Annotated in this window: 56 protein-coding genes and 2 riboswitches (2 of these 58 only partly in view); of the genes, 42 read left to right on the top strand and 14 right to left on the bottom strand. The window is 44.1% G+C overall.

What is annotated here, in order from left to right; genetic code table 11:
• Positions 1 to 962, bottom strand: the beginning of a protein-coding gene (locus tag M1D94_RS17985) for an ABC-F family ATP-binding cassette domain-containing protein (RefSeq protein ID WP_282627531.1). The gene continues 967 nt to the left of window position 1, outside the view; 962 of the gene's 1929 nt are visible here — the first part of the coding sequence; its start codon is at positions 960 to 962; its stop codon lies off the left edge, out of view.
• 125 nt (positions 963 to 1087) lie between these two features.
• On the opposite strand from M1D94_RS17985, the gene moaC reads away from it, so the two are divergent.
• Genes moaC through tatC form a run of 4 tightly spaced genes read left to right on the top strand, consistent with a single transcriptional unit; the run spans position 1088 to position 3210 of the window.
• A complete protein-coding gene (moaC, locus tag M1D94_RS17980; protein ID WP_003243499.1) occupies positions 1088 to 1600 on the top strand; it encodes a cyclic pyranopterin monophosphate synthase MoaC in 513 nt (170 codons plus the stop codon).
• Complete coding sequence (locus M1D94_RS17975; protein WP_003234073.1) at positions 1597 to 2244, top strand: redox-sensing transcriptional repressor Rex; 648 nt, start codon at positions 1597 to 1599, stop codon at positions 2242 to 2244. The genes moaC and M1D94_RS17975 overlap by 4 nt, the downstream gene beginning before the upstream one ends.
• A 21-nt stretch (positions 2245 to 2265) precedes the next feature.
• A complete protein-coding gene (gene tatAY, locus M1D94_RS17970) occupies positions 2266 to 2439 on the top strand; it encodes a sec-independent protein translocase protein TatAY (RefSeq protein WP_003234072.1) in 174 nt (57 codons plus the stop codon).
• Positions 2440 to 2445: 6 nt separating this feature from the next.
• On the top strand, positions 2446 to 3210 hold the full coding sequence (tatC, locus tag M1D94_RS17965; RefSeq protein WP_015252680.1) for a twin-arginine translocase subunit TatC: 765 nt from the start codon (positions 2446 to 2448) through the stop codon (positions 3208 to 3210).
• Between the two features lie 231 nt (positions 3211 to 3441).
• On the opposite strand, the gene M1D94_RS17960 is transcribed toward tatC, so the two are convergent.
• Complete coding sequence (locus M1D94_RS17960) at positions 3442 to 3633, bottom strand: YdiK family protein (protein ID WP_003225680.1); 192 nt, start codon at positions 3631 to 3633, stop codon at positions 3442 to 3444.
• The gene (locus M1D94_RS17955) at positions 3630 to 4364 is read right to left on the bottom strand and encodes a CPBP family intramembrane glutamic endopeptidase (RefSeq protein ID WP_003234069.1); all 735 of its coding nucleotides are present in this window, start codon (positions 4362 to 4364) and stop codon (positions 3630 to 3632) included. The genes M1D94_RS17960 and M1D94_RS17955 overlap by 4 nt, the downstream gene beginning before the upstream one ends.
• Before the next feature lie 241 nt (positions 4365 to 4605).
• Here M1D94_RS17955 and groES point away from each other — a divergent pair, with 241 nt between their 5' ends.
• The 3 genes from groES to M1D94_RS17940 all read left to right on the top strand — a co-directional run bounded on the left by groES (position 4606) and on the right by M1D94_RS17940 (position 8223).
• Positions 4606 to 4890, top strand: coding sequence for a co-chaperone GroES (gene groES, locus M1D94_RS17950; protein WP_003155970.1), 285 nt, complete (start codon positions 4606 to 4608; stop codon positions 4888 to 4890).
• Between the two features lie 46 nt (positions 4891 to 4936).
• On the top strand, positions 4937 to 6568 hold the full coding sequence (groL, locus tag M1D94_RS17945; RefSeq protein ID WP_003234067.1) for a chaperonin GroEL: 1632 nt from the start codon (positions 4937 to 4939) through the stop codon (positions 6566 to 6568).
• Positions 6569 to 7227: 659 nt separating this feature from the next.
• Entirely contained in the window at positions 7228 to 8223 is a 996-nt protein-coding gene (locus M1D94_RS17940) for an alpha/beta hydrolase (protein WP_046160131.1), read from the top strand.
• 83 nt (positions 8224 to 8306) lie between these two features.
• On the opposite strand, the gene gutR is transcribed toward M1D94_RS17940, so the two are convergent.
• Positions 8307 to 10796 (bottom strand): glucitol operon transcriptional regulator GutR, encoded by a 2490-nt coding sequence (gene gutR, locus M1D94_RS17935; RefSeq protein WP_282627529.1) that lies wholly within the window; start codon positions 10794 to 10796, stop codon positions 8307 to 8309.
• 201 nt (positions 10797 to 10997) lie between these two features.
• Here gutR and gutB point away from each other — a divergent pair, with 201 nt between their 5' ends.
• The 7 genes from gutB to M1D94_RS17900 all read left to right on the top strand — a co-directional run bounded on the left by gutB (position 10998) and on the right by M1D94_RS17900 (position 18317).
• Complete coding sequence (gene gutB / locus M1D94_RS17930; protein WP_032726758.1) at positions 10998 to 12059, top strand: sorbitol dehydrogenase; 1062 nt, start codon at positions 10998 to 11000, stop codon at positions 12057 to 12059.
• 73 nt (positions 12060 to 12132) lie between these two features.
• Positions 12133 to 13524: an MFS transporter gene (locus M1D94_RS17925; protein ID WP_029726587.1), complete on the top strand. Its 1392-nt coding sequence runs from the start codon at positions 12133 to 12135 to the stop codon at positions 13522 to 13524.
• Positions 13525 to 13618: 94 nt separating this feature from the next.
• Positions 13619 to 14581: a carbohydrate kinase family protein gene (locus M1D94_RS17920; protein WP_064671843.1), complete on the top strand. Its 963-nt coding sequence runs from the start codon at positions 13619 to 13621 to the stop codon at positions 14579 to 14581.
• A 195-nt stretch (positions 14582 to 14776) separates the two neighbouring features.
• Positions 14777 to 15460 carry a PspA/IM30 family protein gene (locus M1D94_RS17915; protein WP_041851253.1) on the top strand — a complete coding sequence of 228 codons (684 nt, stop codon included), beginning with the start codon at positions 14777 to 14779 and terminating at the stop codon, positions 15458 to 15460.
• A 65-nt stretch (positions 15461 to 15525) separates the two neighbouring features.
• Complete coding sequence (locus tag M1D94_RS17910; RefSeq protein WP_029317392.1) at positions 15526 to 16551, top strand: TFIIB-type zinc ribbon-containing protein; 1026 nt, start codon at positions 15526 to 15528, stop codon at positions 16549 to 16551.
• Positions 16551 to 17315: a TPM domain-containing protein gene (locus tag M1D94_RS17905; RefSeq protein ID WP_064671844.1), complete on the top strand. Its 765-nt coding sequence runs from the start codon at positions 16551 to 16553 to the stop codon at positions 17313 to 17315. The genes M1D94_RS17910 and M1D94_RS17905 overlap by 1 nt, the downstream gene beginning before the upstream one ends.
• Before the next feature lie 30 nt (positions 17316 to 17345).
• Positions 17346 to 18317 (top strand): SPFH domain-containing protein, encoded by a 972-nt coding sequence (locus M1D94_RS17900; RefSeq protein WP_424935182.1) that lies wholly within the window; start codon positions 17346 to 17348, stop codon positions 18315 to 18317.
• 46 nt (positions 18318 to 18363) lie between these two features.
• Here the strand turns inward: M1D94_RS17900 and M1D94_RS17895 are convergent, their stop codons facing one another.
• Entirely contained in the window at positions 18364 to 19389 is a 1026-nt protein-coding gene (locus M1D94_RS17895; protein ID WP_064671846.1) for a potassium channel family protein, read from the bottom strand.
• A 583-nt stretch (positions 19390 to 19972) separates the two neighbouring features.
• Between M1D94_RS17895 and iolT the strand changes: the two genes are divergently transcribed.
• Entirely contained in the window at positions 19973 to 21394 is a 1422-nt protein-coding gene (gene iolT / locus M1D94_RS17890) for a myo-inositol transporter IolT (RefSeq protein WP_003234027.1), read from the top strand.
• 47 nt (positions 21395 to 21441) lie between these two features.
• Here the strand turns inward: iolT and bdhA are convergent, their stop codons facing one another.
• A complete protein-coding gene (gene bdhA, locus M1D94_RS17885; protein ID WP_003234015.1) occupies positions 21442 to 22482 on the bottom strand; it encodes a (R,R)-butanediol dehydrogenase in 1041 nt (346 codons plus the stop codon).
• Between the two features lie 437 nt (positions 22483 to 22919).
• Here bdhA and walM point away from each other — a divergent pair, with 437 nt between their 5' ends.
• Complete coding sequence (gene walM, locus M1D94_RS17880) at positions 22920 to 23291, top strand: cell wall metabolism protein WalM (protein ID WP_003234013.1); 372 nt, start codon at positions 22920 to 22922, stop codon at positions 23289 to 23291.
• Positions 23292 to 23356: 65 nt separating this feature from the next.
• Entirely contained in the window at positions 23357 to 24403 is a 1047-nt protein-coding gene (locus tag M1D94_RS17875) for a PD40 domain-containing protein (RefSeq protein ID WP_064671847.1), read from the top strand.
• A 33-nt stretch (positions 24404 to 24436) separates the two neighbouring features.
• Here the strand turns inward: M1D94_RS17875 and M1D94_RS17870 are convergent, their stop codons facing one another.
• The 7 genes from M1D94_RS17870 to M1D94_RS17840 form a co-directional block, all read right to left on the bottom strand.
• A complete protein-coding gene (locus tag M1D94_RS17870) occupies positions 24437 to 24595 on the bottom strand; it encodes a hypothetical protein (RefSeq protein WP_015382979.1) in 159 nt (52 codons plus the stop codon).
• Positions 24596 to 24784: 189 nt separating this feature from the next.
• The gene (locus M1D94_RS17865; RefSeq protein WP_003234008.1) at positions 24785 to 24994 is read right to left on the bottom strand and encodes a cold-shock protein; all 210 of its coding nucleotides are present in this window, start codon (positions 24992 to 24994) and stop codon (positions 24785 to 24787) included.
• A gap of 82 nt (positions 24995 to 25076) precedes the next feature.
• Complete coding sequence (locus M1D94_RS17860) at positions 25077 to 25892, bottom strand: alpha/beta fold hydrolase (protein WP_424935181.1); 816 nt, start codon at positions 25890 to 25892, stop codon at positions 25077 to 25079.
• A gap of 12 nt (positions 25893 to 25904) precedes the next feature.
• A complete protein-coding gene (locus M1D94_RS17855) occupies positions 25905 to 26891 on the bottom strand; it encodes a DUF4003 domain-containing protein (RefSeq protein WP_424935180.1) in 987 nt (328 codons plus the stop codon).
• A gap of 98 nt (positions 26892 to 26989) precedes the next feature.
• Complete coding sequence (gene cotA / locus M1D94_RS17850) at positions 26990 to 28531, bottom strand: outer spore coat copper-dependent laccase CotA (protein WP_456270299.1); 1542 nt, start codon at positions 28529 to 28531, stop codon at positions 26990 to 26992.
• A 151-nt stretch (positions 28532 to 28682) separates the two neighbouring features.
• A complete protein-coding gene (gene gabP / locus M1D94_RS17845; RefSeq protein WP_014479049.1) occupies positions 28683 to 30092 on the bottom strand; it encodes a GABA permease in 1410 nt (469 codons plus the stop codon).
• A gap of 37 nt (positions 30093 to 30129) precedes the next feature.
• Complete coding sequence (locus tag M1D94_RS17840; protein WP_172861484.1) at positions 30130 to 30417, bottom strand: hypothetical protein; 288 nt, start codon at positions 30415 to 30417, stop codon at positions 30130 to 30132.
• 73 nt (positions 30418 to 30490) lie between these two features.
• Here M1D94_RS17840 and mneS point away from each other — a divergent pair, with 73 nt between their 5' ends.
• The 24 genes from mneS (at position 30491) to purD (ending at position 56840) form a co-directional block, all read left to right on the top strand.
• Entirely contained in the window at positions 30491 to 31363 is an 873-nt protein-coding gene (mneS, locus tag M1D94_RS17835; protein ID WP_153257299.1) for a manganese transporter MneS, read from the top strand.
• A 150-nt stretch (positions 31364 to 31513) separates the two neighbouring features.
• Complete coding sequence (locus tag M1D94_RS17830; RefSeq protein WP_122895362.1) at positions 31514 to 32476, top strand: AAA family ATPase; 963 nt, start codon at positions 31514 to 31516, stop codon at positions 32474 to 32476.
• On the top strand, positions 32476 to 33672 hold the full coding sequence (locus M1D94_RS17825; RefSeq protein WP_049140787.1) for a DUF58 domain-containing protein: 1197 nt from the start codon (positions 32476 to 32478) through the stop codon (positions 33670 to 33672). The genes M1D94_RS17830 and M1D94_RS17825 overlap by 1 nt, the downstream gene beginning before the upstream one ends.
• Positions 33673 to 33693: 21 nt before the next feature.
• Positions 33694 to 35907: a DUF4129 domain-containing transglutaminase family protein gene (locus M1D94_RS17820; RefSeq protein WP_041851236.1), complete on the top strand. Its 2214-nt coding sequence runs from the start codon at positions 33694 to 33696 to the stop codon at positions 35905 to 35907.
• Between the two features lie 162 nt (positions 35908 to 36069).
• Positions 36070 to 37611, top strand: coding sequence for a glutamine-hydrolyzing GMP synthase (gene guaA, locus M1D94_RS17815; protein ID WP_003233970.1), 1542 nt, complete (start codon positions 36070 to 36072; stop codon positions 37609 to 37611).
• A 110-nt stretch (positions 37612 to 37721) separates the two neighbouring features.
• The gene (locus M1D94_RS17810) at positions 37722 to 38255 is read left to right on the top strand and encodes a sigma-70 family RNA polymerase sigma factor (RefSeq protein ID WP_017695646.1); all 534 of its coding nucleotides are present in this window, start codon (positions 37722 to 37724) and stop codon (positions 38253 to 38255) included.
• Positions 38237 to 39697: a DUF4179 domain-containing protein gene (locus tag M1D94_RS17805; protein WP_153257300.1), complete on the top strand. Its 1461-nt coding sequence runs from the start codon at positions 38237 to 38239 to the stop codon at positions 39695 to 39697. The genes M1D94_RS17810 and M1D94_RS17805 overlap by 19 nt, the downstream gene beginning before the upstream one ends.
• 152 nt (positions 39698 to 39849) lie before the next feature.
• Positions 39850 to 39951: riboswitch (purine riboswitch) on the top strand.
• A gap of 135 nt (positions 39952 to 40086) precedes the next feature.
• The gene (pbuG, locus tag M1D94_RS17800; RefSeq protein WP_041851234.1) at positions 40087 to 41409 is read left to right on the top strand and encodes a hypoxanthine/guanine permease PbuG; all 1323 of its coding nucleotides are present in this window, start codon (positions 40087 to 40089) and stop codon (positions 41407 to 41409) included.
• A gap of 210 nt (positions 41410 to 41619) precedes the next feature.
• The gene (locus tag M1D94_RS17795) at positions 41620 to 42423 is read left to right on the top strand and encodes a hypothetical protein (protein WP_014476025.1); all 804 of its coding nucleotides are present in this window, start codon (positions 41620 to 41622) and stop codon (positions 42421 to 42423) included.
• 157 nt (positions 42424 to 42580) lie between these two features.
• The gene (locus M1D94_RS17790) at positions 42581 to 42748 is read left to right on the top strand and encodes a Fur-regulated basic protein FbpA (RefSeq protein WP_003244066.1); all 168 of its coding nucleotides are present in this window, start codon (positions 42581 to 42583) and stop codon (positions 42746 to 42748) included.
• 213 nt (positions 42749 to 42961) lie between these two features.
• On the top strand, positions 42962 to 43516 hold the full coding sequence (locus M1D94_RS17785) for a DUF2179 domain-containing protein (RefSeq protein ID WP_015482896.1): 555 nt from the start codon (positions 42962 to 42964) through the stop codon (positions 43514 to 43516).
• The gene (locus M1D94_RS17780) at positions 43516 to 43713 is read left to right on the top strand and encodes an NETI motif-containing protein (protein WP_003219403.1); all 198 of its coding nucleotides are present in this window, start codon (positions 43516 to 43518) and stop codon (positions 43711 to 43713) included. Before M1D94_RS17785 ends, M1D94_RS17780 begins: the two co-directional genes overlap by 1 nt.
• 79 nt (positions 43714 to 43792) lie before the next feature.
• Positions 43793 to 43894: riboswitch (purine riboswitch) on the top strand.
• A 141-nt stretch (positions 43895 to 44035) separates the two neighbouring features.
• Positions 44036 to 44524, top strand: coding sequence for a 5-(carboxyamino)imidazole ribonucleotide mutase (purE, locus tag M1D94_RS17775; protein WP_003244134.1), 489 nt, complete (start codon positions 44036 to 44038; stop codon positions 44522 to 44524).
• Positions 44517 to 45659, top strand: coding sequence for a 5-(carboxyamino)imidazole ribonucleotide synthase (gene purK, locus M1D94_RS17770; protein ID WP_153257301.1), 1143 nt, complete (start codon positions 44517 to 44519; stop codon positions 45657 to 45659). The genes purE and purK overlap by 8 nt, the downstream gene beginning before the upstream one ends.
• Positions 45656 to 46951, top strand: coding sequence for an adenylosuccinate lyase (gene purB, locus M1D94_RS17765; RefSeq protein WP_014476028.1), 1296 nt, complete (start codon positions 45656 to 45658; stop codon positions 46949 to 46951). Before purK ends, purB begins: the two co-directional genes overlap by 4 nt.
• A 73-nt stretch (positions 46952 to 47024) precedes the next feature.
• Positions 47025 to 47750 carry a phosphoribosylaminoimidazolesuccinocarboxamide synthase gene (purC, locus tag M1D94_RS17760; RefSeq protein ID WP_141949882.1) on the top strand — a complete coding sequence of 242 codons (726 nt, stop codon included), beginning with the start codon at positions 47025 to 47027 and terminating at the stop codon, positions 47748 to 47750.
• Entirely contained in the window at positions 47743 to 47997 is a 255-nt protein-coding gene (gene purS / locus M1D94_RS17755) for a phosphoribosylformylglycinamidine synthase subunit PurS (RefSeq protein ID WP_456270298.1), read from the top strand. The genes purC and purS overlap by 8 nt, the downstream gene beginning before the upstream one ends.
• Complete coding sequence (gene purQ, locus M1D94_RS17750; RefSeq protein ID WP_003243954.1) at positions 47994 to 48677, top strand: phosphoribosylformylglycinamidine synthase subunit PurQ; 684 nt, start codon at positions 47994 to 47996, stop codon at positions 48675 to 48677. The genes purS and purQ overlap by 4 nt, the downstream gene beginning before the upstream one ends.
• The gene (gene purL / locus M1D94_RS17745) at positions 48661 to 50889 is read left to right on the top strand and encodes a phosphoribosylformylglycinamidine synthase subunit PurL (RefSeq protein ID WP_141949879.1); all 2229 of its coding nucleotides are present in this window, start codon (positions 48661 to 48663) and stop codon (positions 50887 to 50889) included. The genes purQ and purL overlap by 17 nt, the downstream gene beginning before the upstream one ends.
• The gene (gene purF, locus M1D94_RS17740) at positions 50865 to 52295 is read left to right on the top strand and encodes an amidophosphoribosyltransferase (RefSeq protein ID WP_282627522.1); all 1431 of its coding nucleotides are present in this window, start codon (positions 50865 to 50867) and stop codon (positions 52293 to 52295) included. The genes purL and purF overlap by 25 nt, the downstream gene beginning before the upstream one ends.
• A gap of 101 nt (positions 52296 to 52396) precedes the next feature.
• Complete coding sequence (gene purM / locus M1D94_RS17735) at positions 52397 to 53437, top strand: phosphoribosylformylglycinamidine cyclo-ligase (protein WP_021481302.1); 1041 nt, start codon at positions 52397 to 52399, stop codon at positions 53435 to 53437.
• Positions 53434 to 54021, top strand: coding sequence for a phosphoribosylglycinamide formyltransferase (gene purN, locus M1D94_RS17730; protein ID WP_021481301.1), 588 nt, complete (start codon positions 53434 to 53436; stop codon positions 54019 to 54021). Before purM ends, purN begins: the two co-directional genes overlap by 4 nt.
• Positions 54018 to 55556 (top strand): bifunctional phosphoribosylaminoimidazolecarboxamide formyltransferase/IMP cyclohydrolase, encoded by a 1539-nt coding sequence (purH, locus tag M1D94_RS17725; protein WP_161986709.1) that lies wholly within the window; start codon positions 54018 to 54020, stop codon positions 55554 to 55556. Before purN ends, purH begins: the two co-directional genes overlap by 4 nt.
• A 15-nt stretch (positions 55557 to 55571) precedes the next feature.
• On the top strand, positions 55572 to 56840 hold the full coding sequence (gene purD, locus M1D94_RS17720) for a phosphoribosylamine--glycine ligase (protein ID WP_041851230.1): 1269 nt from the start codon (positions 55572 to 55574) through the stop codon (positions 56838 to 56840).
• A gap of 39 nt (positions 56841 to 56879) precedes the next feature.
• Here purD and M1D94_RS17715 read toward each other — a convergent pair whose 3' ends face one another.
• The gene (locus tag M1D94_RS17715) at positions 56880 to 57299 is read right to left on the bottom strand and encodes an Lrp/AsnC family transcriptional regulator (protein ID WP_456270297.1); all 420 of its coding nucleotides are present in this window, start codon (positions 57297 to 57299) and stop codon (positions 56880 to 56882) included.
• Positions 57300 to 57442: 143 nt separating this feature from the next.
• Between M1D94_RS17715 and M1D94_RS17710 the strand changes: the two genes are divergently transcribed.
• Positions 57443 to 57671: the beginning of an APC family permease gene (locus M1D94_RS17710; protein ID WP_124048417.1), read on the top strand. Its footprint extends 1046 nt past the window's final position; the window shows 229 of its 1275 coding nt (coding positions 1-229); the start codon lies at positions 57443 to 57445; its stop codon lies off the right edge, out of view.

Below are 57671 nucleotides of genomic sequence, written 5' to 3'. Positions count from 1 at the left end.
TGTTTGGTAATATCAAAATGAAAGTTTGCGGATTTTTCATCGCCGAGCGGTTTTGACATGACTTCCATTCGTTCAAGCTGCTTTCGGCGGCTTTGCGCTCTTTTTGTGGTAGAGGCTCTCGCCAAATTTCGATCCACGAAGTCCTGAAGCTTTGCGATTTCATCCTGCTGCTTTTCATACATTTTCAGATCTTTTTCATAATGCGCGGCTTTTTGGTCGAGATAAGCGCTGTAGTTGCCGTGATACTTTTTGCTTTCTGCTCTTGATACCTCGTATACCTGGTTTACTACTTTGTCCAAAAAGTAGCGGTCATGCGAAACGATGAGGATGGCTCCTGAATAGCCTTGCAAATAATGCTCAAGCCAGGTAAGCGTATCAATATCCAGATGGTTTGTCGGCTCATCGAGAATGAGCAAATCAGGCTGTGTTAACAGAAGCTTACCTAAAGCCAGTCTTGTTTTTTGGCCTCCGCTGAGGCTTTGAACCTGTGTAGAATCGTCAAAATGGCTGAAGCCGAGACCATGCAGCACAGATCTTACATCCGCTTCATATTGATAGCCGCCTTTATCTTTGAATTCCTGCTGAAGGCGGTCGTAGGTTTTCATGATGCTTTCTAATTCACCCGGGTCAGCTGCCGCCATTTTTTCTTCCATAGCCCGCATTTCCTTTTCCATTGCTTTTAAGTGGTCAAAAACAGTCAGCAGCTCTTCTTTTATGGTAAGCTTAGAATCCAAGCCAGTATGCTGGGCGAGATATCCCATTGTAATATCTTTCGGTTTAATAATTTCGCCCTTCTCATACGAAAGCTGGCCTGCGATAATTTTAAGGAGCGTGGATTTTCCGGCGCCATTTCTTCCTACAATGGCGATGCGATCACGATTTCTGACTTCCAGTTTTATATTGTTTAAAATAGTATCAGCACCAAATGATTTGGACAGCTGATTAATTTGTAAGATCATCATATTATTTCACCTCTGCTATAATAAGTTAAGTGTAGCTTATGAACCAGAAGTCAGCAAACAATACATTGGCCATATAAGACATAGAGAAGAAAATAGTGTATGATCTGTTTAAGGAGCGTTTTAATATGAATGGATTTTCTCATTTTAATGAACAGGGCAGAGCCCAGATGGTGGATATTAGCGAAAAATCTTCGACTGTCCGTACTGCGGCGGCTGTTTCAAGCGTACACATGAAGAATGAGGTGTACGAGAAAATACAGAGTCACGATATCGGCAAAGGAGATGTACTGGCTGTCGCACAGGTGGCAGGCATTATGGCCGCAAAGCAAACGTCGAATATCATTCCGATGTGCCATCCGCTTTCATTGAGCGGGGTAGATATATCGTTTGACTGGAAAATAAAAGAAGCAGAAGTTATACTTCATATAAAAGCACAGGTCAAAACGAAAGGGAGTACAGGTGTGGAAATGGAAGCGCTCACTTCTGCATCGGTGTGCGCTCTTACCGTTTACGATATGTGCAAGGCCCTTGATAAGGGGATGGTCATCGGCCCTACTTTCTTGCTGGAGAAGACAGGCGGGAAAAACGGTGACTTTAAAAGAGAACTATCCGAGTATAATTTGGAGGACCAAAAATGAATAAGGATCAATCAAAAATTCCGCAGGCGACGGCGAAACGGCTGCCGCTTTACTATCGCTTTTTAAAGAATCTGCATGCGTCAGGAAAACAGCGTGTATCATCCGCTGAACTCAGTGATGCCGTAAAGGTTGATTCTGCCACGATTCGGAGGGATTTTTCCTATTTTGGAGCTCTTGGCAAAAAAGGATACGGATATAATGTGGATTATTTGCTGTCTTTTTTCCGGAAAACGCTTGATCAGGATGAGATGACAGACGTCATCTTGATTGGTGTCGGGAACTTGGGAACGGCATTTCTTCACTATAATTTCACAAAAAACAATAACACAAAAATTTCTATGGCTTTTGATATAAATGAGAGTAAAATAGGAACTGAGGTAGGCGGCGTGCCCGTCTATAACCTTGATGACCTTGAACAACACGTAAAAGATGAATCAGTTGCCATTCTTACAGTGCCTGCAGTTGCCGCTCAATCCATTACAGACAGATTGGTCGCATTAGGAATCAAGGGAATCCTTAATTTTACGCCGGCCCGTTTGAATGTGCCGGAACACATTCGAATTCATCATATAGATTTAGCAGTTGAGCTTCAGTCACTGGTTTATTTTTTGAAGCATTATTCAGTTTTAGAGGAAATCGAATAGAGGGAAAGGAGGAGCCCAAATATGCCGATCGGTCCTGGAAGCCTTGCTGTTATCGCAATCGTTGCTCTGATTATCTTCGGTCCCAAAAAGCTGCCTGAATTGGGGAAAGCAGCGGGAGACACACTTCGTGAATTCAAAAACGCTACTAAAGGATTAACGAGTGATGAAGAGGAAAAAAAGAAAGAAGATCAGTAAGTTAGGATGACACGAATGAAAGTGAATCAAATGTCGCTGCTGGAGCATATTGCTGAGCTTCGAAAACGGTTGCTGATTGTAGCGCTGGCGTTTGTCGTTTTCTTTATTGCTGGATTTTTTTTAGCAAAGCCGATTATTGTGTACCTGCAAGAAACAGATGAAGCGAAGCAGCTTACGCTTAACGCGTTTAACCTGACAGACCCGCTTTATGTGTTTATGCAATTTGCATTTATCATCGGCATAGTCTTGACCTCGCCGGTTATTCTTTATCAGCTTTGGGCTTTTGTGAGCCCGGGCCTCTATGAGAAAGAGCGCAAAGTAACGCTCAGCTACATTCCGATCTCTATTTTGCTGTTTTTAGCGGGCTTATCTTTTTCATATTATATTTTATTTCCTTTTGTTGTTGATTTTATGAAGCGGATTTCTCAGGACTTGAATGTCAATCAGGTGATCGGAATTAATGAATATTTTCATTTTCTTCTGCAGCTGACGATTCCGTTTGGACTGCTGTTCCAAATGCCGGTCATCCTCATGTTTTTGACCAGGCTCGGAATTGTGACACCGATGTTCTTGGCGAAAATCAGAAAGTATGCGTATTTTACGCTGCTGGTGATCGCAGCCCTGATTACACCGCCTGAGCTTCTGTCCCATATGATGGTCACAGTCCCGCTTTTGATTTTATATGAAATCAGTATCCTTATATCGAAGGCCGCTTATCGGAAAGCACAGAAAAGCAGTGCAGCCGATCAGGACGTGTCTTCCGGGCAATAATAAAAAATCCATTTCTCATGAGAGAAATGGATTCAGCGTGTTGACAAACCCCCGCATTCGTTGTCAAGTCTGTGCGTTGGTGCTCACGAATGAAAACATTCGCTCCGCTCCAATGCTCGCCTTTCCTAGACTTCAAGGGATTTCAATCACGCTGAAAATGACAAAATCCTAAAACGAAAGCCGTTTTAGGATTTAATTTGAATCCATTTCTCGTTCAGAAATGGATTTTCTTTATTTCTGGTTCTTTTTGATTTTAAATGAAAAGGCGAACATCTTAAAAGAAATGCTGATGTTGTAAGCGGCGAACACCATCAGCAGGATGGAGTAAAATGACCACATGCTGCCTGGCGAGCTTGCGGCAAGATAAGTAAAGATGCACCCTACGGCAAAGTAGATCATTCCCCAAACTACCGGGTTTCTCATAAAAATAATCCTCCAATAATCAATTGCATTTGTGTGCTCTGCTGTTCAAGGTAATTCCGAACAGGCTCAAGCTGCATGATGACGACGAATGTATTCATCATTAAATGGGCGAAAATCGGCACCCATATCCGTTTTGTTCTCGCATATAAAAAGGCAAAGGTAAAGCCCATTGCTGTATATAGAAGAAGATGCTTCAAATCAGCGTGAACAATACCGAAGATAACCGAGCTGATCAGTCCTGCGAAAAAGAAATTCGTTTTTTCGTACAGCGCGCCGAAAATGATTTTTCTGAAGATGATTTCTTCTAATATAGGCCCGACGATGGAAGAAACGATAATCATGAGCGGGACTGCCTGAATGACATCCAGAATCGCTTGTGTATTTTCTGATTCTCTTCCGATGCCAAAAACATAATATTCAATAGAGCCTGCTATTCCTTGAGAGAAAAGGGCAATGAAAAAACCGGCTATCGCCCAAAGGATAGAAAGTCCGATTGAGTCCTTCTGTCCGTTTCGCAGCGTTTCTTTCGGAACGGTTCTCAGAATGAGCAGAACAACAACGAGACAGGCGATAAAGCTGATAACGGACCATAAACCTTGTGCATGCAGCATATTTTCATCTGTAGGCTGTCCTCCGGCATAACCGAATTTAAATAACAAGGGAATCGCGATTAATGCGGAAAACTGCATGATGATATATGTCAAAATAATAAACCAATACTGTTTTCTCAAATGGTATGTACTCCTTTGTTAAGTGGGTTTCGTTCATCTCTACAGCTATTGTAACATAATCGGTACGGGGGGTGAAAAAGCTAACGGAAAAGGGAGCGGAAAAGAATGATGTAAGCGTGAAAAATTTTTTATCTTATCACTTGAAATTGGAAGGGAGATTCTTTATTATAAGAATTGTGTTAGCACTCTTTAGTGCTGAGTGCTAAAATTACATATTCATACTATTGAGGAGGTTATTACATTGTTAAAGCCATTAGGTGATCGCGTTGTCATTGAACTCGTAGAATCTGAAGAAAAAACTGCCAGCGGAATTGTGTTGCCGGATTCTGCAAAAGAAAAACCGCAAGAAGGCAAAATCGTGGCAGCTGGTTCAGGTCGCGTGTTAGAAAGCGGAGAGCGCGTTGCTTTAGAAGTAAAAGAGGGCGACCGCATTATCTTCTCAAAATACGCAGGTACTGAAGTGAAATATGAAGGTACTGAATACTTAATCTTACGTGAAAGCGACATTTTAGCTGTTATCGGCTAATTCTTAAATAAACAATACTTAAAACATTTGAGGAGGTCTTGTAAACATGGCAAAAGAAATTAAGTTTAGTGAAGAAGCTCGCCGCGCAATGCTTCGCGGTGTCGATGCACTTGCTGATGCTGTTAAAGTAACTTTAGGACCAAAAGGACGCAACGTGGTTCTAGAGAAAAAATTCGGTTCTCCGTTAATCACAAATGACGGTGTAACAATCGCTAAAGAAATCGAGCTGGAAGACGCGTTTGAAAACATGGGTGCTAAGCTTGTTGCTGAAGTAGCCAGCAAAACAAACGATGTTGCCGGTGACGGTACAACAACTGCAACAGTTCTTGCGCAAGCAATGATTCGTGAAGGCCTTAAAAACGTAACAGCAGGCGCTAACCCTGTAGGCGTGCGTAAAGGGATGGAACAAGCTGTAGCGGTTGCGATCGAAAACTTAAAAGAAATTTCTAAGCCAATCGAAGGCAAAGAGTCTATCGCTCAGGTTGCTGCGATCTCTGCTGCTGATGAGGAAGTCGGAAGCCTTATCGCTGAAGCAATGGAGCGCGTAGGAAACGACGGCGTTATCACAATCGAAGAGTCTAAAGGCTTCACAACTGAGCTTGAAGTTGTTGAAGGTATGCAATTCGACCGCGGATATGCGTCTCCTTACATGGTAACTGACTCTGATAAGATGGAAGCGGTTCTTGACAATCCTTACATCTTAATCACAGACAAAAAAATCACAAACATTCAAGAAATCCTTCCTGTGCTTGAGCAGGTTGTTCAGCAAGGCAAACCATTGCTTCTGATCGCTGAGGATGTTGAAGGCGAAGCACTTGCTACACTTGTTGTGAACAAACTTCGCGGCACATTCAACGCAGTGGCTGTTAAAGCTCCTGGCTTCGGTGACCGCCGTAAAGCAATGCTTGAAGACATCGCTGTCCTTACTGGCGGAGAAGTCATCACAGAAGATCTTGGTCTTGACCTGAAATCTACTCAAATCGCTCAATTGGGACGCGCTTCTAAAGTTGTCGTTACTAAAGAAAACACAACAATCGTTGAAGGCGCTGGCGAAACAGACAAAATTTCTGCCCGCGTGACTCAAATCCGCGCTCAAGTGGAAGAAACAACTTCTGAATTCGACAGAGAAAAATTACAAGAGCGTCTTGCTAAACTTGCTGGCGGCGTAGCTGTCATCAAAGTCGGCGCTGCGACTGAAACTGAACTGAAAGAGCGTAAACTTCGCATCGAAGACGCCCTGAACTCAACTCGCGCAGCTGTTGAAGAAGGCATCGTATCCGGTGGTGGTACAGCGCTTGTAAACGTATATAACAAAGTCGCTGCAGTTGAAGCTGAAGGCGATGCTCAAACTGGTATCAACATCGTGCTTCGCGCGCTTGAAGAGCCAATCCGTCAAATCGCACACAATGCTGGTCTTGAAGGATCTGTCATCGTTGAGCGCCTCAAAAACGAAGAAATCGGCGTAGGCTTCAACGCTGCAACTGGCGAATGGGTAAACATGATCGAAAAAGGTATCGTTGACCCAACAAAAGTTACACGCTCAGCTCTTCAAAACGCTGCGTCTGTAGCTGCAATGTTCTTAACAACTGAAGCCGTTGTCGCTGACAAGCCAGAAGAAAACGCTGGCGGCGGAATGCCTGACATGGGCGGCATGGGCGGTATGGGCGGCATGATGTAAAACCGACAAAAAAACCTTGATTTACAAAGGTTTGTCGGCAACGGACGTCATTTTTGATGCCCTATTGATGCCATTTGTAAATTTCGAGGCTTCTCATGAGTTCATTGAACTTGTGAGAAGCTTCTTTTTTTTTGTCTTTCGTAGTTTGATTTTTTCAGCACTGTTCTATATCGATTTTCAATAGTTTTGATAATCCCGATATGAACTAATCAATTGACCAAAATACAAAAAATCTACCCGCTCAGATTCCTGTTTACCTTTAACAAACGGCTTACTGTAACTTCAGTAAACTGCATTTCTGTTATGATTATAAAAAGGGTTTAAAAATTATTCGTGCAAATCCTCTGTTACTTCTCTCCCTATTGCAGACAGGAGATGGTATCCTCTCATAAGATAAAAAAGCCCCAGTTATCTAAATAAATAGTGTCACCAACACTCTTAGACGTTTCCCCAAGGAAAACATTGTCAAAAGAAATCCTATTAAAATGTCTATTTGTGCTGCTTTTTAGCTACTAAGACGATGTATGTAAATTCACTGGCGATGTAGTTAGGTTCTTCCACCAACATCTTGATAATATTGATCCCTACTCTATGGAGACCGACATTCCAATTATTAAATCTAATATTAGTTTTTTATGATTACCAAGGAGGACTTAATAGTGCATTTTTCAGAAATGATAGATCGCTTGGCTTTATATGATTTACACAGAAAAAGAAGCAAAGATAAACATTTTTCTGCTGCTATTGCAGCCGATATCGATGATAGAGAGGAATTTTACAGTGCAAATATAGCTGATGTTTCAATTGACTTGAATGAATCTAAAAAAAATTATAGGGTTGGAACATTTTGTTATGAATCCTTAATTCAAACTGGGAATCCTGTTAATGATACTTTAAAAGGGGAGGTTTTTTTAAATAAAAATGATATAGATCAACCCAATGTCATCTTTGTACACGGCTGGCGCATGGATTCGTTCGATAGAATCAAAAAAATATTTCATAAACGTATAATGAACGATTTAGGCTGGAATATGTATTATTATTCTCTTCCATACCATTTTGAAAGAGAACCGGAAAATTCACTGTATAGTGGCGAGTTGATGATTAGTGCAAATATTGATCGTACAATTGAGTCGACAAGACAGGCCATTGTCGATTTACGGGCATTAATTCACTGGATAAAAGCAAATAAAAAAGGCCCTGTTATCATAGTGGGGGTAAGCTTAGGGGGATGGGTTACTAATCTAATTGCAACCCTAGAATCCCAAATTGATGTAGTGGTATCAATCTTTTATGCCAATCGCCTTTCTTATTCAATATGGAACACGATCCCAGGTAAATTCATAAGAGAAGAATTAGAACAAAATGGTGTGACCTATGAAGATTTAACAAAATATTGGAATATCACAGATCCTAGTCAAGCCTTGCCGAAAGTTAATAAAGATAACATTCTGCTGATTTCTGCTAAACATGATCAGTATATTGACTTAAAAGATGCAGATTATTTATGGGAAAGCTGGGGGAAACCCACAAGATATGTCTACAATTGTGGTCATTCCGGTATTGTTCTTTGTCGCAAAAAGCTGGCAAATGATACGCTTTCCTTTATAAGAGAAAGGATAAATACGGGAAAACCTGGTTCAGTACATTTGTAGACCTTAATAAGAAACGAAAGGCCAACTGCAACTTCAGTTGGCCTTTCCTATTTATTGAGTGAGAGTGCTGACAGAACTACGTACTACTCGTTTTCTTTAGTCACCCTTGCCAAAAGTTCCACCTCTCCACGAATCCCAATCGCAGGCTCCCAAGAATCAATCAAACGAATCGCCTTCTGATTAGATTCCATAGCTTCCGCATGATCTCCTTTACGGTACAACAACTGTGCCATCCCATAATAATAATAGATCAGCTCAACCTGATTGGCGTTATGTTTGTCATAGAGCATTTGCTCAAAGGCTTCTTCCGCTTTCTCAAATTGACCACATTTCACGTAAGCGACACCCAGATTGAAATAGGCTTCTATCGTTTTTTCGCCGCCGTACGTGGAGCTGATTTCATTTGCCGCTTCGTATAATTGAATGGCTTCTTCATGATGACCTCTCGCAAAGCTTAAGTCACCGCGAACCAATAGAACTCTGTGTTGAATGGTAGGGGAAATCGGTTGATTTTCGATTTCGTTTAAAATGGTCTCTGCATTTTCCTGTTGCCCGTCTTTTAAAAAAAGCCTTGCTTTGAGTGCGTGTCCCCAAACCTTTAGATCATAGGCATCGTGAGCGTCTGATTGTTCCAGAATCCTCAGCCCGGCTTCAATTTGCTGCAAGGCCCTGTCTAAATCATTGACTTCCATCAGAGCCCAGCCTGCTGTGTCGATTCGGAAGTACGCTTCTCGTGTGTGTTTGCCTAATTGATGGGCGGCGTCGGCGGCTTTGCATCCGTATTCGATACGCAGGGGCAGGTTGATTCTGCTTAGAAAATGGCTGATGCGGGTGATGAGTTCGATTAGGATTTCTTTTTGTTCAGTTTCACTTGCCCATTGGATGACCTTTAAGATGTTTGGCCATTCTTGATTCATATGATCTAAGTTCCGTCCCAGCAGGTAGCTCCAATAGATAGAGTTGGGCTGTTCCCGCTTTAAATGGGTTTCGGTATAATCAACATAATAGTGCGCCCAGCGATTGCGGGCTTCTTTTTCATATTCGTGCTGTTCGGACAAGTGCTGTTCTCCGTAAGCGACAACGGTTTGGTGCGCTAAGTATTGTGTCCTGCCTTGGCTTCGTTCCGGCTGAATCAGCGCATATGACCGCATTTGTTCCATAGCGTAATGAAAACGGCGGGCGACTAATCCGGCTGCTGCAGCCAGGCTTTTCTCATCTGGCGGCTTGCTGAAAAAGCAAAGCGTCTGCCATAGCTTTCGCGTATCTTCATTGCATCTATCCCAGGTGCGGCCAAAGAGGAATTCAAACAATTCCAGCAGTGAGTAGCCTGCTTTTCCAAGCTCATGAATCAGCTGCTGAGCGGGGATGTCATCGTCTGACATATAGGCAATGCTGAGTGCCATGGCTTTCGGGTTTCCGGCAGTCGCTGAAATGAATTCGTTTTTCAGGTCAGATGATAGATGTAACAGCTGCTCCAGCTTTTCCCGTTTATTTTGAATGTTGCATGTTTGTAAGCATCGGTGCACTTCTTGCTGAAAAAAATCCAAGGCATCTGTTTGGTCAAGGCCGCTCAGCTGAATAGCTGTCATTTCTCCGAAGCTTTCCCGATAGGTTTGCTTTACGTTTTCCCGCGCTGTGAGGAGAACTTTCACGCCTTGCGGAAGGCTGGTGATAAATTCATGAATGTCACGTTCTGCAGTATCAATGCTGTCAACGATCAGCAGGATCGGTTTTTCTCTAGTGTAATTAGCTAACGCATTGCGGACGACGAACCGTTTTTCATTGATTGATTTATCGATTTGTTCTGTGCGCCCGAGCTGATAGGCGATCGTATTTAAAAAATCGCTAAAGCTCAATCCTTTCCAATCGGCGCTGACCCAAATGATACTGTTGAACGCCGGCCAATCTGAAGTATCATCGACACAGGAATAGGCGGCTTCAAGAGCGATTGTGGTTTTTCCCATGCCGGCCCAGCCGGTGATTAAACAGACTGGTGACGGAGAAAGCATCCATTGCCGTATTGCTTCCATATCAAAGCTGCGCCCGATAAAGCGTCCGGACCAGCGTGAGGGTAAATTATGAGTGATAGGCTGTTCTGTAAGCGCATTCGTTTCATGGCCGGGTCTGTCATGAAACAGCCGTTTTACTACATTTTCAATTTCGTCTTCACTCGGAGCCCCGAATAATCCGTCTTTTCGCAGTATTTTCGCTTTTTTCAAACAGGATGCTGCCCATACAGGCAATGCGGGTTTGATGACTGGGATAGTGGTGGCTTCCAGCAAGTCGGTCAACCACTCGATATCCAAGTCGGTCTTTTCGAGAATGATCCAGATCATTCCGAACAGTTTTCCGTCGTCGATTCTTCCGGGAATGTAGTTTGCCCCCATCTGTCCGATCCAGCTTTTGATCGTGTTTGGGGAGACTCCCAGCTGGAGTGCGATTTTATCTATGTAAGACTGTCCTGTTTTTTCATTCTTTTTCCTTCTGACTTTATAATCAGGATGAAGTTTTAGCGTTTTGACGCCAGGTGCCAGCAGTTGTGCAAATTGTTTTCGGTTTTCAAGTTCAGCCATAAGCCTGCACCTCCTATTAGTACTATTTTATCAATCCAGCGTTTTTTGTATATGAAAAAATAAAAGTACAGTGCCGCTGTCCTTTTATACAGCAGGAAAGGCTGTTGAACGTGTTGAAAAGCAGATAAAATGAGGGCAGTAACAGAGAAAACAAAAATGTATGCACTTACATTTTATTTTCTAAAGAAAGGAACTTGCCAAATGACTCACACAGTACCTCAAAACATGAAAGCGGCTGTTATGCACAACACAAGAGAGATCAAAATTGAAACATTGCCTGTACCTGACATCAATCATGATGAAGTGTTGATTAAGGTGATGGCTGTCGGAATTTGCGGATCTGATCTGCATTACTATACAAATGGCCGAATAGGCAACTATGTTGTGGAAAAACCATTTATCCTTGGGCATGAATGTGCGGGAGAAATTGCCGCTGTCGGATCAGCTGTCGATCAATTCAAAGTCGGTGACCGCGTCGCTGTTGAACCTGGTGTTACGTGCGGACGCTGTGAAGCGTGCAAAGAAGGGCGCTATAATCTTTGCCCGGATGTACAGTTTTTGGCTACACCGCCGGTAGACGGCGCGTTTGTCCAATATATTAAAATGCGTCAGGACTTTGTTTTTTTAATCCCAGACTCACTTTCTTATGAAGATGCTGCTTTGATCGAGCCGTTTTCTGTCGGCATCCATGCGGCGGCCAGAACGAAGCTACAGCCCGGATCAACGATTGCGATTATGGGGATGGGCCCTGTTGGGTTAATGGCTGTTGCCGCAGCTAAAGCATTTGGGGCAGGCACAATCATTGTCACCGACTTAGAGCCGCTGCGGTTAGAAGCTGCGAAAAAAATGGGAGCGACTCACATTATTAATATACGTGAACAGGATGCACTTGAAGAGATTAAAACGATCACGAATGATAGAGGCGTTGATGTTGCTTGGGAAACAGCAGGGAATCCAGCGGCATTGCAATCCGCACTGGCTTCTGTGCGCCGGGGCGGAAAATTGGCGATTGTCGGTTTGCCTTCACAGAACGAGATTCCGCTCAACGTACCGTTTATTGCGGATAATGAGATTGATATTTACGGGATCTTCCGTTATGCCAATACGTATCCAAAGGGAATCGAATTTCTTGCTTCAGGCATTGTGGACACGAAGCATCTAGTAACGGACCAATATTCGCTGGAGCAGACGCAAGATGCGATGGAGCGGGCGCTTCAATTTAAGAATGAATGTTTAAAAGTGATGGTGTATCCAAATCGCTGAGTGAACAGGGAGGATCTTCGTATTCTCCCTCTTGTTTACTGGAAATGAAAACGGATTCTTGGGGTGGGAAATGATGATTGAAACAGAAAAAGTAACGGCAATGAAAGTGAAGCATCAGTCAAAATCCAGTACCGGACTGTCCTGGTTTGAACGAATCGGTTATGGATTCGGCGATATGTCGTATAATATTATCTTTCAGTTTGTAAACGCATACTTATTATTTTATTATACAGACGTCGGCGGCATTCAGCCTGCGGTGATCGCAACTTTGTTTCTTGTTGTGCGTGTGCTGGATGCTATTTTTGACCCGATCATGGGATTGATTTTAGATAAAACGAATACAAGGTGGGGAAAAGCAAGGCCATATTTGCTGTGGGTGGCATTTCCTTTTGCGCTATTCACATTCTTATGTTTCACGACGCCTCATTTTGGTGAGACCGGAAATATGGTATATGCGTATGTCACTTATATTCTGCTTGGGATGTCCTTTAGTATGCAAACGATCCCGGTGAACAGCTTAACGGGGCGGATGACGAATTCGGTGGAGGAACGAACGGTTCTGACCACAACCCGGATGATTTTGGTGTATATCGGCATTCTTTTATCCATTTCCTGTGCGACACCGCTTGCAACTGCTATCGGAGGAGAGGATCAGGCGTTTGGATTTCAGATGACGGCGCTCATCTATGCGGCTGTCAGCATCGTTTTGAATCTATTTAGTTTCTTTACTGTACGGGAGCGGATTCAGCCTAAAAAGAGAAAAAAACAAGGGATCAAAAAGACGTTATCCGTTTTATTCCGAAACAAACCCTTGCTTATGTTAATTTCATCATTTTTGGCTTTTGCGATCGGGTTTAATATTAAGCTCAGCACGATGGTGTATTATTTTACGTATAACGTCAACCATAAAGAGTTCGTGTTTATGGGCACCGTTTTATTTTTCGGGGCAGCGCTGATCAGTAATTTGTTTATTCCTTTCTTTTCTGAGAAGTGGGGCAGAAAACAAGTCATGATCATCACGGCAGCTCTATCGCTTATTTCTTATGCCGGCCTGCATTTTACGCCGTATTCTTCAATTCCACTCATTTTCATTTGGCTTTTCGCTTCGGGATTTTTCACAACGCCTTTAAATACGCTTGCTTGGGGAATGGTTGCGGATTGTGTCGATTATGCGGAATGGAAAACCGGAATTCGCGCGGATGGTGTGGTGATTTCGAGCATGAGCTTTATCAATAAGCTGGGTGTGGCGTTGGCCGGGTCATTTTCGGCCATCTATTTAGGAATCGCCGGGTATGTGGCGAATACAGACCAGACAGTTGCGTCATTGAATGCGATTAAAAATATGAATGCTTTGATTCCGGGATTTTTCATTTTGCTTTCTATTATTCTTATCGCCTTCTATCCTTTAACGGAAAAAAGATATAAACACATCATCTCTGAGCTGGAGCAAAGGTCTGCGAGATAAATATATGTAAAATTTTTAATATTCAATGTTGTATTTATGGCAGAAAGTAATATACTGAGACTGTAATCTAGACTTTATAAATGAGTGTGATAATATGCGTAGTCATTCTGTAGTTTGTATTGGGGAATTGTTGATTGATTTCTTTTGTACCGATGTTGACGTTGATTTAATGGAAGGGCGCCAATTCCTGAAAAGTGCCGGGGGTGCACCGGCGAATGTGTCAGCAGCGATTGCCAAGCTGGGCGGAGACGCCGCTTTCAGCGGAAAAGTAGGAAAGGATCCGTTTGGGTATTTTCTGAAGCAAACATTGGACGCTGTACATGTCGATACCTCTATGCTGGTGATGGATGAGAAAGCGCCTACAACGCTTGCTTTTGTTTCATTAAAACAAAATGGAGAGCGTGACTTTGTTTTTAATAGAGGCGCGGACGCTTTGTTTACGCTGGAGGATATTGACCAGGAAAAACTAAACGAAGCGAAAATTCTTCATTTCGGCTCTGCGACGGCACTGTTATCGGATCCGTTTTGCTCAGCCTATTTACGGCTGATGTCGATTGCGAAAGACAATGGACAGTTTATTTCGTTTGACCCTAACTACCGTGAAGATTTATGGAGGGGAAGAGTCTCAGAGTTTGTAAGTGTTGCGAAAAAAGCGATCGCTGTAAGTGATTTTGTGAAAGTCAGTGACGAGGAGCTTGAGATTATAAGCGGTGTGAAGGATCATGAAAAGGGAGTTGCGATCCTTCATGAGATCGGAGCCAACATTGTCGCTGTGACACTTGGGAAAAGCGGAACGCTTCTTTCCAATGGAAAAGACCGTGAAATCATTCCAAGCATTCCTGTGACATCAATTGACTCAACAGGGGCGGGAGATGCTTTTGTCGGTGCGGCTTTATATCAATTGGCAAACACGGATCAGATTCAATCTGTAGAAACAGATTTTGTGAAACTGCGTGAGATTGTGGCGTTTGCCAATAAGGTCGGAGCTCTTGTGTGCACTAAAATTGGAGCGATTGATGCACTGCCGAGCTTGGATGAGATCGAAGTTTCTTTGTAAATCATTGAAGATGTTTCTTGAAAGTCTTTGGACTTTTGGAGGCATCTTTTTTTATTGCTTACATTTTTGTTCGGGTAAAAAGTTGTATATTTTTCGTTTGATATGTCATTTTTTATTAAAAAAGTGAAACTTTTAACGATAATAGATAGTATATGTAACAAGGGTTACCGAATTAGCTTTAGGAGGAACGATATAATGAGTATAATTGGAAGATTTAAAGATATTATGTCTGCGAATATCAATGCTTTATTGGACAAGGCTGAAAATCCGGAGAAAATGGCAGATCAATATTTAAGAAATATGAATAGCGATTTGGCTAAGGTTAAGGCAGAAACAGCAGCTGTTATGGCCGAGGAGCAGAGAGCAAAAAGAGAATATCACGAATGCCAGGCGGATATGGAAAAGATGGAAAGCTATGCAATGAAGGCGCTGCAAGCCGGGAATGAGAGCGATGCGAGAAAATTTCTTGAAAGAAAAACATCTTTGGAGTCAAAGCTTTCTGAGCTGCAGGCGGCGAATCAAATTGCTGCAACCAATGCCGCACAGATGAGAAAGATGCATGACAAATTGGTATCTGACATTGGAGAGCTGGAAGCACGTAAAAATATGATCAAGGCGAAGTGGGCAGTAGCGAAAACGCAAGAAAGAATGAACAAACTGGGCGCTTCTGTTTCAAGTACAAGCCAATCAATGTCTGCATTCGGCCGAATGGAGGACAAAGTAAATAAGGCACTTGATCAGGCCAATGCAATGGCTGAACTGAACAGCGCTCCGCAGGATGATATGGCTGATCTGACTGCAAAGTATGACACTGGCGGTTCAAGCCAGGTTGATGATGAACTTGCGGCGTTAAAAGCGAAAATGATGCTCGATAAGTAATACATAGGAGGCCGCAGCTCTCGGCTGCGGCGTCATTTTATCATAAGATGTGAGAGGGAACGGTAATGATAATATCTTATAAGTGTCCGAACTGCGGCAGTGATATGGCATTTGACAGTGAAACCGGCTCGTTATCCTGCAGCAGCTGCGGAAGACAGGACAATATTGAAAGCCTTCCGAAAGAAAACATTGCGGCACGGTTTTCTGATGATGAAGCAAAAGAATATCAATGTGAAAACTGCGGTGCCGTTTTGATCACGGAAGCTGAAACGACAGCAACGACGTGCAGCTTCTGCGGAGGTGCTGCAATACTTGCCGATCGTTTATCAGGACATTTGGCGCCGGCGAAGGTCATTCCATTTACAATCAGCAAGCAAGAAGCGGAGCAGGCATTTCGAAAGTGGTGCAAAAAAGGCCTTCTGACACCAAGAGGTTTCATGTCTGCCGATCGCATTAAAAGCATCACCGGCATGTATATTCCGTTTTGGATGTTTGATTTAAATAGTGAAGTACAGGTGAGAGCAAACTGTACCAGGGTGCACCGGTATGAAGAAGGGGATTATATTTGCACGGAAACAGAGCACTTTGAAGCGTTTCGTGATATCAATCTCGATTATTTGAAAATCCCTGTCGATGCCTCTGAAAAAATGAAAGACGAATTAATGGACAAATTGGAGCCTTATTCATACGAAGAGCTGAAGGACTTTCAAACGGCATATTTGGCCGGTTATATTGCGGAAAAGTACAATTATACCGATGAGGAGCTTTTTCCGAGGGCAAAAGAGAAAATCAGCAGTTATATAGATTCATACATCCATTCTACTTTTTCCGGATATACGTCAGTCAATGTGAGGGACAAACATATTCACACGAAAAACGTGAACAGCTTTTACGTTTTGCTTCCTGTTTGGATGGTCAGTTACGATTATGAAAGAGCGGAGCATATCTTTGCGATGAACGGGCAAACAGGAAAGGTTGTTGGAAAGCCGCCGATCAGTCGAGGAAAAGTGGCGGCATGGTTTAGCGGAATAGCAGGCGGGACATTTCTTGCGTTGAAGCTCGTCTCATTGATGATGGGAGGCGGATTTTGATGCGTGGATTTTTTGGGAAAGCGATCTTTGTTGTGCTGGCTGTTTTCATCATGATGCCTTTACTGGGTATCGAAGCGGCAAGAGCCTCTGAATCGCAGCAGCATGTGTACGATCGCGCTCATCTATTGTCAAAAGCGGAGATCGGAAAACTTGAATCTCTCTCGGCAGAGCTGGGTGCAAAGAGAGACACTGATTTCATCATTATTACGATCAAAAGCACAAACGGTGAAGATATTGCAGACTATACCGGCGATTTTTATGATCGTTACGGAAAAGGCAGTACAGCCATTCTGACCATTGATATGACAAACAGAGAAGTGTTTATCGCAGGCTTCAAAAAAGCCGAACAGTATTTGGACAACAGCAGGCTCAATAGCATCAGAAATACGATTTCATCTGATTTATCCAATGAAAATTATTTTGAAGCTTTTGAGACATATATTCAGCTTTCCTATAAAGATATGGGCATAAAACCGGGAGTAAACCCCGACAACATATTCTTTACATGGTGGTTTCAGCTGATTGCTGCCATCGCAGTCGGGGGAATTGCGGTTTCAATCATGCTTTATCATGCAGGCGGCAAAGTAACGGTTAATGGAAATACATATATGGATCAGCGTACGTCTGATGTGATTGATCAATACGACACTTATATTAGAACGACTGTAACAAGAGAAAGAAAACCATCAGATAAAGACAGCGGCAGCGATGGCGGTGTTACGAAAGGCGGCACGTCATACAGTGGGAGCCGGGGCAGTTTTTAAATGTAAGAAATAGAGAAAGGGAGAGGCGTAATGTCGTTTTTCAGAAATCAATTAGCGAATGTAGTAGAGTGGGAAGAATTTAGAGATGATATGATTTTTTATAAATGGAACAATCGTGAAATCAAAAAAGGGAGCCGTTTAATCATTCGTCCCGGACAGGATGCTGTCTTTTTGAACAATGGGCGGGTTGAAGGAGTCTTTCAAGATGATGGCGATTATGATATTGAATCAGAAATTATTCCATTCCTTTCAACGTTAAAGAGCTTTAAGTTTGGCTTTAACAGCGGCATGCGAGCTGAGGTGCTGTTTGTCAATACGAAGGAATTTACCGTAAGATGGGGAACAAAACAGGCGATAAATATTCCGGCAGCGGGAATGCCAGGCGGGATGCCCATTCGCGCAAACGGCACATTTAATTTCAAGGTGCAGGACTATATCAGCCTGATTGATAAAATCGCTGGCGTGAAAGATCAATATTTTGTAGAGGATATTAAAACCCGTATCATTTCTATTCTGGATCAGCTTCTCATGAAGTGGATCACAAGAGAAGGGAAAGATATGTTTAATCTTCAAGCAAACGCTTTTGATATTGCCAAGGGAATTCAAGAGGACTTAGATATGCAATTAATAAGCGACGGGATGACGGTCACTGGTTTTCAAATCATGAGCTTTAATTATCCTCAAGAGGTTCAAGATATGATTACAAAGAACGCTTCCTACGGTATGGTTGGGGATGTGAACAGATACCAGCAAATAGCAATGACGGATGGAATGGCATCCGGAAAGATGAGCGGAGGCGGAGCGGCTTCGGATATGGCTGGAATGATGATGGGAATGAATATGGCCAATCAGATGATGAACCAAATGAATCAAAATCAGCAGGCACAGTCATCAGGCCCACAGTCAACTGGCAGCGGAAGCAAACCGAATTTCTGTCCAAACTGCGGAACAAAAACGGGCGAAGCCAATTTTTGTCCGAATTGCGGCCAGAAGCTTGTGTAAGACTCATACAGTGAAAAGTCCGGAGTGATCAGCGCTCGGGACTTTTTTATTTAGAAGAATAAGCGTTACCTATTGCTTGCTCCTGAACAGGCCATTTTCGAGCACCCGCTTGGATAATTCCCAGCAGCAATTGACGACGTTCCTTTATTGAATTGACGGCAATTTGAAATGTTTGCTTTGATAAAGCCGGTATGCCTGATTGTTGAAGCTTTGAGATGTCTGGTTCCGGCGGCGCTTGTTCTGCAGGATGGATATAGGCAGTATGAACGGTATCCAGATAGTTTTTGATACTTGAGCGCGCTTCTTTGATATGAAGCTGATTCGGCTGATATTGTTCAGGAATTCCGTATTTGAAAATGGTTAGAGCTTCATCCAATACAGCAACAGCTATAATGGATGATTCCTGATGCTGCGTGCTGTGGTAAAAATGAAGGATGGGGAAGGCGTTATGCTGAGCGGTCAGCTTTCCCAGTTCTGATGAGGCAGCGACAAGAAGAAAATCAATGTCGTGAAAATCTTTGCCATTCCATGCATTATGGACGATTTCTGTTCCGTCATGCCCTAGACTTAATACACTTTGGGCAAAGGAGCGTTTTTGATTAACCGCACTCAAGACGGAAATCAAATACGTGACAGAAAACGTGATGGTAAGCAGTCCTTGAGCTGTTTCAATAATCGTGACAAGCTTCCATAGGCCTCCGTTCGGAGCGAGGTCGCCATTTCCTAATGTAAACATGACATAGCCGGAAAAATAAATTCGGTCTGACCAGGAAGCCGGTTCTTTTGATTGAGTTTCCATAAGTGAGTGAGGGTCACTCGAGTAAATCAAAACCCACCCGCCCCAAAATAGACTGATCCATATCACTAACGTCAGGCATAACAGCAGAGGACCAGCCATACTTAGAACCTTTGCGTGGTCACCGCTGATTTTGCGGCAGCCCTTCCACAGCCAGGCAGAAAGGCATCTTGTGATCGGGCCTGCACCGCTCTCTAACCATAACGTGGTCCATAAAAAATCAATCATCCCCGCTGTCAATAATAAAAGGCCTGCAATGATATAACCCTCATTCATTTTGGTTGCCTCCCTTAAGTCAGCCTTCTTTTATTTTCTTCTCTATTTCCTTTTATCCTGAGTCTGAAACAATTGAACGAATGTTTGATTTTACAGAGAAAAATAGGAGAAGTTAACCAACACTTACTCATTTATCGATATGAACAAAAAATCACAGGATTTTTGACTTGATTCACACATTTTCATGAAGAAAAACGTTCATTTTCCCCTTGAATTGGTGATTTTCCTTTTATAGAGTAAAAAATTTTCAGAAATTTATATTGACTGAAAGCGTTTTTATAATTATGATAATATCAGATGTAACAAAAATATAACTATCATATCACTACAATTGAACTATCAAGTGACTATTAAATGCCAAATTTACAAGGTTATGCACAAAGAAATGACCATTGCTCTTTTAGCGAGAAATGAAATCGCTTCCATTGGGACTGACATGCTAAGAAGAAGGGAAGGTTATGAGGTTATTGGATAAAAACATGAACAACTATTTTCTGAAGCCTGCTTACGAAATGTGAGGAAGGCAGCAGCCCTGGAATGAGTTTTTGACATACGCATTTTGAAAAAGACTGGGGGAAACAGTATGAATAAACAAGGCAATCAAATGTCATTTTTACGTACAATTATTTTAGTCTCCACTTTTGGCGGGCTTCTTTTTGGCTATGATACCGGTGTGCTCAATGGAGCTTTGCCGTATATGGGAGAGCCGGATCAGCTTAATCTCAATGCCTTCACAGAGGGCCTTGTCACCAGTTCACTTCTTTTTGGAGCGGCCCTGGGTGCTGTGTTTGGCGGCAGGATGTCTGATTTTAACGGCCGCCGCAAAAATATTTTGTTCCTCGCTGTTATATTTTTTATTTCAACGATCGGGTGTACGTTTGCACCAAATGTTACGGTCATGATTATTTCCCGTTTTGTGCTCGGTATTGCGGTTGGGGGTGCATCCGTAACGGTGCCTGCCTATTTAGCAGAGATGTCTCCTGTGGAAAGCAGGGGACGGATGGTGACGCAGAACGAATTGATGATTGTATCAGGACAGCTTTTGGCCTTTGTTTTTAATGCGATCCTTGGAACAACAATGGGAGACAACTCCCATGTGTGGAGGTTTATGCTGGTCATTGCGTCACTTCCAGCCTTGTTCCTGTTTTTCGGCATGATCAGAATGCCCGAGAGTCCCCGCTGGCTTGTTTCTAAAGGAAGAAAAGAAGATGCTTTACGTGTATTGAAAAAAATCAGGGATGAAAAACGGGCAGCAGCTGAGCTGCAAGAAATTGAATTCGCTTTCAAAAAAGAAGATCAGCTTGAAAAAGCGACGTTTAAAGATCTTTCAGTCCCATGGGTGCGCCGTATTGTGTTTATTGGATTAGGGATTGCGATTGTACAGCAAATTACAGGTGTGAATTCGATTATGTATTATGGGACTGAAATTCTAAGAAATTCCGGTTTCCAAACGGAAGCCGCTTTAATCGGAAATATTGCGAATGGTGTGATTTCGGTATTGGCAACATTCGTCGGAATCTGGCTGCTGGGAAGAGTGGGGCGCCGGCCGATGCTGATGACAGGCTTGATCGGTACGACAACAGCGTTATTGCTGATCGGGATATTCTCACTTGTACTTGAAGGATCACCGGCACTTCCGTATGTAGTCCTGTCATTAACGGTCACATTTCTTGCTTTTCAGCAGGGCGCCATTTCACCAGTGACTTGGCTGATGCTATCTGAAATTTTCCCGCTTCGCCTTCGCGGACTGGGAATGGGTGTTACGGTATTCTGTCTGTGGATGGTGAATTTTGCAGTCAGTTTCACGTTTCCAATATTGCTGGCAGCCATCGGGCTGTCCACAACGTTCTTTATCTTCGTTGGATTAGGAATTTGCTCTGTCTTGTTTGTGAAGAGGTTTTTGCCGGAAACGAAAGGGCTTTCGCTTGAGCAACTGGAGGAAAACTTCCGCGCTTATGATCACAGCGGGGCAAAGAAGGATTCTGGGGCTGAAGTGATTGGATAATTTAAAAAAGAATCCGCACCCGAGTGCGGATTCTTTTTGGTTTCAAATTAGTTAGGTCTGACAAGGATTTTGACTTGGCTTTTCTCTTTAATAAGAGCCCCGAAGCCTTCCTCGATCAAATCATCTAGTACGATTTTTTTCGTTACGAGTTTGTCGGCTGAGAAATAGCCTTCTTTCATTAATGACAATACAGCCGGGAAGATGTCGCGGTATCCGATAATTCCTTTTACTGTACGTTCTTTGATTACGATATCGTTCGGATGGATTTCAGCACCTTTTTCCCAAATGCTGACGATGACGGTTTCACCGGCAATTGTAGTGGACTGGATGGCTTGTCGTAACACCACTGGGACACCAGTGACTTCGAATGCTACGTCAACACCGCCTCCTGTACGTTCTGCAATCTCAGCGACTACATCGTCTGTTTTAGACGGATCAACGATGATCGCGCCAAGCTCCTCAGCTTTTTGCTGGCGTTCAGGAGAAAGCTCAACAGCGTAAATATCAGTTGCACCGGCAGCCTTCAGCGCTTCAATGACAAGAAGTCCGATCGGGCCGCAGCCGAATACAGCCGCTTTGTCGCCTGCTTTGAGTTTGCTTGAGCGGACAGCGTATAGAGCAACTGCAGAAGGTTCAACGAGCGCGCCTTGTTCATATGATAATTCATCAGGAAGTTTGAACAAAAGCTCTTCATCTACAGAGACGTATTCAGAGAAACCACCACCTCCGCCGGCTAAGCCGAGGAATCCCATTTGTTCATCAAGGTTGTAGGCGCCTTGGTGGCCGTGTGTAGCAAAAATCGGCTCGACTACGACGCGGTCTCCAACTTTATAATTTTCAACGCCTTCTCCGACTTCGACAACTTCACCGGAGAATTCATGCCCCATTGTGACAGGTGCCGTTTCATTTGTTAATGGATGCGGTTTGTCAACCGGAATAAAGATCGGGCCGCCCAGATATTCGTGTAAATCACTTCCGCAGATGCCGCACCATTTGACTTTGATCTTTACTTTTCCCGGCTCCGTTTTTGGCTCTTCGATATGTTCAATACGGATATCCTTTTGGTTATGCCATCTTGCTGCCTTCATGGATTACCACTCCTATAGCTTTTGATGTGAGTAATTCCGCACCGGTCAATATGAACTGTTCACAAAATCGCCATTTTTAAAACCAAAAAAGAAATGAAATTTTTATATAATATAATCTACGTTTTTTTGAAAAAAGAAACTTTGAAGAAAAAAGGGTCTCGCACACTCTTTTTTCTTTATATGAGAGTATCAATCGTTTACATAGCTATGAATTTGGTTTGAACAATACGGTAATGGTTCGTTCATATTGAATGCGACAACTACTCTATCAATAATTATAACGCTAATACTGCTATTATAATAGGATAATCTTCCATGGTTTAATTTAACAGAGGTAACTTTTTTGACTTTGTAACATTACTGTAAGGATATTGAAATAAAAAATAGCTGGTTGATCGTGTATAATCTTCCTAGATGTTAACAAACAGGGGGACGAAATGTTGAAGAAAGTCATTTTAGCCGCTTTTATCTTAGTAGGAAGTACTTTGGGAGCTTTTAGTTTTTCATCAGATGCCAGTGCGAAACATGTGAACGGAAATATTACTTGGTATAATGGAGTCGGGAAAAAAGGCTCTTCAGGTAAGAAACTTGGACATTGGGATTGTGCGACCAAAATCGGATTTGATGTTCCTAGAAACGGGACAAAAATCAGAGCTTATGCAAAAGCGAAGCCTAAAAAAGTGATTACGGTTTATAAAAATGATGTTGGCAGAATGCCTAATGCAGTGCTGGATGTTAGCCCTAAAGCGTTTAAAGCGCTTGGATATCCATTAAGCAAAGGTAAAGTAGCGGGGCATTACAGCTATTAATGTACATATATAATCTGGAAAGCAAGAAGTCACATTCTTGCTTTTTCTATTGGTGGAGATAAAAGATGAAAAAAAGAATCATATTATTGTTAGCAGTGATAATAGCGGCAGCTGCCGCGGGAGTTGCGTTTTATGTTACAAAGGATAAAGGCCATGAGAAGGCTGCTGATGTTTCAGTCAATACCGAAAGCGGTGATGAGCTGCTGGTTTCAATTACAGATACGGATCTGCTGACAAGATATTATGAAAATGACAAGGTGATCCATGAGGAGAAGCTGACCAGCTATCCGGCATTTGCCTTGGATCAAAAACAGCAGGTGCTCTATTATACGGGCAATAATGAACAGAATGAAATGAGGCTTTTTAAACTGGATCTAAAGTCTAATAAAAAGACGGTGCTTTATAAAGGCGCGGAGAGTGCGGACAGTTTGTTTTTATCAAAGGACCGTTCAACCATCTATTTCCGCTTAGGAAAAGCGGACGAAAGCAATTTTCGGATCGCCGCTTTTGATCTGAAAACGAAAAAGTACAAAAATCTTTATCCTGCCGCTAATGATCAGGATAACACCGTTAGCAGCTTCTTTTATAACCAAAAAAACGATTCATTTGCATTGCTTCATTATTCTGTAGAAGAAGACTACAAGAAAACAGATGAAGCAAACGAAAAGGGCATCGACCCTGAACCGACAACGATTCATTTTGCGGAAGGCCGTCAACATAAATTTAATGAGCTGAAAAGCCTGAACCAATTTATCAGCGATATTGCTGTTTCTGATGATGATAAACGTATTTTATTCACATCATATACGCAAAAAGGAACGGAGCAAACCGCTTCTATTCAAATGCTCAATGCGGATACGAAAAAATATGAAAGCATCATCTCAAATCAGAAATCATTTAAGCTGTTAATTGACGCACAGCCTCAGTTTTCTAAGGATGGGAAGAACATTTATTTTCTTGCCGAAGCCAAGGGGGCTAAAAAGCTGAAGGACGAAACAGGGCGTGAAGCTAAGGTGCGGACGATTTATTCCTATAGCCTTGAAAATAAGACCTTCAAAAAAGTATGGGAAAATCCGAACGGCATCATCAACAGCTTTTCTGTGATTAACTAATAAAGACCACTCGGCATGAGCTGAGTGGCTTTTTTAATGGATGAGGTGCAGGGCTAATGATCCGAGCCATTTAAAGATATGAATCAGAGGGACCGACAAAAACAGAAGTTCAACATAGAAGTTCATTGCAACATTCAGCTTTTTGAACGCAGCTCTTTTTTTCAAGTCTTTTTGCTGCTGGTTTGAGATCACGTTATCCCTCCTCTTATATCCATATTATACCATTAAAACAGACAAAAAAGCCCTAAACGTTTACAGTTTTGGGCTTCTTTCTTCGTATTTGGCCTCTTGCAATAAGAGGCTTTTATTCTGAAATATAGAATTTTGTCTCCGTTCGGGGTTTGTTTGCTTGCAGGAGACTGCATTTGTTATAGGGAAGAACTAGCTTGTTTTCGTTTGGCTGTTGTTTTGGAGATTCACTAATGAACGGATGCCGTCGACCATTTTACTTCCGCACAAAGGGCACAATGGCGTATCACTGCTGGCGAAGTTTTTTCGGGTCCAGCCATTACAGTCTTCTTTTGTGCATTCCCAAGTACTCACATCTTCTTTTGGCAGCGGTTCTTGATTTCGTTTGTTATAGTAAGACATAAAGTCACTTCTTCCCTCATGTATTTTACTGCACATTTCTTATTGTCTCATACTTTTCCCTAATCTCCTAATTCCTTTTTCTTTATGACTTTCCAATAACCCCATCTAAAAAGGAGAGGAGTGTGCTGTTAAAAGCATCTGGCTCTTCTAAAAACGGGCAATGGCTGCTTTTAGAAAAGGTAACGAGTGTTGCGTTCGGAATATTGCTGCGCAAGTGTTCCCCAGCTGCGGTAGAGAAAAATTTCCTGTCTTCCCCGAAGCAAAGCAATGTCGGCACACTAATGTTTTGAAGAGTCCCGCGGTAATCAGCGGCCGTTTGGTTAAATAAAATCGTGCTAGAAATGGCAGCCGGCTGTTTGAGGATTTCTGCCAGCATCCATTCTGTTTCGGTCTCGGCAGGCGGTTCTGCGAACATATTCTGGATGAAGCTTTCGTAGAAAGGCAGCGGGTCAGTTTGAATGGCGTGCATCGCTGTTTTTAAGCCGTCAAAATCAAATGGACCGTGTTCCCAGCCCTCCCATCGATAGTCGGAAGCGGATTGATCAATGATTACAGCGGCTTGAATGTTATCATTCCCAAATTGATTGAGATAATCCCATACGACAAAAGCGCCCATTGACCAGCCGGCAAGAACGACAGGATCAAGCTCCATTGCATTTAGAAATTCCCTTATGTCACGGGCATATTGGGAAATGGTGTGGCCGTGAAGCACTTTGTCAGATTCGCCGTGTCCTCTAAGATCAAGACGAATACATTGATAATTGGCAGAAAGCGCCGAAAATTGTTTGTGGAAAAATTGTCCGCTCATCAGCACCCCATGTATAAACAGGATCGGCGTCCCGCTCCCGTGTGTTTCATAGTAAAGGCGTGTCTGATCTTCTAATGTGATGTATGGCATGTTTCTCCTCCTTTAGTTTCCATCATGAGTATGGCTGGCTGCTGTTGAGCTGATGATGGCAGCTGTCACGGCTGCCTGCTGCGCTTGAATGACTGTTTCGATAGCGGTGTATAGTCCTGATTCCATCAGCAGATTTTTCTCCATATGCTCACTGAGATAGAGGCTGACAGCAATTTTAAAATTCATTTCCTTTTGCCATTTAAAAGCTTTTTCCTGGTTTAATTCGTCAGTGATGCACAAAACGGTTTTGATATCTGGCTCTTCCAGAAATGTGAGGAGAGCAAGGTCTGGATAATGATAATCCTTTGGTTTTTTGACATCAGTGATTGATTGATATATCTGTTTGCAAGCGGAAACAAGCATTTCGGGCTCTTTTTCACTTTGCAAGGCCAGAATATGGCTGACCTGATGTAAGTACTGTCCTTTTTTAAAGCCGTTGGCTGCCAGCAGCTGATAGCATGTTTCCGCCTTCTGTAGCGCCTGCAAACCTTTTCCGTTTTCTCCAAGCAGTACGGCAAGCGGAACATTCTGAGTTGAAGTGAGGAAATAATGATTTTTCTTCATCTGCTGATAAACTGCTAGCCCCATGTTCATCTGTTCTTTTTGGTTTGTCGTTTCAGATTTGCCGGTGAGCAAGATTAGAGCGGAAAGGTATGTGAACATATCCCGCTTATATCCTAGCTTCACCATTTCATTGTATACATCGATAAAAGTATGAAATGTTTGTTTTGCCTCATGCTGAAAATGAATGTCCAGAATAGATGCAACAGTAAAGCGGTGGTGTGAATTGAGTGTTGAGAAGCTGCCGATGTTTGATTTGATATAGCTGCTCAAATCATAAAAGCGCTGAAAATCAAACTCTCTTTTATTCACAATATATGCAGAAGAAATGAGCATTAATATCTGATCGTGTGAAACTTTCCATTTTAATTTTGATTTTAATTCAGCATAAATGGAAATGTATTGCTTTATTTTTTCATGTAGGTTGTGTGTCAGCATAAAAAGCAGCTCCTTTTTGCTGTTTTTACGTAATACGATAAATAGGGCCAAAGGTTTCATAAAGAAAAAACTTGCCTGCTAGAGGCAAGTTTGTCGGATTATTTATGGGGATCTGTTATATCCATCGGTCTCATCATGTCATAGTCTTCATGCTCTAGAATATGGCAATGCCATACGTATCGTCCGCTGTACGGACCGAATGTCGCCGCGATTCTCAGGACTTCACCTGCATGCGCTTGAATGGTGTCTTTCCAGCCCTTTTCACTTGGCGGCGGCGGGACAGCCGGACCGGTATAGGACAATTCCCCGCTTTCTTGATAACGGGCGATATCAAACGGCCGCCGGTCTAATACACGGAAGGAGACTAGATGCAGGTGAATCGGATGTGTTCCGCGTGTTGGGTTGATAATGGACCATATTTCAGTTGTGCCGACTTTTGGTGCTTCTGTGACAGGATCGTGCCAGCGTTTGTTATTAAGCAGAAGGACGGGTCTGCCGTATTCGTCCTGGGTGCCTGCCAGTTTTAACGTTCTGATGTTTTGTATTCTTTCATGCTGTACCGAAGGGTATGAGGCGAGGTACTTCGGCTTTCTGCTTTCGTCTTTTTGTGCCAATGGTTTTGTGACTCTGAATTGCATGATATTCGCATCTGTATCAGGATTGACGTCACCACCGCAGCCCGCGCTGTTTGCCAAAATGATCGATTCTCCTTCATATGCTGTGAAGTCAATGATGATATCATAACGTTCAGCAGGCGCAAGGCTGAAAGAATTCAGTTTAACAGATCGCGGCAGGAGCCCTCCATCTGAACCAACCTGAATAAACTCTCCGCCATTATCGAGTGACAGATTATAGGTTCTTGTATTGGAGGCGTTGATGACACGGAATCGGTATTTCCTTGGCTCGACCTCCAAGTATGGCCATACCTTCCCGTTGACGAGTATGGTTTCTCCGCAAAAAGCCGGAACGATTGAAGGATTAGGCAGTGACGGAGAAGGGTTTTCCGGTGCGCTCGGATAAAACAAAGAACCGTCCTCATTGATCGTGCGGTCTGTGATAAGAAGCGGCACATCGTATTCGTCTGAAGGCAGTTTTAAGCGTTTTTCCTTTGGGTCATGAATGATATAAGCACCGACAAGTCCGGTATAGACATTTAGCCTGGTGAGCGCCATGGCGTGATCGTGATACCACAATATAGCCCCGCGCTGCTGGTTTGGATAATGATAAACCTCTCTTTTGAAATAAGGTCCTGTTTGTTCAAAGTCTTTGGAAAACCAAGCCTCGGGATACCCGTCACTGTCATCTGGCGTGACGCCGCCGTGTAAATGAACAACAGTCTTTACCTCGGGCTCTTCATGCTGGCTGTCACTGTGATGAATGGTGTGATCAATCGGAAGGAAATGCGTGGAAGGTAGGTTATTCATCCATTTTACATATACGTTTTCATTTCTTTTAACCTCAATGGTCGGCCCCGGAAATAAGCCGTTGTAGCCCCACAGGCGGGTTGGAGGGAGATCGCGATGGAGCTGATGGGTGCATTCCTCCATGGTGACTTCGTAGTATGTTTTTTCTTTTGATTGCTGTACTGGCTTTAGTGTATCTGGGATTGGGAGAGCATCCACAAATTTTTCAAGTGTCATTTTCATCTGTCCTTATCTAAATTTTCCAAATTGGTACTATAGTTAATGACAATAAGGACGTGATGGTTACAAAAAATCTTCGTGCTGCAGCCCGCCCGAAGAAGAAAATAACTAAATCCTAAACGGCAGGCCGTTTAGGATTTGATCAGCATTAAGGCAGGATATCGGGCTGCTGCTGTGTGACTGGGTTGGCAGCCGCTTTCTCGCTCACCTTGCGTTTTCTGAACACAAGGTAAGAAATCAGAACGATTCCCGTGATGACGCCTGTCAGCAGCAGCTCGTCTCTCATGGAATCAATAAACGCCATGGACACTAAAATTCCGCAAATGGCGAGGATGGTCAAGTAGGTTAGGAAAGGGAAGAGCCACATTTTGATCTTCAATGCTTCTGGGTTTGTTTTTTCGAGTTTTTTCCGCATTTTCAGCTGGGAAACTGCGATGACAAGATAGACGAGTAAAGCGATTGCGCCTGATGAGTTGACTAAGAATAAAAAGACGGTATCCGGTGAAAAATAGTTCATTACGACCGCGATATAAGAGAAAAATGTCCCGGCCACAATGGCTTGTACGGGAACGCCTTTTTTGCTCAATTTCATAAAACGGCGCGGCGCTTCGTTTCTTTCTGCAAGTGAATACAGCATTCTGGATGTGGTGTACAAACCTGAATTCAGGCAAGAGAGTACGGCTGTGAGGACGATAAAGTTCATAATCTGTGCGGCTGCGGGCACTCCTATATGCTCAAGTACAGCGACGAAAGGGCTTTCTAAAATATTTGCTGAATTCCATGGCAACAGCGCTACGACAATGGCGATTGAGCCCACGTAAAAGACGATGATGCGCCATACAACGGATCTGGTGGCTTTTGTCACAGATTCGATCGGGTTGGATGTTTCCCCTGCTGCAATGGCAACGATTTCAGTTCCCATAAAAGAGAAGATGACAACGACAATGCCGAGCAATACGGAGCTGATGCCCTCCGGGAAAAATCCGCCTTTGCCTGTAAGATTCGAAAAACCGACTGGCTCACTGCCCGGTGCAAAGCCAAAAATAAAGGCAAAACCAACGATTAGAAAAGCAATGATAGTCACAACTTTAATGAGGGAGAACCAATATTCAAACTCACCGAAAGACTTAACGGAGTAGACGTTTGTCAGGGTGAGCACAATGGTCAAGATCAAACTTGTCAGCCACAGCGGAATATCATGGAACCAGTATTGAATAATGCCAGCACCGGCAATGGCTTCGATCGCGATGACGATCACCCAGAAAAACCAGTACAGCCAGCCGATTGTAAATCCTGCCCACGGTCCGATGGCGTCGTGAGCGTATTGAGAAAACGATCCGCTCGTCGGGTTTACGGCAGACATCTCACCGAGCATTCTCATAATAAAAATCACCAATAATCCGGCTAACGCGTAAGAAACAACGGCACCCGGACCGGTCGAGTGAATCACTGAACCGCTGCCTACAAATAGGCCGGCTCCGATTACACCGGCAATCGAAATCATTGTCATATGGCGGGTCTTTAATTCCTTTTTTAATCCTGATTGAGATTGGTTCATAAGTTACCTCCTTTTAAAATGCAATCATTACTGAATATTATGATAATTGAAACTCTATCATAAATATACAGTTTGTCGAAAATTCATGTGAGAAAATATAACGTTTTATTTCAAATTTGTAGTGTTTTGTTTGCGCTTTCAGCGAATGTGTGGAAAAAATGTTTCGTTTTTTATTTGCTGTGTGATTTTGTGTACTATTTACAATTCGATAGAATGCGAGAAGCGCTGGTGTCATTGGATCTGATGGGCTTTTTGGCTGAGCAAATAAATTGGATGAGAGAAAAAGTGTTCCATCGTCACTATTTTTCTGTGGCGGGTGAATCATGTTTCTGTAGACCCAATGCGGATCAGCTTTGTAAGATAATAATAGGAAAATGTGAGCGGGGAGGAGGTTTTGTATGGAGAGATATGATGAACTGAAAAAGGGAGAATCCGGAGCGCTGGTCAGCATTGCCGCGTATCTAGTTCTTTCCGCAATTAAACTGATCATCGGTTATCTTTTTCACTCGGAAGCACTTACGGCAGACGGGTTAAATAACACAACTGACATTATTGCTTCTGTTGCTGTGCTGATTGGCCTGCGCATCTCTCAAAAGCCTCCTGACGAAGATCATCCATACGGCCACTTTCGAGCGGAAACGATTGCATCGCTTATCGCATCGTTTATTATGATGGTTGTCGGCCTGCAAGTGCTGTTCAGCGCCGGAGAATCTATTTTTTCTGCTAAACAAGAGACGCCGGATATGATTGCGGCTTGGACGGCAGCGGGCGGGGCAGTCCTGATGCTGATCGTTTACCGGTACAATAAAAGGCTGGCCAAAAAGGTGAAGAGCCAGGCGCTCCTTGCTGCGGCTGCTGATAATAAATCAGACGCATTCGTCAGTATTGGCACATTTATCGGCATTGTGGCTGCTCAATTCCATCTTGCTTGGATTGATACGGTCACTGCGTTTGTGATCGGTCTGCTTATTTGCAAGACCGCATGGGATATTTTTAAAGAGTCATCTCACTCTTTGACAGATGGATTCGACATAAAGGACATTTCCGCTTATAAACAGACAATCGAAAAAGTCTCCGGTGTGAGCCGTTTAAAAGACATAAAAGCAAGATACTTGGGCAGCACGGTTCATGTTGATGTGGTGGTTGAGGTATCGGCAGATTTAAATATTACGGAAAGCCACGATATAGCCAATGAAATTGAGCGGAGAATGAAGGAGGAGCATGCGATTGATTATTCGCATGTTCATATGGAGCCTTTAGAACACAAATAATTGAGCTTCCTGCCACAGGAAGCTTTTTTGTGTGTTTTGGCCAGCTTTATTGGAAACAATTTGCTAGAATCGTTTTTTTATACAGATTGCTTTTTGTGGTAAAGTTAGGTTACATTATGATGAATTTTGTAGATGACTAGGAGGAAAAGAATGGCATATCAAGAAGACCTGCATCCTTTGCTGGGGAAAGCAGTTGAACATATTAATAGAGTAATGGTTGGAAAACGAGACATCGCCATACTCAGCTTAGCAGCCCTTCTTGCCAAAGGGCATGTACTGCTTGAGGATGTACCCGGAGTCGGAAAAACGATGATGGTCCGCGCGCTGGCAAAATCAATCGGCGCTGATTTCAAAAGAATCCAATTCACTCCGGATTTGCTGCCATCTGATGTCACAGGGGTATCTATCTATAATGCGAAAACGATGGAATTTGAATATCGTCCCGGCCCAATTATGGGAAATATCGTGCTGGCCGATGAAATCAACCGTACCTCTCCGAAGACACAGTCGGCTTTGCTCGAAGCGATGGAAGAGGGAAGCGTCACGGTAGATGGCCATACGATGCAGCTTGCCGATCCGTTTTTTGTGATGGCAACGCAAAACCCGGTCGAATATGAAGGGACCTATCCTTTGCCGGAAGCTCAGCTTGACCGTTTTTTATTCAAACTTCGGATGGGTTATCCGTCCTTTAATGAAGAGCTTGACGTCTTATCTCTTCAGGAAAAAAGCCATCCGATTGAGACGCTTGAGCCGGTTATTGCAAAAGAAGACTTCATCCGTTTACAGCGGGAAGTGCAGAATGTCCGTGCTGATGACAGCATTAAGGAATATATCGTTGAAATTGTGCAGAAAACGAGACAGCATCCTTCTGTTCAATTAGGCGTCAGTCCGCGCGGCTCAATCGCCCTCATGAAAGCGGCACAGGCATACGCGCTGCTGCATCATCGCGACTATGTCATACCGGATGATATTCAATATTTAGCTCCTTTCACGCTGCCGCACCGGATGATGCTTCATCCTGAGGCAAAATTTGAAGGGATTCAGGCAGAAGCGATCGTAAGGGAGATCATGTCAGCTGTGAAGGTGCCGGTTCAAAGGTCGTCGGTCCGCTGATGAATAAGAAATGGCAATGGCTCGTATATGGTTGGAAGCTGATTATATTAACTTTATTGACGGCTGCTGTTTTTTCTTATGCGATGTTTCAGGGCGGCTTTGTCAGCTGGTTTTTGTTTTACGCGTTTCTCCCTTTTGTCTTGTATGCCGGGCTGTTGGCCTTGTATCCGCTCCGTTCTTTTCAGGCTTCAAGGCAAATGGATAAAACACAATTGCATGCGGGGGACAGGCTGGGCGTAACGGTTACGCTGAGAAGAAAGCTGCCATTTCCCCTGATGTATATGGTGATTGAAGATTGCCTGCCAGAAGGTATCGAGTCATTAAATCGAGACGGAGCCGCGGCCAAACGGCTCGTTTTTCCTTGGTTTAAACGGAGCATAACGATGTCGTATGAATTAGCTCGGGTACCGCGCGGAGAGCATCACTTTCATTCTGTCAGGGTGCGAACCGGGGATGTTCTTGGCTTGATTGAAAAAACTGCATTTTTTGAGCTGGATGATACCCTGTTTGTTTATCCATTCTATCAGCGTTTTTCCTATCAGGTGAATGAGAGGCATCAGGAAGACGGTGTAAGCGGTTCTTCTCCAATTCATGAGCACCATTCCTCAGTCGCAGCAAGTGTGCGGAATTATCAGCCGGGAGACCGGTTTGCTGCGTTAGATTGGAAGACTTCTGCACGGCGGAGCCAGCTGATGACGAAGGAATTTGAGCCTTCTCGCAGCAAAAATCTGTTTCTGCTGATGGACCGTTTTTCCTCTGACGCATTCGAAGAGGTCGTTTCAGTGACAGCTTCGATTCTTTATTCTGTTTTAAAAAACGGCGCGGGCGCTGGCCTGGCTTCCATCGGGAAGGAAAAAAACATTTTCCCTATTCAGGAAGGGGATCAGCATTTTAAGCACATGCTTCGGCATTTAGCCATCGCTCATTGTGATGCGGCAGACCCGATAAGCCGATATGCACGGGAAGAGCTGGGAAAGCCATCTGTTCGCCAAGCTGATCAAGTTGTTGTCACGGGACAGTTAACGGAAGATATGCTGCACCTCGCAGAAATAGGAGGCGGCCGGGTTACGGTGATACTGGCAAAAGAGAAAGATGCTGAGCTCTCTCAAGCTGAAAATGCCATGATTGAACGCATGATGAAACGCCAAATCAGAGTTCGGGTCATGAGGGGCGGGCGAGTTTCGCGTGTTGTTTAGAAAGAGAGGTGACTGGTTCACATGCCGCACGATGATCACAAGGGAAGCCGTTTGAGCTTGCTGTTATTTTATTTTCTGGCTTTTTTATTGCTGTGGGAGTGGCTCAGGCCGCTTGACAGTTTTACTGAAACGAAACATACAGGCTTTTTTAGTGTCTTTATCGGTTTGACGTTTCTGCTGACTTTTTTCAGGATGAGGTGGTTTGTCACCGTTCCTTTTTGTGTCATATTTACATTGATCTCGATACACATCCTGTTTTATCAAGGATCTATATTCGACTTGAGCTGGGTCAGCTCTTTTTTGCAGGATGTCTATCTGAATATCACGTTGATTCAATCTGGGCAATGGAATGACATGATCCCTTCATTTCGGACCCTGCTGTTTTTTGTGCTGCTGTGGCTGCTGGTCTATCTCCTGCATTATTGGGTGATTTACCAGAGAAGAATTTTGTTTTTCTTTTTGATGACAGTAGCGTATATTACGATTCTTGATACCTTTACGCCATATGATGCCACTTTTGCCGTCATCCGTATCGTGCTGATCGGCTTCTTTATGCTGGGCCTTTTATACTTGGAACGCATTAAGCTGATGGAAAGAATCACACTGCCAAAAACATCTGTCCTGAAATGGTTTCTTCCTTTATCTGTATTGGTTTTGGCTGCAACGGGATTCGGACTCGCCGCTCCAAAATCAGAGCCGGCCTGGCCTGATCCGGTGCCTTTTCTTAAAAAAATCACTCATCAAGACCGCGTGTCTGCAGGGGAAAGCAAAATCGGATACGGGAATCATGATGAATCACTCGGCGGCCCGTTCCAGCAGGATGCTACACCTGTTTTTACATGGCAGGGAAAAGAGCGTACGTATTTCCGTGTGGAAACGAAGGACACGTATACCGGAAAAGGCTGGATTGAAACAGACACAGGCATGTCGTATCAGCTTAGCAATGGAAAAGTTGAAAATCTGTGGTTTGACCATAAGGTTGCGACAGAGCGCCGCACCGTCCGTGTAAAAGTCGATAAGCACTACGGGTATAATCATCTGATGTATCCGATTGGTGCGGAAACCATTCAGCCAAAGCAGGCTGTCTCACTTGAAATGAACGGCAACACGGAGCAAATTTCTCCGATCAGTGAACAAGCCGGTGAAATCAGAAATATGGGAAATTATACTGTAACGTACAATTCCCCGGTCTATAAGCTGGATGAACTGAGAAAGGTAAAAGTGAGAAAAAACAGTGAGGAATACACATTCAGCGATCGCTACATGCAGCTTCCAGATTCACTGCCAGAGCGGGTGAGAACCCTTGCGATCAAACTGACTCAGGATCACGACAATATGTTTGATAAGGTGAAAGCGGTTGAGGACTATTTAGGGTCAAATGCGTTCACCTATGAAACAGAAAACGTGACCATTCCTAAGAATGATGAAGATTATGTCGATCAATTTCTCTTTGAAACGAAAATGGGTTATTGTGATAACTTTTCTTCCGCCATGGTGGTGCTCTTGCGCTCGGCCGGCATTCCGGCCCGCTGGGTAAAGGGTTATACGTCCGGCGAATACAAAGAAGCAGGGAACAAAAATGGCAGCATTTACGAAGTGACAAATAACAATGCCCATTCCTGGGTAGAGGTGTATTTCCCGGAACAGGGCTGGGTTACATTTGAGCCGACTAAAGGGTTTACAAATCCGGCTCAATTTACTTCTTCTGACACAAAGGACTCCGGCAGCGATAACAGCAGCTCGCCGAAGAAAGCACAAGAGAAACAGAAAGAAGAGAAAAAACAGCCGCAAAAAGAAGAAAAACAAAAGGAAAAACGGGAGCCAGCTGTTTCTAAAAAGCCGTCCGCTTCGCATACTAATGCCGATGCGGGCTTGTATGCAACGCTTGCGGTTCTTGCAGTCCTCCTGGTGGCAGCTGTATTGCTGTATGTTTTCCGCTCGTTATGGATTCCTGTTTTCGCCGTGAGGAAATTGAAGCGGCGCAGCGATCAGCACGCGTTTTTTGAGGCATATGACGCGCTGCTGAAACAACTGAAGAGAAAAGGGCTGCCGAAACGAGGCAGTGAAACGCTGCGTGATTATGCAAAACGAATCGATGAAAAATACGACATAGAAGACATGTCAAAGCTGACATTAAGCTATGAAAGGGCGCTTTACAGAAATGAAGATTCTTCAGCGCTTTGGAATGATTCCAGAGAGTTATGGGAAAATTTAATTAAAAGAAGATGGTCTTGACCGCTTATCAACGTGTTGTTAGAATTAGTGAATATTATCGGAGTCTGGGAGCGAGTTGGCCTGACTCCGGCAAACGGCCTTGCCAAAGAGGGCGGAGCGAGCTTCATATCTGTCCTCGTTTTTTTCTGTGTCAAAAAACTTAGAGGAGATTAGGTGACAACCATGACAAAGTTAGTGAATGAAATGATTCTTGTCCTTGATTTCGGCAGTCAGTATAACCAGCTGATTACACGCCGTATCCGTGAATTCGGTGTTTACAGCGAGCTGCATCCACATACATTGACGGCTGAAGAAATTAAAAAAATGAATCCAAAAGGAATTATTTTATCCGGCGGTCCAAACAGTGTGTATGATGAAAACTCTTTCCGCTGTGACGAGAAAATCTTCGAGCTTGATATTCCTGTTTTGGGAATTTGCTACGGCATGCAGTTGATGACTCATTACCTTGGCGGTAAAGTTGAAGCAGCAAGCCAGCGTGAATACGGAAAAGCAAATATCCGCATCGAAGGCACACCTGATTTGTTCAAAGATCTTCCAAATGAACAAGTGGTTTGGATGAGCCACGGTGATTTGGTTGTAGAAGTTCCTGAAGGCTTCACTGTTGACGCGACAAGCCATCACTGCCCGAACTCAGCAATGAGCAAAGCGGACAAAAAATGGTACGGCGTTCAGTTCCACCCGGAAGTGCGCCACTCTGAATACGGCAATGATCTTCTGAAAAACTTTGTATTCGGTGTTTGCGAATGCGAAGGCGAATGGTCAATGGAGAACTTTATCGAAATCGAAATGCAAAAAATCCGTGAAACGGTCGGAGACAAACAGGTTCTTTGCGCGCTAAGCGGCGGCGTTGATTCCTCTGTTGTTGCTGTTTTGATTCATAAAGCGATCGGCGACCAGCTGACTTGTATCTTTGTAGACCATGGTCTTCTCCGTAAAGGCGAAGCTGAGGGTGTTATGAAAACATTCAGCGAAGGCTTTAACATGAATGTGATTAAAGTAGACGCAAAAGATCGATTCTTAAACAAACTAAAAGGCGTTTCTGATCCTGAACAAAAACGCAAAATCATCGGTAATGAATTCATTTACGTGTTTGATGATGAAGCGGACAAGCTCAAAGGCATCGACTACCTTGCACAAGGTACGCTTTACACAGATATCATCGAGAGCGGTACAGCAACGGCGCAAACGATCAAATCTCACCACAATGTCGGCGGACTTCCTGAAGACATGCAGTTTGAGCTGATCGAGCCGTTAAACACGCTCTTCAAAGACGAAGTGCGCGCGCTTGGCACAGAGCTCGGCATTCCAGATGAAATCGTATGGCGTCAGCCGTTCCCAGGACCGGGACTCGGAATCCGTGTTCTTGGCGAAGTAACAGAAGAAAAACTTGAAATCGTTCGTGAATCAGATGCAATCTTGCGTGAAGAAATTGCAAATCACGGCTTAGAGCGTGATATCTGGCAATACTTCACTGTTCTTCCTGACATCCGCAGCGTTGGTGTTATGGGTGACGCAAGAACATATGATTACACAATCGGAATCCGTGCCGTTACATCAATCGACGGCATGACATCTGACTGGGCGCGTATCCCGTGGGATGTGCTTGAAGTCATTTCGACACGTATCGTAAACGAAGTGAAGCACATTAACCGCGTGGTGTACGATATTACAAGTAAGCCACCTGCGACGATTGAGTGGGAATAAGTAAATAACAATGAGAAAAACGTCCCTTTTTCAAAAGGGGCGTTTTTTTTGTTAACTTTTTGAAACCGTTTCGACAATTTTTGTATCTAACAACATAGGAGGTGGATAAGGTGAAGGAAGAAAGATTGATTACAAAGGCGAGAAAAGGAAATGCTCGGGCCTTTGAAAAGCTTATGCTGGCACATCAGGAGACTTTATATAAAACAGCTTATCTCTATTTAAGAAATAAAGAAGATGCACTTGATGCTGTACAGGAAACAGCTTATAAAGCTTTTATCAGTATAGAAAAACTAAAAGAGCCAAAGTATTTTTTAACGTGGCTTACTCGAATATTGATTCATACCATTTTTGCCATGAATAAAAAGAAAGGAGATTTGGTTCCGTTTGAGAAACATCATGATGCTGGAACTAATCAAGCAAATATTGAGGAATACATAGACTTGCGAAATGCGATTGATTTACTTGATGAACATGTTCAGTTAACAATTCAGCTCTATTATTTTCAAGATTATTCGATTTCAATGATAGCTGAACAAACAGGAATGGCAGAAGGCACAATTAAAACCCATTTACATAGAGCGAGAAAAGCATTGAAACAGGAGCTGGAAAAGGAGGATCAAAACAAATGGACAAACACCAAATGAAGCAGATGTATGATGACATAGCAGTGCCAAAGAAAGCACTCAAAAAGGCAATACATCAAGCTGTCGTTCGTGCTGAAAATGAAAGTAACACAAGGCGCCGTTTTAAATGGGCACGAACTATTACAAATGGAATGGCTATTGCTGCTGTGGTATGTATATTGTATTTATCATCTGGTCTTTTTCTTCCCTCTGTAAACAAAGCGATGGGGAGCATACCCATTGTCGGACAAATTTATAAGGATTTTCAAGATAAAGTTGGTCTATCATTGTTTAAAAGCAATTTGGTCACAGCTTTAAATGAAAAAGCAGACTCCAGGGGAATCACTGTTTCTGTAAACAGCTCCTATTACGATGCCGGACAGCTTGTTTATAACTTCACTGTTGATAACTTCCACTCTGATGAAAAAGAGATCATGTATGATGTCGACGAAACGAGTTATAGCGACAACTTTTCAATCAACTACGATTCCTTAATGCTTAAAAAATTAAATAACAAGCAATACGCAGGACAATTAAGGATTTATACAAATGGTACTGAAATAAAAAATGGGGAAACCGTGCCCTTTGTAATTACTCATATCAATGAAATACAGGGAAATTGGAGATTCAAACTGCCTATTACCAAAAAGAATGCGGGTTATTTAGAAAGCTCAAAAATTATATCGGCTTATCATAATCGTTATCAATTTTCCAATATTCAAGTGGAAAACGGGAAACTTGGATCTGTCCTTCAATTTACAATCGATTATCAAGGCATAGCAAAGCATGATACGGTTGAAATTAACGAAGTTAAAGATGATTTAGGAAACACATATGAGATGTCAGCATCAAACATCGAACTTGGAGACCGCATAAAGGTAAACGAGAGAACGGTAAGAGCAAAAGGACAAACACAGTTAGAATCACCAATCAATCCAAAAGCGAAAAAGCTAACATTAATTGCAGATATTAGATCTGAGGCTGAGGGTAGTGAAATCGTCCCGCTTAATGCAGGGATGCCGTATCGTCTTTCGGAAACAAAGCATCAAAACATAGGGATAGAAATCAATAACATTAAACAAGAGGGGAGGGAAGTATTGGTTCATTACCGTTTCACTGGAGTTGATACTTCAAATATGTCAAAAGATGACTTAGTGAATATAGGTGAAATGATTGGCCTTGGTGATATGAAAAAAATGCAATCATGGTCTGATCCAATGGCTTATTATGAAGAAGGTTATTATTTGAAATGGAATAAAGCTGAAGTGAAGAATATGGACACAGCCGAAATGGTATCAACTTTTGAACTGGATGACGCTTATCTTGATAAGCTGTCTTTAAAGCATTTTGAGTTTAATGAATACGGTCTGTATATTGATAAAGGCGTTTTAAATGACCTGATTCAACTAAAGCCATTCTCGTTTACTGTACCAGTGCATCAGGTGAGTCAGCCTTCAAGATAAAATAATCATAAGTTGAAAAGCCGTATGAAGTCATGCATACGGTTTTTATCATTGTTGCCAATTTAGTCAATAGACGAATAAACCAATTTTTTTAATAAGTAATGTTCGTTGTTTATATTGTCAATTCAAAATGAAGTTGGTACAATAGACACAGAAATCAAATAAGATGAATTCGTATAATCGCGGGAATATGGCTCGCAAGTCTCTACCAAGCTACCGTAAATGGCTTGACTACGTAAACATTTCTTTCGTTTGATATAAATAAAACACGTTTATTTATTCAAACTGAAATCCGTCTGTAGTCAAGCGTCCCAAAATGTATTGGGGCGTTTTTTATTTGGCGTTTTCAGGACAGAATAAATAGCAAAGAGTGAAGGGAGTCAAATAGCTTGAAAACGTTTTTTCAGTTTGATGAGCTGGGCACCAGCTATCGCAATGAAATCATTGGCGGATTAACGACTTTTTTATCTATGGCATATATTTTGTTCGTCAATCCGATTACGCTTGCTTTGGAGAGCGTGAAAGATTTTCCGGAGGCGCTGAGAATTGACCAGGGTGCAGTCTTTACAGCGACAGCGCTGGCGTCTGCAGCAGGCTGTATCTTAATGGGATTAATAGCGAGATATCCGATTGCCATCGCGCCGGGTATGGGGCTGAACGCGTTTTTTGCGTTTTCTGTTGTCCTTGGTATGGGTATTTCATGGCAGGCAGCTTTGTCTGGTGTTTTTATTTCAGGTCTTATTTTCGTTGCTCTTTCTTTAACAGGTTTTCGTGAAAAAATCATCAACGCCATTCCGCCTGAGCTGAAATTGGCAGTCGGTGCGGGGATCGGCCTGTTTATTACATTTGTTGGATTACAAGGTTCAGGAATCATTACAGCGAATCCTTCTACGCTCGTCACGATCGGAAACATTCACAGCGGTCCTGTGCTGTTAACGATTTTCGGTGTGATTGTCACGGTTATTTTAATGGTGCTTCGCGTGAACGCAGGCGTGTTTATCGGGATGCTGTTAACAGCGGTTGCCGGCATGATTTTCGGTTTGGTTCCGGTTCCGACTCAAATTGTCGGCAGTGTGCCAAGCCTTGCGCCGACTTTCGGACAAGCGTGGATTCACCTCCCGGATATTTTCTCCGTACAAATGCTGATCGTTATTTTAACATTCTTGTTTGTCGGATTTTTTGATACAGCTGGTACACTTGTTGCTGTGGCAACACAAGCTGGTTTAATGAAGGAAAACAAATTGCCGCGTGCGGGCCGTGCGCTTTTAGCTGATTCATCTTCTATTGTGATCGGTGCCGTGCTTGGTACGTCTACAACAACTTCTTACGTGGAATCAAGCTCAGGTGTCGCTGCGGGTGCCCGTTCAGGATTTGCCGCAATTGTAACAGGGATTCTCTTTTTACTGGCTACGTTTTTCTCTCCGCTCCTATCAGTCGTTACGTCAAATGTAACAGCGCCGGCGCTTATTATTGTTGGTGCATTGATGGTGGCGCCGCTTGGCAAAATCGCTTGGGATAAGTTCGAAGTGGCCGTTCCTGCTTTCCTTACCATGATCATGATGCCGTTAACGTACAGCATCGCGACTGGTATTGCCATCGGATTTATTTTCTATCCGATTACAATGGTGTGCAAAGGAAAAGCCAAAGAGGTTCATCCAATCATGTACGGGCTGTTTATCGTATTTATCCTGTACTTTATCTTCTTAAAATAAGGAATGAAAAACCAGCTGCACAGGCAGCTGGTTTTTTTGTTGCAAAAGATAAAACCATTTCATACGATATACCGTCATGTAGATGTGCCGCCATGCTTTACTTAAATGGAAATGACTTGACTGTTCAGGAAGGCTTCGGTACCTTATATAAGTGTTTTATTTTCTTGCTGAATGGTATTCCGCCGTATTTTTTTGATAGGAGTTGCTGACATGACGGAAGAAAGAAAAGAAACGTTTGAAGAAGAAATTAACCAGAGTGAAAGAATAGATGCAGATGAAGAACCGCTATCGAGAATGTCCAGAAAGGCGAGCCGGCAAAGCAAGCAGAAGCAAAAACAAAAGCAGAAACCGCGCCAGGAACGCGGTGAATCAACTGTTAAAGACAAGCTTGCGTCTGTTTGGGCAGCCATCAACAGATATTGCGGATTTGCGTTCTCGATTTTAAAATCTCCGGCGAAAACTGTCGTAACGGATGGTTTTTCTCATTATAAGTACGGTCTGATTTCAATGCTTATATTCAGTATCATTTTTTCAATTGGGAATTGGTTTCAGTTAAAGGCAAGCTGGAATCGGCCGCTCGGTTTCGGAGAACGCCATCATGCTTTCTATGACGGGTTTTTAGTTGTTCTTGTGTATTTGCTGATCTTTTTCGCGGTAATGGTCTTTGCTATATGGGCTGTCTCCCGCTATATGATGAAGCAGAAGGTGACGTTCAGAGAAGCAGCTGCCGTATTGGGTTCATTGCTTGTACCGATAATTGCTGTTTCAATCCTTTGGCTGATCTTTGCGATCGTAAATATCCCAATGCTGACAGTACTGTTTACGGTGCTGATCTTGTTTTCCATCTTTTTTATCATCGCGCTGTATGTACAGCGTGTGTACCAGGCGGCACAAGATGCACCAATTGATTATATCTATTGTGTATTTGCAGTGGTTGCGATAGCGCTGCTGTTTACGGCAGTGACTTGGCCTTTTATTTCGGAATATTTTACGGCGTCGCTGATTCCGCTTTAATGAAAAAACCGGCTAATCCTAGCCGGTTTTTTTATGTCACACTTTTTACAAATATATCTAAAAAACATAGTTGATTTGTAGGATTAACCCGTGTATGATGGGGAAAATGCTGAAAACGTCCAGCGAAAAACCTTTATGTTTAAGGAGGATGATGGACATGGCTGATGTGCTTCGCCGAGCAATTAATCAAAAGAAACAATTTTTAAAAACCAAATTACTGCTCTCGGAATTTTATCAAGGAAGAGGGGAACAGCTTGCTGACTACACGCTGAGTGAGCTTGAGAAAGAATACAAGTCCCTTCAGAAAATGAAAAAAGAGATCTGACAATAGATATAAAGAGGTGAGTCTGCTGAAAAGCGGGCTTTTTTGTTTTGATTTTGAAAAGGCGAGAAAGAGGGTAAACTACTACTGTTCAACACATAAAAGCATGTCGAAATATTTTGCTTAAACTTACGGGCGAAGCTGATTGTAAACGGCTCATTTCTCTAGTAGAATATGAATGCTTTGTGCAAGCTGAAGAGTAGGGGGATGAATAAAATGATGCAAACCATCTTATCAAATGGGATAGCCATGGTTCTCATAATTCTCATTATTAATATTGTCTATGTGTCATTTTTTACGATAAGAATGATTTTAACGCTGAAAGGACAGCGTTATTTAGCGGCCGGCATCAGTACGATTGAAATACTGGTTTATGTGACAGGGCTGAGTCTGGTGCTCGATAACTTAGACCAGATTCAAAATGTGATCGCGTATGCGCTCGGTTACGGTCTAGGCGTAATTGTCGGCATGAAAATAGAAGAAAAATTGGCGCTTGGCTATATTATGGTCAATGTGATTACGAAGGAGCTCGATCTTGATCTTCCGAAGCAGCTCCGTGAAAAAGGCTACGGCGTGACAAATTGGGTGGCAGGCGGGCTTGAAGGCGACCGCACAGCCCTTCAGATCCTGACGCCGAGAAAATATGAACTCCAGCTATATGATACGATTAAAACACTTGATTCAAAAGCCTTTATTATTGCGTACGAACCAAAAACAATCCACGGCGGCTTCTGGGTCAAAGCGGTAAAGAAGAGGAGAATTAAAGAATAATGGCAAAGCCGAAGAAGAAAAAGTTTGAAGTGACAGAGCAGCAAACGATTGATGCGGTGCTTCAGCAAATGAAAGAAGAAGGATATCTGCCTGTAAGGCGAATGGAAGAGCCTATTTTTATGGAAAAAAAGGAAAATGGGTCAATTCAGATCGTTCCGTGCGGGAAAAAAATCGTATTTGAAGGGAAATTGATCTAAAACACGAACATTAGTAGAATGAATTTTTGTATCGTTCGATAATATCGTTGACATTATCCATGTCCGTTGTTAAGATAAACATGAAATCAAAACACGACCTCATATAATCTTGGGAATATGGCCCATAAGTTTCTACCCGGCAACCGTAAATTGCCGGACTATGCAGGAAAGTGATCGATAAAACTGACATGGATATATCGCAGAAGCGAACGACTGACGATACATGTACCATGCCCGGTTTGTATTGCTTCCTCATAAGTGCAATGCAGAGCGGGTATTTTTTATTTTCTGAAAACAAAAGCATTAGAAGGTGGGGAACAGAATGCAGCCGCTAGTAGGAATCATCATGGGAAGCACTTCCGATTGGGAGACAATGAAACACGCATGCGACATACTTGACGAACTCAATGTTCCGTACGAAAAAAAGGTCGTTTCCGCTCACCGGACGCCTGATTTCATGTTTGAATATGCTGAAACTGCTAGAGAAAGAGGCATCAAGGTGATTATTGCCGGTGCCGGAGGAGCGGCGCATCTGCCAGGGATGACGGCTGCGAAAACAACACTGCCAGTCATTGGAGTTCCGGTTCAGTCCAAGGCGCTGAACGGAATGGATTCACTTCTTTCCATCGTCCAAATGCCTGGAGGCGTGCCTGTTGCGACAACATCCATCGGCAAAGCGGGTGCTGTGAACGCAGGCCTGTTAGCGGCGCAAATTTTGTCAGCATTTGACGAAGACCTTGCCCGTAAGCTGGATGAGAGAAGAGAAAATACAAAACAGACAGTGTTAGAAAGCAGTGATCAGCTTGTCTAAACAAATCATCTATCCGGGAGCTGTAATCGGCATTATCGGCGGCGGCCAGCTTGGGAAAATGATGGCTGTGTCCGCCAAACAAATGGGGTATAAAGTCGCGGTCGTTGATCCGGTGAAAGATTCGCCGTGCGGGCAGGTTGCGGATGTCGAAATTACCGCTCATTATAATGACCGTGAAGCGATTCGAAAATTGGCTGAAATCAGCGATATCATCACATATGAGTTTGAAAACATCGACTATGATGCGCTGCATTGGCTGAAAGATCATGCGTATCTCCCGCAAGGAAGTGAGCTGCTGCTCATTACCCAAAACCGTGAAACAGAGAAAAAAGCAATTCAATCCGCGGGCTGTGAAGTCGCACCGTACAGCATCGTCAAAACAAAGAATGAATTGAAACAGGCGGTACAAGAGCTCGGGTTACCCGCAGTTCTGAAGACATGCCGCGGCGGGTACGACGGCAAAGGCCAATTTGTGATAAAAGAAGAGGCGCAAATGGAGCAGGCAGCCGCTCTGTTAGAACACGGAACTTGCATTCTTGAAAGCTGGGTTTCTTTTAAAATGGAACTGTCGGTGATCGTCGTCAGATCGGTAAACGGTGAAATTTCAACGTTTCCGACAGCTGAAAACATTCACCACAACAATATTCTTTTCCAAAGCATCGTGCCCGCACGGGTAGAGAAAGGGATTCAGCAGAAGGTTGCTGATCTCGCAGTTAAGCTTGCAGATGAGCTTAACCTTGTCGGACCGCTTGCAGTTGAGATGTTCCTGACAGAGGACGGAGAGCTTTTGGTCAATGAACTGGCGCCAAGACCGCACAATTCTGGGCATTATACGCTGGACCTTTGCGAGACGAGCCAGTTTGAGCAGCATATCAGAGCGGTATGCGGGCTTCCGCTTGGGAAGACAGATTTGCTGAAGCCGGGCATGATGGTGAATCTTCTCGGCGATGAAGTGAAGCTTGTTGAGGAAGACCCGGAGCTTTTAAAAGAGGCAAAGCTATATATATACGGAAAACATGAAATCAAAAAAGGCCGCAAAATGGGGCATATTACATTTATGAAGCAGCCTGAAGACGAATGGATTCAGGAGATCACAAATAAATGGATGAATAGAGATGGAGGACAAGCAGAATGATCGAACGTTATTCAAGACCTGAAATGTCCGCGATTTGGACGGATGAAAACAGATTTCAAGCATGGCTGGAGGTAGAGATTCTTGCCTGTGAAGCGTGGGCGGAGCTTGGCGTCATTCCGAAAGAAGATGTAAAAGTTATGCGTGAGAACGCATCATTTGACATCAACCGCATTTTAGAAATCGAACAGGACACGCGCCATGACGTTGTCGCTTTTACGCGCGCCGTTTCCGAATCACTGGGCGAAGAAAGAAAATGGGTGCACTACGGATTAACGTCAACTGACGTTGTTGATACGGCTCTTTCCTACTTATTAAAACAGGCAAACGATATTTTGCTCAAGGATCTTGAGAGATTTGTTGACATTATTAAAGAAAAAGCGAAAGAACATAAATACACAGTCATGATGGGGCGCACGCACGGCGTACACGCTGAGCCTACAACTTTCGGCTTAAAACTTGCGCTTTGGCATGAAGAAATGAAACGTAATCTTGAGCGCTTCAAACAAGCGAAAGCAGGCATCGAGGTTGGAAAGATTTCTGGCGCTGTCGGCACATATGCGAACATTGATCCATTTGTTGAACAATATGTCTGTGAGAAGCTCGGATTGAAAGCAGCACCGATTTCCACTCAAACCCTTCAGCGTGACCGCCATGCTGACTATATGGCAACACTTGCTTTGATTGCGACAAGCATCGAGAAATTCGCTGTGGAAATCCGTGGACTGCAAAAGAGTGAAACACGTGAAGTTGAGGAATTTTTCGCGAAAGGGCAAAAGGGTTCATCTGCAATGCCGCATAAACGAAATCCGATTGGCTCTGAAAACATGACAGGCATGGCGCGCGTGATCCGCGGCTACATGATGACAGCTTACGAAAATGTTCCATTATGGCATGAGCGCGATATTTCTCACTCTTCAGCAGAACGGATTATTCTTCCGGATGCGACAATTGCGCTGAACTACATGCTGAACCGCTTCTCCAACATCGTGAAGAACTTAACGGTCTTCCCGGAAAACATGAAGCGCAACATGGACCGCACACTCGGCCTTATCTACTCTCAGCGCGTGCTGCTTGCTTTGATTGACACAGGCCTGACTCGTGAAGAAGCCTATGATACAGTGCAGCCGAAGGCAATGGAAGCGTGGGAAAAACAAGTGCCGTTCCGCGAGCTTGTGGAAGCGGAAGAGAAAATCACGTCACGTCTTTCTCCGGAAAAAATTGCTGACTGCTTTGATTACAATTACCATCTGAAAAATGTTGATCTGATCTTTGAACGTTTAGGTTTAGCATAGAAGAAGCTTTTAGCGGCTTCTTCTAAGCCGCCGCAGTTTGAAAATTCCCAACATTCGGGTTAGGAGGCCTTCCGTGAATATTGTGAAGAATGAACTTTTATACGAAGGAAAAGCAAAAAAGATCTACAAAACCGATGACGAAAACACGCTGTATGTCGTGTATAAAGACTCCGCCACTGCCTTTAACGGCGAGAAAAAAGCAGAAATCAGCGGGAAAGGGCGCTTAAATAACGAGATTTCAAGCTTGATTTTCAAACATCTTCATACAAAGGGCATTAACAATCACTTTATCGAGCGCATTTCTGAAACAGAACAGCTCATTAAAAAGGTAACGATCGTGCCGCTTGAAGTCGTGGTCAGAAATGTTGTGGCAGGAAGCATGTCCAAACGTCTCGGCATTCCAGAAGGCACGGAGCTTGAGCAGCCGATTATCGAGTTTTACTACAAGGATGACGCGCTGGGTGATCCGCTCATCACAGAAGATCATATTTGGCTTTTGAAAGCGGCGACTCCTGAGCAGGTAGAAACCATTAAGTCCATTACAAAAATAGTAAATGAAGAGCTTCAAAGTATCTTCGACGATTGTCATGTCAGATTAATAGATTTCAAGCTTGAATTCGGTTTAGATGCAGAAGGGCAAGTGCTTTTGGCGGATGAAATTTCTCCTGACACATGCCGCTTGTGGGATAAAGAAACGAACGAAAAGCTGGATAAAGATTTATTCAGACGCAATCTGGGGAGCTTAACCGACGCATACGAAGAGATTTTCAAAAGACTGGGAGGCATTCATCATGTATAAAGTAAAAGTTTATGTCAGCTTAAAAGAAAGTGTACTAGATCCACAAGGGAGCGCTATCCAGCATGCCTTGCACAGTATGACTTATAACGAAGTTCAAGATGTGCGCATCGGGAAATACATGGAGCTTACCATTGAAAAATCTGACCGTGATCTTGACGTGCTAGTGAAAGAAATGTGCGAAAAACTTCTTGCGAACACAGTGATTGAAGATTACAGATACGAGGTTGAGGAGGTAGTCGCACAGTGAAATTTGCGGTGATTGTGTTACCCGGCTCCAACTGTGATATCGATATGTATCATGCTGTAAAGGATGAGCTCGGCCATGAAGTGGAATACGTCTGGCATGAGGAAACAAGTCTTGACGGCTTCGACGGCGTGTTAATTCCGGGAGGATTTTCTTACGGCGATTACTTAAGATGCGGCGCCATCGCCCGATTTGCGAATATTATGCCAGCTGTCAAACAAGCAGCGGCTGAAGGAAAACCTGTTCTTGGCGTCTGTAACGGATTCCAGATTTTACAGGAGCTTGGGCTGCTGCCAGGCGCAATGAGACGCAACAAAGATCTGAAGTTCATTTGCCGTCCGGTTGAATTGATTGTTCAGAACGACGAAACATTATTCACAGCTTCCTACGAAAAGGGAGAATCGATTACAATCCCGGTTGCCCATGGTGAAGGGAATTTCTACTGTGATGACGAGACGCTTGCTACATTAAAGGAAAACAATCAAATTGCTTTCACATACGGCTCTAATATTAATGGAAGTGTCAGCGACATTGCCGGTGTCGTGAATGAGAAAGGCAATGTATTAGGCATGATGCCTCACCCTGAGCGCGCGGTCGATGAACTGCTTGGAAGCGCCGACGGTCTTAAATTGTTCCAGTCTATCGTGAAAAATTGGAGGGAAACTCATGTCACTACTGCTTGAACCAAGTAAAGAACAAATAAAAGAAGAGAAACTGTATCAGCAAATGGGTGTCAGTGATGATGAGTTTGCATTGATAGAATCCATTCTTGGAAGATTGCCGAACTACACAGAAATCGGAATTTTTTCTGTCATGTGGTCTGAGCATTGCAGCTACAAAAACTCAAAGCCGATTCTGCGTAAATTCCCGACAAGCGGCGAGCGTGTGCTGCAGGGGCCGGGGGAAGGCGCCGGAATCGTTGATATCGGTGATAACCAAGCGGTTGTGTTCAAAATTGAATCCCATAACCACCCATCAGCTCTCGAGCCTTACCAAGGCGCTGCGACGGGCGTAGGCGGAATTATCCGTGATGTATTCTCAATGGGTGCACGCCCAATCGCTGTATTGAACTCTCTTCGATTTGGTGAACTGACTTCACCACGCGTGAAGTACTTGTTTGAAGAAGTAGTAGCGGGTATCGCCGGATACGGCAACTGTATCGGCATCCCGACAGTCGGCGGAGAAGTGCAGTTTGACAGCAGCTATGAAGGAAATCCGCTCGTCAACGCCATGTGCGTCGGTTTAATCAACCATGAAGACATCAAAAAAGGCCAGGCAAAGGGTGTCGGCAACACAGTAATGTACGTAGGAGCGAAAACAGGGCGTGACGGCATCCACGGCGCTACGTTTGCTTCTGAAGAAATGTCAGACTCGTCTGAAGAAAAGCGTTCTGCTGTCCAAGTCGGCGATCCGTTTATGGAGAAGCTTTTGCTTGAAGCATGTCTGGAAGTCATCCAATGCGACGCCTTAGTCGGCATTCAGGATATGGGAGCTGCCGGTTTAACAAGCTCAAGTGCAGAAATGGCAAGTAAAGCCGGTTCTGGCATTGAAATGAACCTTGACCTGATTCCTCAGCGAGAAACAGGCATGACCGCGTATGAAATGATGCTTTCTGAATCACAAGAACGGATGCTTTTGGTTATTGAGCGCGGACGTGAGCAGGAAATCATCGATATTTTTGACAAGTATGATCTTGAAGCGGTTTCTGTCGGACATGTGACAGATGATAAAATGCTTCGCCTGACACACAAAGGAGAGGTTGTGTGCGAGCTGCCTGTTGATGCCTTGGCAGAAGAAGCACCGGTTTACCATAAGCCTTCTCAAGAGCCTGCTTATTATCGCGAGTTTTTGGAAACGGACGTTCCGGCTCCGCAAATTGAAGATGCGAATGAAACGCTGAAGGCCCTTCTTCAGCAGCCGACGATCGCGAGTAAAGAGTGGGTGTATGATCAGTATGACTACATGGTGCGCACGAATACAGTTGTCGCTCCTGGGTCTGATGCTGGTGTTCTCAGAATCCGCGGAACGAAAAAGGCGCTGGCGATGACGACAGACTGTAACGCGCGTTATCTCTATCTTGATCCTGAAGTCGGAGGGAAAATTGCTGTCGCTGAAGCAGCGCGCAACATCATTTGCTCAGGCGCAGAACCGCTTGCGGTCACAGATAACCTTAACTTCGGAAACCCGGAGAAGCCGGAAATCTTCTGGCAGATCGAAAAAGCGGCAGACGGCATAAGCGAAGCGTGCAATGTTCTCAGCACACCGGTTATCGGCGGTAACGTATCGCTTTATAACGAATCAAACGGCACGGCGATCTATCCGACACCAGTTATCGGCATGGTTGGCTTAATTGAAGATACAGCACACATTACAACACAGCATTTCAAACAAGCGGGAGATCTCGTATATGTGATCGGTGAAACAAAACCAGAGTTTGCCGGAAGCGAGCTGCAAAAAATGACAGAAGGCCGTATTTACGGCAAAGCGCCGCAAATCGATCTTGATGTCGAGCTGTCTCGTCAAAAAGCACTGCTTGACGTGATTAAAAAAGGCTTCGTTCAATCTGCGCATGATGTGTCTGAAGGCGGCTTAGGCGTAGCGATTGCGGAAAGTGTCATGACGACGGAAAACCTTGGCGCTAATGTGACTGTAGAAGGGGAAGCGGCATTATTATTCTCTGAATCTCAATCCCGCTTCGTCGTTTCAGTGAAAAAAGAACATCAAGCTGCGTTTGAAGCAACTGTCAAAGATGCGGTTCATATTGGTGAGGTAACGGCTGACGGAATTCTGGCGGTTCAAAACCAAGATGGACAACAAATGATTCATGCGCAAACGAAAGAGCTTGAACGCGTATGGAAAGGAGCTATCCCATGCTTGCTGAAATCAAAGGCTTAAATGAAGAATGCGGCGTTTTTGGGATTTGGGGACATGAAGAAGCCCCGAAGATCACGTATTACGGTCTCCACAGCCTTCAGCACAGAGGACAGGAGGGTGCGGGCATCGTAGCGACTGACGGTGAAAAGCTGACGGCTCACAAAGGCCAAGGTCTGATCACTGAAGTATTTCAAAACGGCGAACTCAGCAAAGTAAAGGGAAAAGGCGCTATCGGGCACGTTCGGTACGCAACGGCTGGAGGCGGCGGATACGAAAATGTTCAGCCGCTCCTCTTCCGTTCCCAAAACAACGGCAGCCTGGCGCTTGCTCATAACGGAAATCTTGTCAACGCCACTCAGCTGAAGCAGCAGCTTGAAAATCAAGGGAGCATCTTTCAAACCTCTTCGGATACAGAGGTTTTGGCTCACCTGATCAAAAGAAGCGGACACTTCACGCTGAAGGATCAAATTAAAAACTCGCTTTCTATGCTGAAAGGCGCCTACGCGTTCCTGATCATGACCGAAACAGAAATGATTGTCGCACTTGATCCGAACGGGCTGAGACCGCTATCCATCGGCATGATGGGCGACGCTTATGTGGTCGCATCAGAAACATGCGCATTTGACGTCGTCGGCGCAACGTACCTTCGCGAGGTAGAGCCGGGAGAAATGCTGATCATTAATGATGAAGGCATGAAATCAGAGCGTTTTTCCATGAATATCAATCGTTCCATTTGCAGCATGGAGTACATTTATTTCTCCAGACCAGACAGCAATATTGACGGTATTAACGTACACAGTGCCCGTAAAAACCTTGGAAAAATGCTGGCTCAGGAATCCGCAGTTGAAGCTGACGTCGTAACCGGGGTTCCGGATTCCAGTATTTCTGCGGCGATCGGCTATGCAGAGGCAACAGGCATTCCGTATGAGCTCGGTTTAATCAAAAACCGCTATGTTGGCAGAACGTTTATTCAGCCGTCCCAGGCTCTGCGTGAGCAAGGCGTCAGAATGAAGCTGTCTGCGGTGCGCGGGGTTGTAGAAGGCAAACGCGTCGTGATGGTGGATGACTCTATCGTACGCGGAACAACTAGCCGCCGGATTGTCACGATGCTTAGAGAAGCGGGTGCGACAGAGGTGCATGTGAAAATCAGTTCACCGCCGATCGCTCATCCGTGCTTTTACGGCATTGATACGTCCACACATGAAGAATTAATCGCGTCTTCGCATTCTGTTGAAGAAATCCGTCAGGAAATCGGAGCCGATACCCTCTCATTTTTGAGTGTGGAAGGGCTGCTGAAAGGCATCGGCAGAAAATACGATGACTCGAATTGCGGACAGTGTCTCGCTTGCTTTACAGGAAAATATCCGACTGAAATTTACCAGGATACAGTGCTTCCTCACGTAAAAGAAGCAGTATTAACCAAATAAAACTTGAAAAATGACATAAAGGCAGCGCAGTTCGGCTGCCTTTCTCTTTCTGCCCTCGTTCGGGGAAATATTTTGAAAAGCGCCTTAAAGGAGTGAATAGGATGTCTGAAGCATATAAAAACGCAGGAGTTGACATCGAAGCCGGATATGAAGCTGTAAAACGAATGAAAAAACACGTGGAGCGCACGAAACGGCTTGGCGTTATGGGCAGCCTTGGCGGTTTTGGCGGCATGTTTGACCTGTCTGAGCTTTCTTATCAAAAACCAGTTCTCATTTCGGGAACGGACGGTGTCGGCACAAAATTAAAGCTCGCTTTTTCCATGGATAAGCATGACACGATTGGCGTGGATGCTGTTGCAATGTGTGTCAATGACGTGCTGGCACAAGGTGCAGAGCCGCTGTTTTTCCTCGATTATTTAGCGGTTGGCAAAGCGGACCCAGTGAAAATTGAACAGATTGTACAAGGTGTGGCGGAAGGCTGTGAGCAATCAGGTTCAGCCTTAGTCGGCGGTGAAACGGCTGAAATGCCGGGACTCTATACAGCTGATGAATACGATATTGCCGGTTTCTCAGTCGGAGTGGCAGAAAAGGACGAAATCGTGACTGGAGAAAACATCGAAGAGGGCCATCTGTTGATCGGCCTCAGCTCCAGCGGCCTTCACAGCAACGGCTTTTCCCTTGTCAGAAAAGTGCTTCTGGATGATGCGGAGCTGGACCTCGATACAACATATGAGCCGTTTGAACGCCCGCTTGGCGAGGAATTGCTTGAACCGACGAGGATTTACGTGAAGCCTGTGCTTGCCGCGGTCAAAAGCGGAAAAATCGACGGCATGGCGCACGTGACAGGCGGAGGATTTATTGAAAATATTCCGCGTATGCTTCCGGAAGGCTTAAGTGCGGAAATTGATCATGGCTCATGGCCGATCCCGCCGATTTTTTCTTTCTTGCAAGAGTACGGCCAGCTAAAGGAAGAAGACATGTTCAACGTCTTTAATATGGGTATCGGTTTTGTTTTGGCTGTCAAAGAAGAGCATCTGACAGATGTGATCGGAACGCTTGAAAGCCATGGCGAAAAAGCCTATTTAATCGGGCGTGTGAAAAAAGGTGAAGGCGTCACATTCGGCGGTGCGGCACTTTCATGAAAAAGTTTGCGGTATTTGCATCAGGAAACGGTTCAAACTTCGAAGCCATCGTCACGCGTTTGAAGGAGGAGAACTGGGATGCGTCAGCAGCGCTCCTCGTTTGCGACAAACCGCAGGCGAAAGTCATCGAACGGGCGGAAGCATTCCACATTCCATCCTTTGCATTTGAGCCGAAGTCTTATGAAAACAAGGCTGCATTTGAAAAAGCCATTATTGAACAGCTTCGTCTTCACGAGGTTGAATTGATTGTTCTTGCCGGCTATATGAGGCTGATCGGTGATACGCTCCTTCAAGCATATGGAGGAAAAATCATTAACATTCACCCGTCGCTTCTTCCGGCGTTTCCTGGAATCGACGCAGTCGGACAGGCATACCGGGCGGGTGTGAAGGTGGCCGGAATCACCGTGCATTATGTCGATGAAGGAATGGATACAGGTCCGATCATCGCTCAAAAGGCAATCGAAATTGATGAACATGATACATTGGAAACAATCGAACAGCGGATTCACAAGCTTGAGCATAAATGGTATCCGAGTGTGATTAAACAGCTATTAGGATTAAATAACAGAGGTGAAAAGGCATGACCATTAAACGTGCGTTAATCAGTGTTTCAGATAAAACAAATCTTGTTCCTTTCGTAAAAGAACTGACAGATCTTGGCGTTGAAGTCATCTCCACAGGCGGAACGAAAAAGCTTCTTCAAGAAAACGGTGTGGATGTGATCGGAATTTCTGAAGTGACAGGCTTCCCTGAAATTATGGACGGCCGGTTAAAAACCCTACACCCGAATATTCACGGCGGCCTTCTGGCGGTTCGCGGCAATGAAGAGCATATGGCGCAGATCAATGAACACGGGATTCAGCCGATTGACCTCGTTGTCGTCAACCTCTATCCATTTAAAGAAACGATTTCTAAAGAAGACGTCACGTATGAAGAAGCGATTGAAAATATCGACATCGGCGGACCTGGCATGCTGCGTGCGGCATCAAAGAACCATCAGGATGTCACGGTTATCGTCGATCCGGCCGATTACAGCCCAGTGCTAAATCAAATCAAAGAAGAAGGCAGCGTATCTCTTCAGAAAAAACGCGAGCTCGCGGCAAAGGTATTCCGTCATACTGCGGCATATGATGCACTGATCGCTGACTATCTGACAAATGTTGTCGGTGAAAAAGAACCAGAGCAATTCACTGTGACATTTGAGAAAAAACAATCGCTTCGCTATGGAGAAAACCCGCATCAGGAAGCAACTTTCTATCAAACAGCTCTTCCTGTCAAAGGCTCCATTGCGCAAGCAGAACAGCTTCACGGAAAAGAGCTTTCTTACAACAACATTAAAGACGCGGATGCGGCAGTTCAAATCGTTCGTGAATTCACTGAACCGGCTGCGGTTGCCGTGAAGCATATGAACCCGTGCGGCGTGGGAACAGGAAAAACGATCGCCGAAGCGTTTGACAGAGCGTTTGAAGCGGATAAAACATCTATCTTCGGCGGCATTATCGCGCTGAACCGTGAAGTGGACAAGGCAACTGCCGAAGCGCTTCACAACATTTTCTTAGAAATCATCATTGCGCCTTCATTCAGCCAAGAAGCGCTCGACGTCCTGACTGCGAAGAAAAATCTCCGTCTGCTGACGCTTGACGTATCTGCTGCTGTTCAAAAGGAAAAACAGCTGACATCCGTTCAAGGCGGGCTATTGATTCAAGATTTAGATATGCACGGCTTTGATGATGCTGAGATCAGCATCCCGACAAAAAGAGAGCCGAATGAGCAAGAGTGGGAAGACTTGAAGCTTGCTTGGAAAGTCGTGAAGCATGTGAAATCAAATGCGATCGTTCTCGCAAAGGACAACATGACAGTCGGCGTGGGAGCAGGCCAAATGAACCGCGTCGGATCGGCAAAAATCGCAATCGAGCAAGCAGGGGAAAAAGCGAAAGGCAGCGCGCTCGGATCTGATGCATTTTTCCCAATGCCGGATACTGTTGAAGAAGCGGCAAAAGCGGGCGTTACGGCTATCATTCAGCCGGGGGGATCTGTGCGTGACGAGGATTCCATCAAAAAAGCGGATGAATACGGCATTGCCATGGTATTCACCGGCATCAGACACTTCAAACATTAAGGGGATGAAAACGACGTGAATGTATTAATTATCGGTAAAGGCGGAAGAGAACATACGCTGGCGTGGAAGGCAGCGCAAAGCAGCCTCGTCGAGAATGTATTTGCAGCTCCTGGAAATGACGGCATGGAAGCTTCCGCACAGCTTGTAAACATTGAGGAAAGCGACCACGCAGGGCTTGTCTCGTTTGCAAAAGAAAACCAGGTCGGCCTAACCATTGTCGGCCCTGAGGTTCCTTTAATTGAAGGTCTGGTGGATGAATTTGAAAAAGCGGGTCTGCGCGTGTTCGGCCCGTCAAAAGCCGCGGCGATCATCGAAGGAAGCAAACAGTTCGCTAAGGATTTAATGAAGAAATACGACATTCCGACCGCAGAATACGACACGTTTACATCCTTTGATGAGGCGAAGGCATATGTGCAGGAAAAAGGTGCTCCGATTGTGATAAAAGCAGATGGACTTGCGGCTGGAAAAGGCGTTACTGTGGCTATGACAGAGGAAGAAGCAATTGCGTGTCTGCATGACTTTCTTGAAGATGAAAAGTTCGGTGATGCGAGCGCGTCCGTTGTCATTGAAGAATACCTTTCTGGTGAAGAATTTTCTCTAATGGCCTTCGTCAAAGGAGAAAAAGTGTATCCAATGGTGATTGCCCAGGATCACAAGCGTGCGTTTGACGGAGACAAAGGCCCGAATACGGGCGGAATGGGCGCTTACTCTCCAGTTCCGCAAATTTCGGAAGAAACGGTCCGCCATGCTGTAGAAACGATCGTTAAGCCGGCCGCAAAAGCAATGGTACAAGAAGGCCGTTCCTTCACTGGCGTTTTGTACGCTGGATTGATGCTTACTGAAAACGGCTCGAAGGTCATTGAATTTAATGCCCGTTTCGGCGATCCGGAAACACAGGTCGTGCTTCCGCGCATGGAATCTGATCTGGTACAGGTGCTTCTTGATCTTTTAGACGATAAGGAAGTTGACTTAAGATGGAAGGATACCGCGGCAGTGAGTGTTGTGCTTGCATCAGAAGGGTATCCGGAAAGCTACGCAAAAGGCACGCCGATCGGCAGCCTTGCTGCGGAAACTGAGCAGGTCGTGGTCTTCCATGCCGGAACGAAAGCAGAAGGCGGAGAGTTCGTTACAAACGGGGGGCGCGTCGCCAATGTGACAGCTTTTGATGAATCGTTTGAAGCGGCTAGAGACCGAGTGTACAAAGCGGTTGATGAAATTTTCAAACCGGGACTCTTTTTCAGAAAAGACATTGGGGCACGCGCTTTAAAGGCTGCTCAAAAATAACTGAGGAAAACCCGCAGATTAGCTGCGGGTTTTTTGTTATCAAAAAGCGGGATGGCAGCTGGAAGAAGAAAGGACAACGAGCGTGGTCGGTTTTCCATGGGCCATCGAGGCGTCAATAAAATCCTCAAGCGTATGTACCGATTCAGTCACGACCTTTGTCACATAGCTGTACATCCCTGTGATGCGGTGATTTTCTGCTACATCAGGATGCGATGTTGCAAAGGCGGCGTAGTGCTTACAGCTTTTTGGCTCCATGAGAATAAAAGCGGTGACATGCTTGTTTAGTTTTTCGTAACAGATATTCGCGCTGTAGCCGGTAATCACTCCTTTGTCTTCAATCTTCCTGACACGCTCCGCCGCGCTTGGCGAACTGAGTCCGACAAGCTTTCCCAGCTCAACCATCGTTAATCTGCCGTTTCGCTGCAAATGCGAGAGAATCTGAAGGTCTGTATCGTCCATTTGTCCGGCTCCTTTACATATTTAGGCGAATGAATGAAAATTCCTTTGATCATAAGGCAATGCTGTTGACTTACCTTCATTGTAGCATATGGATGCCGTCTTATTTTTTCTATAATAAAGCCATCAATCAGAGAGGAGGCATCATGTTGCCAGAATTACAGCGCTCTATTACTTGGATACAAGGGACGGCGTTAACGATTGGGGCGGTTTTAGGATGCGGGATATTAATTTTGCCGTCTGTTACCGCGGATACGGCCGGTCCGGCTTCTTTATTTGTCTGGGTATTCATGTCTTTTTTATCTTTTCTTCTCGTCGGCACGCTGGCACGGCTTGTGAAAATTGCGCCTAGTGCGGGAGGAATCACTGCTTATG

This window comes from Bacillus sp. JZ109 (genome assembly GCF_053903135.1).
Note: the sequence above shows the minus strand (reverse complement) of the source record. Positions and strands in the feature narration are given on the sequence as shown.

What these genes read in the sequence shown, in the direction of transcription:
- moaC (WP_003243499.1), top strand. Translation starts at nt 1,088, where the DNA reads ATGAATGGATTTTCTCATTTTAATGAACAGGGCAGAGCCCAGATGGTG.
- M1D94_RS17975 (WP_003234073.1), top strand. Translation starts at nt 1,597, where the DNA reads ATGAATAAGGATCAATCAAAAATTCCGCAGGCGACGGCGAAACGGCTG.
- tatAY (WP_003234072.1), top strand. Translation starts at nt 2,266, where the DNA reads ATGCCGATCGGTCCTGGAAGCCTTGCTGTTATCGCAATCGTTGCTCTG.
- tatC (WP_015252680.1), top strand. Translation starts at nt 2,446, where the DNA reads ATGACACGAATGAAAGTGAATCAAATGTCGCTGCTGGAGCATATTGCT.
- M1D94_RS17960 (WP_003225680.1), bottom strand. Translation starts at nt 3,633, where the DNA reads ATGAGAAACCCGGTAGTTTGGGGAATGATCTACTTTGCCGTAGGGTGC.
- groL (WP_003234067.1), top strand. Translation starts at nt 4,937, where the DNA reads ATGGCAAAAGAAATTAAGTTTAGTGAAGAAGCTCGCCGCGCAATGCTT.
- gutR (WP_282627529.1), bottom strand. Translation starts at nt 10,796, where the DNA reads ATGGCTGAACTTGAAAACCGAAAACAATTTGCACAACTGCTGGCACCT.
- gutB (WP_032726758.1), top strand. Translation starts at nt 10,998, where the DNA reads ATGACTCACACAGTACCTCAAAACATGAAAGCGGCTGTTATGCACAAC.
- M1D94_RS17925 (WP_029726587.1), top strand. Translation starts at nt 12,133, where the DNA reads ATGATTGAAACAGAAAAAGTAACGGCAATGAAAGTGAAGCATCAGTCA.
- M1D94_RS17920 (WP_064671843.1), top strand. Translation starts at nt 13,619, where the DNA reads ATGCGTAGTCATTCTGTAGTTTGTATTGGGGAATTGTTGATTGATTTC.
- M1D94_RS17915 (WP_041851253.1), top strand. Translation starts at nt 14,777, where the DNA reads ATGAGTATAATTGGAAGATTTAAAGATATTATGTCTGCGAATATCAAT.
- M1D94_RS17910 (WP_029317392.1), top strand. Translation starts at nt 15,526, where the DNA reads ATGATAATATCTTATAAGTGTCCGAACTGCGGCAGTGATATGGCATTT.
- M1D94_RS17905 (WP_064671844.1), top strand. Translation starts at nt 16,551, where the DNA reads ATGCGTGGATTTTTTGGGAAAGCGATCTTTGTTGTGCTGGCTGTTTTC.
- M1D94_RS17900 (WP_424935182.1), top strand. Translation starts at nt 17,346, where the DNA reads ATGTCGTTTTTCAGAAATCAATTAGCGAATGTAGTAGAGTGGGAAGAA.
- M1D94_RS17895 (WP_064671846.1), bottom strand. Translation starts at nt 19,389, where the DNA reads ATGAATGAGGGTTATATCATTGCAGGCCTTTTATTATTGACAGCGGGG.
- iolT (WP_003234027.1), top strand. Translation starts at nt 19,973, where the DNA reads ATGAATAAACAAGGCAATCAAATGTCATTTTTACGTACAATTATTTTA.
- bdhA (WP_003234015.1), bottom strand. Translation starts at nt 22,482, where the DNA reads ATGAAGGCAGCAAGATGGCATAACCAAAAGGATATCCGTATTGAACAT.
- walM (WP_003234013.1), top strand. Translation starts at nt 22,920, where the DNA reads ATGTTGAAGAAAGTCATTTTAGCCGCTTTTATCTTAGTAGGAAGTACT.
- M1D94_RS17875 (WP_064671847.1), top strand. Translation starts at nt 23,357, where the DNA reads ATGAAAAAAAGAATCATATTATTGTTAGCAGTGATAATAGCGGCAGCT.
- M1D94_RS17865 (WP_003234008.1), bottom strand. Translation starts at nt 24,994, where the DNA reads ATGTCTTACTATAACAAACGAAATCAAGAACCGCTGCCAAAAGAAGAT.
- M1D94_RS17860 (WP_424935181.1), bottom strand. Translation starts at nt 25,892, where the DNA reads ATGCCATACATCACATTAGAAGATCAGACACGCCTTTACTATGAAACA.
- M1D94_RS17855 (WP_424935180.1), bottom strand. Translation starts at nt 26,891, where the DNA reads ATGCTGACACACAACCTACATGAAAAAATAAAGCAATACATTTCCATT.
- cotA (WP_456270299.1), bottom strand. Translation starts at nt 28,531, where the DNA reads ATGACACTTGAAAAATTTGTGGATGCTCTCCCAATCCCAGATACACTA.
- gabP (WP_014479049.1), bottom strand. Translation starts at nt 30,092, where the DNA reads ATGAACCAATCTCAATCAGGATTAAAAAAGGAATTAAAGACCCGCCAT.
- M1D94_RS17840 (WP_172861484.1), bottom strand. Translation starts at nt 30,417, where the DNA reads ATGATTCACCCGCCACAGAAAAATAGTGACGATGGAACACTTTTTCTC.
- mneS (WP_153257299.1), top strand. Translation starts at nt 30,491, where the DNA reads ATGGAGAGATATGATGAACTGAAAAAGGGAGAATCCGGAGCGCTGGTC.
- M1D94_RS17830 (WP_122895362.1), top strand. Translation starts at nt 31,514, where the DNA reads ATGGCATATCAAGAAGACCTGCATCCTTTGCTGGGGAAAGCAGTTGAA.
- M1D94_RS17825 (WP_049140787.1), top strand. Translation starts at nt 32,476, where the DNA reads ATGAATAAGAAATGGCAATGGCTCGTATATGGTTGGAAGCTGATTATA.
- M1D94_RS17820 (WP_041851236.1), top strand. Translation starts at nt 33,694, where the DNA reads ATGCCGCACGATGATCACAAGGGAAGCCGTTTGAGCTTGCTGTTATTT.
- guaA (WP_003233970.1), top strand. Translation starts at nt 36,070, where the DNA reads ATGACAAAGTTAGTGAATGAAATGATTCTTGTCCTTGATTTCGGCAGT.
- M1D94_RS17805 (WP_153257300.1), top strand. Translation starts at nt 38,237, where the DNA reads ATGGACAAACACCAAATGAAGCAGATGTATGATGACATAGCAGTGCCA.
- M1D94_RS17795 (WP_014476025.1), top strand. Translation starts at nt 41,620, where the DNA reads ATGACGGAAGAAAGAAAAGAAACGTTTGAAGAAGAAATTAACCAGAGT.
- M1D94_RS17790 (WP_003244066.1), top strand. Translation starts at nt 42,581, where the DNA reads ATGGCTGATGTGCTTCGCCGAGCAATTAATCAAAAGAAACAATTTTTA.
- M1D94_RS17785 (WP_015482896.1), top strand. Translation starts at nt 42,962, where the DNA reads ATGATGCAAACCATCTTATCAAATGGGATAGCCATGGTTCTCATAATT.
- M1D94_RS17780 (WP_003219403.1), top strand. Translation starts at nt 43,516, where the DNA reads ATGGCAAAGCCGAAGAAGAAAAAGTTTGAAGTGACAGAGCAGCAAACG.
- purE (WP_003244134.1), top strand. Translation starts at nt 44,036, where the DNA reads ATGCAGCCGCTAGTAGGAATCATCATGGGAAGCACTTCCGATTGGGAG.
- purB (WP_014476028.1), top strand. Translation starts at nt 45,656, where the DNA reads ATGATCGAACGTTATTCAAGACCTGAAATGTCCGCGATTTGGACGGAT.
- purS (WP_456270298.1), top strand. Translation starts at nt 47,743, where the DNA reads ATGTATAAAGTAAAAGTTTATGTCAGCTTAAAAGAAAGTGTACTAGAT.
- purL (WP_141949879.1), top strand. Translation starts at nt 48,661, where the DNA reads ATGTCACTACTGCTTGAACCAAGTAAAGAACAAATAAAAGAAGAGAAA.
- purF (WP_282627522.1), top strand. Translation starts at nt 50,865, where the DNA reads ATGCTTGCTGAAATCAAAGGCTTAAATGAAGAATGCGGCGTTTTTGGG.
- purM (WP_021481302.1), top strand. Translation starts at nt 52,397, where the DNA reads ATGTCTGAAGCATATAAAAACGCAGGAGTTGACATCGAAGCCGGATAT.
- purN (WP_021481301.1), top strand. Translation starts at nt 53,434, where the DNA reads ATGAAAAAGTTTGCGGTATTTGCATCAGGAAACGGTTCAAACTTCGAA.
- purH (WP_161986709.1), top strand. Translation starts at nt 54,018, where the DNA reads ATGACCATTAAACGTGCGTTAATCAGTGTTTCAGATAAAACAAATCTT.
- M1D94_RS17715 (WP_456270297.1), bottom strand. Translation starts at nt 57,299, where the DNA reads ATGGACGATACAGACCTTCAGATTCTCTCGCATTTGCAGCGAAACGGC.